The following is a 56,920-nucleotide window of genomic DNA, read 5'->3' as shown; positions in this document are numbered from 1 at the left end:
TCGACGTAGCGCTGACGGACCCGGGACTCCTCACTCAGCGGCTTGTGCGCCACCGGCAGCGGGCGCAGCGCCTTGGCGGTGACCACCCACTCGTCGGCCAGCACCGACAGCTCGCCGCGCCGGCTGGTGATCACCTCGCCGGTCACGCCGACGTGGTCACCGAGGTCCACCAGGCGCTTCCAGTCCGCCAGCCGCTCCGGGCCGACCCGGTCCAGCGAGAGCATCGCCTGGAGCTCCGTACCGTCGCCGTCACGCAGCGTGGCGAAGCAGAGCTTGCCGGTGTTCCGAATGAAGATCACCCGGCCGGTGACCGACGCCCGGTCCCCGGTGGCGGTGTCGGTGGGCAGGTCGGCGTAGCGCTCCCGGAGCAGCGCCAGCGTGGTGGTCCGGGGGAAGCCGACCGGGTACGGCTCGACGCCCTCGGCGAGCATCCGGTCCCGCTTCTCCCGGCGGACCTTCATCTGCTCGGGAAGGTCGTCGGCGGGATCTGTTGGCAGGGCGTTCTGCTCGGTCACGGCACGCTTCCTCAGGCCTTGGGGAACATCGGCGGGGTCAGCCCATGAGCGTACTCAAGCGTCGTGCCGGCCGTTACGGGATAACCTGCCGGCCATGACCGACCCCACTGCGGCGCTCTCGTTCGGCGCCGCCGCAGCCGAGTACGACCGGTTCCGGCCCCGCTATCCCGAGGCGGCGCTGCGCTGGACGTTGGACGGGTTGCCGGCCCCGGCCCGGGTGGTCGACCTCGGTGCCGGCACCGGCATCCTCACCCGTGGCGTGACCGCGCTCGGGCATCACGTCGTACCCGTGGAACCCGATCCGGGGATGCGGACGCAACTGGCCGCCGCCACGCCGGGCACGACGGCGCTCGCCGGCAGCGCGGAGTCGGTGCCGCTGCCGGACGGCGACGCGGACGCCGTGCTGGCCGGGCAGGCCTACCACTGGTTCGACCGGGACCGCGCACACACCGAGGTGGCCCGGGTGCTGCGCCCCGGCGGCACGTTCGCGCCGGTGTGGAACGTGCGTGACGAACGGGTCGGCTGGGTGGCCGAGCTGACCCGGATCGCCCATCTCGACCACAACGCCGGCGACGTGACCGGCCGGTACGCCGACTTCGGCCCCGCCTTCACCCCGGTCGAGGTGGGCGAGTTCGACCACTCCACCACGCTCACGCCGGACGACCTGGTGGCGATGCTGCACACCCGCTCCTACTGGCTGACCGCCACCCCGGCCGAGCGGGCCCGGGTCGACGGCGGGCTGGCCGAGCTGCTCGCCACCCACCCCGAGCTGGCCGGCCGGGCCACCGTGGAGCTGCCCTACCGCACGATCGTGCTCCGGGCACACAGGCGTTAAGAGGGGGCCCCTCCTCTACCGGAGGCGTTAAGAAGGGGCCCTTCCTTTCAGAGGTTGCGGTCGTAGACCATCCGCAAGCCGATCAGCGTGATCATCGGCTCGTGGTGGGTGATGGTGCGGCACTCGCTCACCACCAACGAGGCCAGGCCGCCGGTGGCGATCACCGCCCGCACCTCGCCCAGCTCCTCGGACATCCGCTCGACGATCCGGTCCACCTGGCCCGCGAAGCCGAAGTAGAGCCCGGACTGGAGACACTCGACCGTGTTCTTGCCGATCACCGAGCGCGGCCGGGTGGCCTCCACCTTGCGGAGCTGCGCGGCGCGGGCGGCCAGCGCGTCGAAGGAGATCTCGATGCCGGGCGCGAACGCCCCGCCGAGGAACTCGCCCCGATCGCTGATCACGTCGAAGTTGGTGGTGGTGCCGAAGTCGACCACGATCGACGGCCCGCCGTAGAGCGTGTACGCGGCAAGCGTGTTGACCACCCGGTCCGCGCCCACCTCCTTCGGGTTGTCGATGGCGAGCTGCACGCCGGTGCGGACCCCGGGCTCGACGATCACGCTGGGCAGGTCGGCGTAGTAGCGGCCCAGCATGGTGCGCAGCGATCGCAACGCGGCCGGCACGGTCGAGCAGGCGGCCACTCCGGTGATCTCCACGGCGTCACCGGCCAGCAGCCCGCGGAACATCAGACCCAGCTCGTCCGCGGTGGAACGGGCATCGGTCTTGATCCGCCACGAGTGCACCAGCTTGTCGCCCTCGAAGGTCGCCAGCACGGTGTTGGTGTTTCCGATGTCGATGCAGAGCAGCACAGCGGCAGCCTAGACGGTCACCTGGCGTGCAGGTCGAGGGCGATGTCGAGGATCGGTGACGAGTGGGTCAACGCGCCGACGGAGAGGAAGTCCACGCCGGTCGCCCCGTACTCGGCCGCCACCGGCAGGGTCAGCCCGCCGGTCGCCTCCAGCTCCGCCCGGTCGCCCACCGTGGCCACCACCTCGCGCAACTGCGCCGGGGTCATGTTGTCCAGCAGCAGGAACCCGGCACCGGCCTCGACCGCCTCCACCGCCTCGGCCGGCGTGTCCACCTCCACCTGCACCGGAACGTCGGGGAACGCCTCCCGCACCCGGCGGAACGCGGCCGCGATCCCACCGGCCGCCACCTTGTGGTTGTCCTTGATCATGGCGACGTCGTGCAGGCCCATCCGCTTGTTGGTGCCACCGCCGGCCCGGACCGCGTACTTCTCCAGCGCGCGCAGCCCCGGCGTGGTCTTGCGGGTGTCCAGCACCATGGCCTTCGTGCCGGCCAGCGCGTCCGCCCAGGCCCGGGTGTGGGTCGCCACCCCGGACATCCGGGAGAGCAGGTTGAGCGCCGTCCGCTCGGCGGTCAGCAGCAGTCGGGTCGGCCCGGTCACGGTCGCCAGCACGTCGCCGCGCGCCACCCGCTGCCCGTCGTGGGCCACCAGCGACACCTCGACCGTACGCCCGGCGCCGGTCACGTCGCCCACCAGCTCGAACACGGCGGCGGCCACCGGCAGCCCGGCGACCACACCGTCCGCGCGCGCCACCAGGTCGGCGGTGTCCTGCTGTTCGGCCGGGACGGTGGCGACGCTCGTCACGTCGAGGAAGTCCGGGCCCAGGTCCTCGGTCAGCGCGTCGACCACGACCCGCCGGACCCGCTCCGGATCCAGGCCGCCCTCGCGCAGCGCCCGCACCGTCGACTCGATCATGAATTCTTCTCCTCGTTCACCACGTTCGCGACTGCGGGGCTCACCGGACCGGATCCTCCCAACGCTCGGCGAGCAGCCCGTCCGGGCCCACCTCGGCCACCAGGTGCCCCAGCCACCGGTCGTCGGCCACCGGGAAGTCCTCCCGCCAGTGGCAGCCCCGCGTCTCCTGTCGGGCGTACCCGGCGGCGACGAGCGTCGACGCCACCGTGAGCAGGTTCGTCGCCTCCCAGTCGGCGGTACGCGGCACGCCCGCCCCCTCGCCCAGCGCGCGCAGCGTGGCGGCGGTCGCGGCCAGCGTCTCCGCCGAGCGGAGCACGCCCGCGCCCCGGGTCATCGCCCGTTGCAGCTCCGGCGTGCCCGCCGCCGGCACCAGCCGGCCCGGCCCGCCCACCCAGGCGCCGGTCTCCGCCGGGCGGGCCTGCTCGGGCAGCCCGGCGGCGATGTCCTCGGCGATCCGGCGGGAGAAGACCAGCCCCTCCAGCAGCGAGTTGCTGGCCAGCCGGTTGGCGCCGTGCACACCGGTGCAGGCCACCTCGCCGCACGCGTACAGGCCGGGGATCGAGGTGCGGCCGTGCAGGTCGGTCCGGACGCCGCCGGAGGCGTAGTGGGCGGCCGGCGCGACCGGGATCAGGTCGGTCGCCGGGTCCACGCCGATGGCCAGGCAGGACGCCACGATGGTGGGGAAGCGCCGGGCCAGGAAGTCACCGCCCAGGTGCCGCGCGTCCAGGAACACGTGGTCAGCGCCGCTGGCGAGCAGCACCCGGTGGATGCCCTTGGCCACCACGTCACGGGGGGCCAGCTCGGCCAACTCGTGCTGGCCGACCATGAACCGCTTGCCGTCGCCGTCGACCAGGTGGGCGCCCTCGCCGCGCAGCGCCTCGGAGACCAGCGGCTGCTGTGCGAGACCGGCGCCCGGTCCGCCCGCCGGCACGATCAGCGCGGTCGGGTGGAACTGGACGAACTCCAGGTCGGTGACGGCCGCGCCGGCGCGCAACGCCAGCGCCACCCCGTCGCCGGTGGAGACCGCCGGGTTGGTGGTGGCGGCGAAGATCTGCCCCATCCCGCCGGTGGCCAGCACCACCGCGCGACCGAGGATCGCGCCGACGCCGTCCTCGCTGCCCTCGCCGAGCACGTGCAGCGTGACCCCGCAGGCCGGCCCGAGCCCGCCGGGACCGTCGCCCGGCGCGCGCAGCAGGTCCAGCACCAGGGCGTGCTCGACCAGCCGGATCCACGGGTCGCGGCGCACCGCGGCGTGCAGCGCCCGCTGCACCTCCGCGCCGGTGGCGTCGCCGCCGGCGTGCACGATCCGGTCGGCCCGGTGACCGCCCTCCCGGGTGAGCATCAGTGAGCCGTCCGGGTTGCGGTCGAACTCCGCCCCGATCCGCATCAGCTCGCGCAGCCGGGTCGGACCCTCCTCCACCAGGGCCCGGACCGACGCCGGGTCGCAGAGGCCGACGCCGGCCACCTCGGTGTCGTGGGCGTGCGCGGCCGGGGTGTCCGCCGGGTCGAGCACCGCGGCGATGCCGCCCTGCGCCCAGCGGGTGGAGCCCTCGTCGATGTCGACCTTGGTGACGACCGTGACGTGCAGGCCGGCCTCACGCAGGTGCAGCGCGGCGGTCAGCCCGGCGACCCCGGAGCCGACCACGATCACGTCGGTGGTCTCCACCCAACCGGGCGCGGGCGCGGCGAGCAGCCGGGGCAGTGTCGGCAGGTCGACCGTGGGAAGGTCCATGAGCACAGTCAACCCGAAGCATCCTCGTCCCGGGCGGCGGGGGCGGGACGAGTGGTTCCGGCTACCTCGTCCGGACCGGCATCCCGGCCGGGCCTGCGCCCTTCAACGAGACGCTCACCTTGCGGTGGCTGAGCCACAGGTAGCAGCGGACCCCCCGGTCGCCGACCGCCCAGCGGCCGGGGCCCGGCGGCCGGACCACCACGTCGCTGCGGTACCGCAACACCGGGTCGGCGGGCACCCCGGTCCAGCGCGCGATGGCGGCGTAGCAGCCGGCGTAGAGCGGGGCCCAGTCAGCAGGCTTCTTCGGGTACGGCCGGTCCGGCGCCGCCCACACGCCGACGAACTCGGCGTCGTGCGTGGTCGCGCAGTCGACCGCGGTGAGCGTCTGCACCCGTCGCCGGTCCTGGCCGGTGCGCTGGCAGCCGAGGCGTAGCCGGGAGGGCTGCTTGAGCGCGTCGCGCAGGCTGCCCGTCCGGGTCACCACGGTGGCCGCCGCCTCGGTCGTGTTCAGCTCGGTCAGGTCGCACCGGAACCAGCGGGAACCGGCCGTCCACCCGGTGCCGGTGGGCGTCGCCACGGCCAGCCGGAGCCGACCGGCACGCCAGTCGTCGCCGACGTAGCCCCGGGCGCGGGTGTCGCACTCGGCGAACGCGGTACGCAGTTCCGGCGAGGTGAGCGCCGGCGGAGCGGCCCGGTCGACGGTGAACGCGCCGACGTGCACCGTCTCCACCCGGTGCGGCACGTCGCAGCCGACCGGCGCGTACCCGGCCAGGCCCACGGTGGGAGTGAAGTCGGCGACCTGGCAGACGCCGGCCACCGGCGTGAACGGCCCGGCGGGGCCCAGCGCCGGCCAGTCGTCGGCGAGGTCCCCGTCCACCCCGCCCGACGAGGCACACCCGGTCAGCACCACGCCCGCGACCACCGCGGCGACGAGGCTGCGCATCGCACGGCCCATCGCGCCTCCCCCAGCCCGACGACCGTCGATTCCGACGGCCCGCCCAGGGTAGCCGAAAATGACCTTCCGGTAACAGACCGCGCTGACCCGTTCCCGCCCCCTCCCTCACCCCGCTCGCCGATCTTGCGGTTGTCGCCCCGACAAATAAAGCAAAGGGGGCAGACGCGGGGCACCAACTGCAAGATCGCGAGGGAGGGCGGGGACGGGGGGCCAGGGCGGGTCAGGCCGGGGTGGTGGCGAGGGGGTTGGGGATGGGGGTGCCGGCGGTGCCGGGGGCGGCGGTGGTGGGGTCGGTGGTGAGGTCGACGATGTTGTTGTCGGCGTCGACGTGCACCACCCGGGGCTGCCAGGTGCGGGCCTCGGCGTCGTCCATCTGCCCGTACGAGATGAGGATGACCAGGTCACCGGGGTGCACCAGGTGCGCGGCGGCACCGTTGATGCCGATCACGCCGCTGCCCCGGCGACCCGGGATCACGTACGTCTCCAGCCGCGCCCCGTTGGTGATGTCGACGATCGCGACCTGCTCGCCGGGGAGCAGGTCCGCGGCGTCCAGCAGATCCTCGTCCACCGTCACCGAGCCGACGTAGTGCAGGTCGGCCTGGGTCACCGTGGCCCGGTGGATCTTCGACTTGAGCATGGTCCGGAGCATCGGGTTGCCTTTCCGCATTCGTGGAGGGGTCAGGGACGCGGCGCGAGGTGGATCGCCGTGTTGTCGATCAGGCGGGTGGCGCCCACCCAGGCGGCGATCAGCAGCCGGGCCGCGCCGGAGACCGGGCCGGGCTCCAGGTCGGTGTCGGTGAGCACCAGGTAGTCGAGGCGGGCCTCCGGCGCGTCGAACGCCCGGTGGGCGGCGGCAAGCACCGCACCCGCGTCGTCACCCCGCTCCGCCGCCGCCGCACCGGCGCGCAGCGCGGCGGAGAGGCTCAGCGCGGCCCGCCGCTCCGCCGCGGAGAGGTAACGGTTGCGGCTGGACAGCGCCAGGCCGTCCGGCTCGCGTACGGTCGGCACGCCGACGATCTCGGTCGGCACGTCGAGGTCGTGGACCATCCGGCGGACCAGGGTGAGCTGCTGGTAGTCCTTCTCGCCGAAGAAGGCCAGGTCCGGGCGGGTGAGCTGGAGCAGCTTCAGGACCACGGTGAGCACGCCGTGGAAGAACCCGGGCCGGCTCAGGCCCTCCAGGTCCGCGCCGAGCGGGCCCGGGTCGAGCCGCACCGTCGGCTGTCCCTCCGGGTACATCTCGTTCACCGTGGGCGCGAAGACCAGGTCCACCCCGGCCCGGCGGCAGATCTCCAGGTCCGCGTCGAGCGTGCGCGGATAGCGATCGAAGTCCTCGTTCGGGCCGAACTGGAGCGGATTCACGAAGATCGTCACCAGCACGTGGTCGGCCCGCTCCCGGGCGGCCCGCAGCAGCGTCTCGTGCCCCGCGTGCAGCGCGCCCATGGTCATCACCACGCCGACGCTGCCGGCCAACCCGTTCCGGGCCACCGCCAACTCCTTACGCGTGTGCACCACGTTCACCACGAGGAGGCCACCTCCATCCCGTCGAGCACGTCCCGCAGCGGCGCGGCGTCCGCCGGGCGCAGGCGACCCGCCGCGACGGCGCGGTCCGCCGTCCGTCGGGCCAACGCCAGGTAGGCCGGCACCGATTCCGGCGCGGTCGCGGCCAGCCGGTCCAGGTGCCGGCGTACGGTGCCCGCGTCGCCCCGGGAGACCGGGCCGGTCAGCGCGTCGTCGCCGAGCCGCAAGGCGTTCTCCAGGGCGGCCCGCAGCAGCGGGGCCAGCACCTTCTCCGGCCGGTCCACCCCGGCGTCGCGCAGCCGGTCGGCCGCGTCGTTGACCAGTGTCACCAGGTGGTTCGCGCCGTGCGCGAGCGCCGCGTGGTAGAGCGGCCGGTCGGCCTCGCCCACCCACTCCGGCACCCCGCCCAGGTCGGCCACCAGCCGGGCCGCGAACGGGCGCAGCTCGGCCGGGGCGGTCACCCCGTAGGAGCTGCCGGCCAGGCGGGACAGGTCGTCCGGCGTACCGGTGAAGGTCATCGCCGGGTGCAGCGCGAGCGGCCGGGCGCCGGCCGCGGCGGCCGGGGCCAGCACGGCCAGCCCGTGCGCGCCGGAGGTGTGCGCCACGACCTGACCCGGGCGCAGCGCGCCGGTGGCGGCCAGGTCGGCGACCACAGCGGCCAGGGCGTCGTCGGGGACCGCCACGAGCAGGAGGTCGGTGGCGGCGCGGGCCACGGCGGGTGCGGCGCGGTGCGGGGTCTGCGGCAGCAGCAGCGCCAACCGGGCCCGCGAGGCGCCGGACGCGCCGGACGCGGCGACCACCCGGTGACCGGCGGCGGCGAGCGCCGCGCCGAGCACGGCGCCGACCCGGCCGGTGCCGAGCACACCGACGGTGAGGGTACGGGGAAAGGCGAGCGGGGCGCGGTGGACCCGCGGGCGCAGCGGTGCGCTCATGGCAGCGATCCAGTCCTCGAAGGGGGTACCGGTCGATGGCAAGTATGCGCCGTGGTCACGGAGCCGGAACAAGAAGGTGTGAAAACCTTCACCGGTGCGCGAGGGGCCGGCGCGGGCACCGGGCCGGCCCCTCCCACCGGATCAGCGCGGGGCGCGGAGGAAACCGGCGTCGACGAACTTGACGTTCGTGTCGGGACGCGCCTCGCCGTCCCCGCCGACCGTCTCCGGCGTGTTCCGGCCGTCGTGCACGACCAGCAGGCCACCCGGGTAGCCGGGCAGCGGGGTGGCGGTCACCGCCGCGCCGTCGCACTCCTGCGCGCCGTCCACCCGGCCGTCGACCACGGCGAACCGGCCGGTGGGCCGGTCGGTACGCCGGTCGTAGGTGTAGAAGGTGTCGTCGCCCTGACTGGAGACGATCAGGGTGCCGGTGAACCGGCCGGTGCGGAAGATGGTCAACCCCTCGACGTCCTGGGCGATCCGACCACCGAAGCCGGGGTCCGCCGCGTAGTCGGTCACGCAGTCGTCCGCCTCGGCGTCGAAGGCGGCCGGAATGCCGTACTCGCGGACCCGCTCGACGGACCGCGGAGCGCCGACGAACCGACCGCCGACCAGCCGGGTCCGCCAGAGGCCGACCTTCTCCTGCGCCAGGTGGACCACGCCGGTGGCCGGATCCACCACGATGCCCTCGACCTGCGGTCCGTCACCCGGGTCGGTGCAGGGTGCCCAGGTGGTGCCGTTCGGGAGGGTGAACGTCGACGGCAGCACCAGCCGGTCCACCGGGCGGTAACTGACCCGCCCGGCGCGCTCCACCAGCCGGAACACCCCCACCTCGGGGGTGCTGCGCCGGCTCACCACCGCGTACGCGGCGCCGTCGGCGTCGACGAAGGTGCCCAGCCCGTAGGCGGTGCGCTGCTCGTTGGCCTCGGCCTGGTCCGCGCTGAACACGAACGGCACGTCCCCGGCGGTGACGTCGGTGAGGGTCCGGGAGCGCGGGTCGATCCGGTAGAAGCGCAACCGGTCACGCCCCCGGTCGGTCACCACGGCCAGGTCGGCGGCGCGCCCGCCCAGGCGGAAGCCGGCCACCAGGTCCACGTTGTTGAAGCGGCCCGACTCGTCGTCCGGCCCCGGCGCGGGCGGCGTCGTGATCGCCTGCCGTTCCCGCGCCCGCAGGTCGTAGACCCGTAGGCCACCGTTCTTCGCGGTGGCGATGACCAGGCTTCCGGCGCGGTCGGTCGGGTGCACCCAGATCGCCGGGTCGTCGGCGTCCGCGTCACCGCCGGCCTCGTCGTCGAAGAGGGAGGGGGTCTCCGTCACCGCGCGGACCGGACGTGGGGGTCCGGCCGCGGGCGCGGCGACCGCCGGGGTCGCCGCCAGCAGCAGGGGCACCACGGCCAGCGCGGAGATTGCGGTTCGTCTCATGTCCGGTCACCGTAGGGTCGGCACGGTGACGTCCCTTGAACGAGGAATGAATTGACGGCGCTGCGCTGGCGCGACGCGATGGAGACCGCGCTCTACGGCCCGGACGGCTTCTTCGTCTCCGGTCCGGGGCCGGCCGCCCACTTCCGCACCAGCGTGCACGCGTCCCCGGTGTTCGCGTCCTGCCTGCGGCACGTCCTCACCGTGCTCGACCTCGCACTCGACCATCCCGCCCGGCTGGACGTGGTCGATGTGGGCGCCGGGCGGGCCGAGTTGCTCCGCGCGCTGCTCGGCGCCGTCGTGGCGACGCCCACCGAGCCGTCGTTGGCGGAGCGGATCCGGCTCGTCGCGGTGGAGAAGGCCGCCCGCCCGACGGACCTGCCCGCCGAGATCGAATGGCGGTCCGACCTCCCGCCGGAGATCACCGGCCTGCTGCTGGCCACCGAGTGGCTCGACAACGTCCCCCTGGACGTCGCCACCCACACCCCCGACGGCTGGCGTCACGTCCTGGTCGACCCCGCCACCGGCGCGGAGTCCCCCGGCCCACCGCTCTCCCCCGCCGACACCGCCTGGCTCACCCGCTGGTGGCCACTCCCGCCGCCACCGTCCCCGGTGATCAAGGAGTTCGCGTCGGGCCCGACGCCGGACGGCGACGCCAACTCCTTGATCACCGACGAGGGCGGGTGGGGGCAGCCGGGCGGGTGGGGGCGGGTGGAGATCGGGCGGGGGCGGGACGAAGCCTGGGGGGAGGCCGTCGGGCGGGTACGGCGGGGGGCGGCGCTGGCCGTCGACTACGGGCACCTGCGGGACGCCCGGCCCGTCGACGGGACGTTGACCGGGTACCGGGGTGGACGACAGGTGCCGCCGGTGCCGGACGGGTCGTGCGACGTGACCGCGCACGTCGCCATGGACTCGGTCGCCTCCGCCGGTGAGCGGGTCGCGCGGTGCGCGTACACCCTGGTGTCGCAGCGGGCGGCGGTGCGGGCGCTCGGGGCCGACGGCGGGCGACCGCCGCTGAGTCTGGCCTCCCGGGACCCGGCCGGCTACCTGCGGGCGCTGGCCGCGGCGTCGGCGGTGGCCGAGCTGACCGACCCGACCGGCCTCGGCGGGCACTGGTGGCTGTGGCAGCCGGTCGGCGTCGACCTCGATCCGCTTCTGGCACGATGACGGGCATGACCACGGACGCCGGCGACCTCCGCGAACTGACCGTCGGGACCGGCGCCGGCGGTGAGCAGCTCGGCACCGACATGGTGCTCAACATCGGGCCGCAGCACCCGTCGACGCACGGCGTGCTCCGGCTGCGCCTGGTGCTCGACGGGGAGCGGGTGGTCGCCGCCGAGCCGATCGTCGGCTACATGCACCGGGGCGCGGAGAAACTCTTCGAGGTACGCGACTACCGGCAGATCATCGTACTCGCCAACCGGCACGACTGGCTCTCCGCGTTCTCCAACGAGCTGGGCGTGGTGCTCGCGGTCGAACGGCTGATGGGCATGGAGGTGCCGGAGCGCGCCACCTGGCTGCGGATGGCGCTGGCCGAGCTGAACCGGGTGCTCAACCACCTGATGTTCCTCGGCTCGTACCCGCTGGAGATCGGCGCGATCACGCCGATGTTCTACGCGTTCCGGGAACGGGAGACCATCCAGGCGGTGATGGAGGAGGTCTCCGGCGGCCGGATCCACTACATGTTCAACCGGGTCGGCGGCCTCAAGGAGGAGGTGCCGGCCGGCTGGACCGGCCGCGCCCGCGCCGCCATCGGCGAGGTCCGCCGCCGGATGCCGGACCTGGACAACCTGATCCGGCGCAACGAGATCTTCCTGGCCCGTACCGTCGGCGTCGGCGTGCTCTCGGCGGCCGACGCCGCCGCGTTCGGCGCGTCCGGGCCGGTCGGCCGGGCCTCCGGCCTCGACCTCGACCTGCGCCGGGACGAGCCCTACCTGGCGTACGACCAGCTCGACGTGCCGGTGGTGACGAAGACCGCCGGGGACTGCCACGCCCGCTTCGAGGTGCTGCTCGACCAGGTGTACGCGTCGCTCGACCTCGCCGAGCAGTGCCTGGACCGGGTGGACCGGATCAGCGGGCCGGTGAACACCCGACTGCCCAAGGTCGTCAAGGCCCCCGAGGGACACACGTACGCCTGGACCGAGAACCCGCTCGGCATCAACGGGTACTACCTGGTGTCGCGGGGCGAGAAGACGCCGTGGCGGCTCAAGCTGCGCACCGCCTCGTACGCGAACGTGCAGGCGCTGTCGACGCTGCTGCCCGGCTGCCTGGTGCCGGACCTGATCGCCATCCTCGGCTCGATGTTCTTCGTGGTGGGCGACATCGACAAGTGATCTGCGGCGCGGCGACGCCGCCGCCCCGCGCCGGTGTGTCGGGTGCTGTCGGCGCCGGCGCGTCGGTGTCGGTGCTGTCGGTGCTGTCGGCGTCGGCGCGTCGGCTTCCGGCGCGGCCCGGTCAGCGCCAGCGGTCGGCGGTGTCCCGGGGCGGGTGGCCGTAACCGTCCGGCTCCGGGCGGCGCCACTCCGGCTCGGGCCGCCGTTCCGGCTCGGGTTGCCGCCACTCCGGCTGGGGCTGCCACTCGGGCTGGGGCTGCCGCCACTCCGGTTGGCCGCTGCGTTGGGTCGGCGGTCGCCACGCGTCCGGCATCGGCACCCCACCGGCCGGTAGCGCCGGCTGGCCCTCCCCCGACCAGCCGCCGCCCGGCGACGGCTCCCGCTCGTGCCGCGGTGCCCCGACGTCGGGGTACGCCGGCTCGCGGTCGTGGCGGGTCGGGCCGGTGCCGTCGTGGCCGGGTGGCGTGGGCGTGCCGCGGACGGAGGCCCACCGGTCCTCGATCCGGTACCCGGTGCCGCCGCCGTCGGCGTGCACCGCGGCCCGCCGCTCCCCGACCCGGACCTCCCGTCCCTGACCGTCGTCGCGGACCTCGGCCCAGCGGTTGCCGGCACGCAACTCGGACCAGTGGCCACCGTCCGGCTCGCCCACCGCCGCCCGGCCGTACGGTTCGGGCGACGCCGTCCGCTCGGACGCTCCGGTCGGTGGCCAACCGGCCTCCGCGAGGGACGGCCGACCGGCCCGGTCGTCAGCCGACCCGGACCAGGGGCGCTGCTCGTCCGCCGGCCGGCCCGGCCGCGAGCCGGTCGACCACCCGTCCTCCGCCGGCCGTGCCGGCCAGCCCCGGGCACTGCCCGCGGCACGGCCGACGCCGGCCCAGGGATGCTCCCGCCCGTCACCGGTGCCGGTGCCGAATTGTCCGTCGGCCGGTGGGTCCGGCCGGAAGCCGCCAGCCCGTCCGCCCTCGTCCCGCGAACCGGGCCACGCCCCGCCGTCCCGCGCGCCGCCGTCTCGTGCGCCGTCGTCTCGTGCACCCGGCCACGCGCCGCCGTCCGGGCCGCCGTCGTCCCGGCTGTCGGGCCACGCCCGCTCCGGGCCGGACGACGGGGGCCCGGGCCAGGCGTCCTGCCCGGCACCCGGCCAACCGGCGCGCGCGTGGTCGTCTCCGGCCGGCTCACGGTGGCCGGCACCGCGCCGGGCGACCGGTTCCGCGCCGAGCGGCCGGTCCTCCGCCGACGGGGACCAGCGGCCGGCGTACCCCCCGTACCGGGTACCGGCCGGGTCGCCGCCGCCGTCCACGAAGGTGTGCCGCGTGGTGACGTGCACGGTCTCGGTGTGGTGGACCACCCCGACCGGACGGGATTCCGGCCGGACAGCCGGTCCGGGTACCCGCGCCACGCCGTACCCACCGCCGGCGGCCCGTTCCGCGTCCCGCGCGGTGGGCGGCGGCTCCGTGCCGTAGCTGCCGAACTCCGAGCGCTCCGCGCGCGGCCGGGCCGGGCCCGCCGCGTGGCCGCCGGACTCCGCGTGCTCCCCGGCCGGGCGGTCGCGGTCGACGCCGGGTGGCCCGGTTCGCGCCCGGCCCGCCACGGCGTACGCGTCGGACGCGGACCGCTCGGCCCGGTCGTCGACGTGGCTGCCGGTGGCCTCCGAACGGGCCGCCCACGGCGGGTCGACCTGCTGGTCGGTGCCGAAGCGACCCCCCGTCGCCGGGTTCGGCTCGTCCTCGTCGGGGCCGGCCGGATGCGCCCGTCCCGCGTCGTACGCGCCGGCGACCGGAACCCGGGCCCGCCCGCCCGGACGTTCCTCGGCGGGTGGGGCGGCCAGGCCCGCAGCCGCCGCGTCGAGCCGTCGACGCACCGCGCCGGCCGCTTCCTCCGCCCGTCGCGCCTGGTCGAGCGCCTGGTTCCCGCGCTGGGCGGCGGCCACGATCTCGGCCCGCAACTCCCGGCGGAGCTGCTCCAACTCCTCGCGCAAGCCCTCGGACACGGCCCCGTCGCCGCCGTTGTCGGCCCGCAGCGCGATGGAGAGGCCGATCAGCACGACGGCGAGGATCGCGAGCACGGCACCGAACCGGAGCATGCCGTTGCCGTCGGCGACCAGCAGGATCAGCGCCGCCAGGGGGGCCGACCCCACACCGATCCAGAACAGGATCGTCAGTGGCGTCGGGGTGCGCTTGTCGGCGGGGGCGACCGAGGCGGGCATGGGTGAGCAGACTACCGAGAGTTCCATCGGAGTGGAACGGTTCGGCACAGTCGGATGCCCGCACCGCCGGCCGGGTCGCCGGTTCCGCCGCGCCGCCGGCCGGCCACACCGGCCGGCGGCAACGGCGAGCGGTCAGCTGGTGGCGAGCGCGGCGTCGGAGGAGAAGACCAGACCGACGCTTGCGGAACCGGTCTTCAGCGCGTTCTTGGTCTGCGGGCCGCCCGCGTCCAGCGAGCTGAACGAGCCGGCCTTGAAGTCGTAGACCTCGACGAGCCCGGCCTGGCACTTCGGCCGCTGCGGGCACTCCGGCGGGCCGGCCAGCACGGTGGCCTGACCGGAGCACTTCGCGGCCAGGTCGGAGAGCGTGGAGACGCCGTACTTGTCGGCGAAGGCCTTGGTGACCGCGAAGGCGTTCTGGTCCTGCGCCTGGGACGGCTGGCCGAACACCAGGCCGGACTTGTCGCCCTCGGTCTTGAGCGCGGCGACCGTCTTCTCCAGCTCGGGCGAGGAGATCGGCTGGGCGTCCTTGCCGTTGGCCTTGGTGTTGAGGAACTCGGCCATGGTGGCGGCGTACTCCGGGACGACCTGGATCTGGCCCTTCTCCAGGGCCGGCTCGTAGAGCTCCCGGTTGCCGATGGTCTGCACCTTGACCTGGTATCCGGCCGCGGTGAGCGCGATCTTGTAGAGCTCGGCGACGGTCTGGCTCTCGCTGAAGTTGCCGGCGCCGACCGTGACCTGGCCGCCCGGCCCCTTCTCGATCCCGTCGGTCACGCCGTTGGCGCCGGCGAACTCCTGCGCCGCCACCTGGGGCGTCTTCCGGTCGACGTCGACCGCCCGGTTGAGCTGGATCAGCTTCGGGGTGTCGAGCTTCGCGGAGACCTTGTCCAGCGCGGCGACCAACTGCGGGGTGGCCGCCTTCTTGTTGATCGCGGGAAGGACGTTGTCGGTGTTCTGGAGCTTCTTGTCGTCGGTGAGGACGACGAGCTGGTCACCCGCCACCGGGGCGCAACCGGCGCCCGAGGCGCCCGCCTCGGGCGCGTCGGTGCCGGACGAGCCGGCGTCGCCGCAGCCGGTGAGAAGACCCGCCGCGACGAGGGCGCCGAAGGCCCCCGCGACCAGCCGTGAACGTGCGCGCATCAGATGCCCGCCTTCCGTGTCCCGGCGCGGCCCCTTCGGGCCGGCCGCGTGTCCGACGGGCGATCCGTGCGCCGCCCGTGAGTTCACCCAACATCCTCACGGACCGGACCGACAAATTCGGAGCGGTTTTCGTCATCGGATCGTCACCCGGGGGCCGCGCGACGGTGACCGTCGTCTCGTCACCCGACCGGAGGCCGGATGTCACCCGTCCGGAGGCCGGGCGTCAGCCGCCCGCCGTGGCCGCCGCGGCGCGGCGGTTCGCCCGCCGCCGGGCCGGCCGCAGCGGGCGCGGCGTGACCAACCGCTCCACCACCGCGAGCACGCCCTCGACCAGCAGCGCCAGGCCGGCCACCAGGACGCCGCCGGCGATGATCTGGCCGCCGCCGGCGGCGATGTCGAGGCCGAAGCCGGCGCGGATGATCTGGCCCAGCCCGCCGCCGTTGACGAAGGACGCCAGCGCGGCGGTGGCCACCACCTGCACGGCCGCGGTCCGGAACCCGGCCGCCAGGTAGGGCACCGCGAGCGGCAGCTCCACCCGGCGCAGCACCTGCCCGCCGGAGAGCCCCATGCCGCGCGCGGCGTCCCGGGCCTCCGCGTCGGCCTGCCGGACCCCGGTGTACGCGTTCGCCAGCAGCGGCGGCACCGCGAAGACGGCGAGCGCCACCACCACTGAGGCGCGGCCGAACCCGAGGAAGGTCAGCGGCAGGATGGTCAGCAGCGCCAGCGTGGGGATCGCCAGCGTGACGTTGGAGACCAGCAGCACCAGGCCGCCGCCCCGACCGCTGTGCCCGAGCCAGAGGCCGATCGGCCAGGCCACCAGGCAGCCGAGCAGCACCGCCAGCGCGGACATGCTCAGGTGCTCGCCCAGCCGGTCCAGCACGCCGCCCGGGTTGGTCCAGTTCAGCGGGTCGTTCAGCCAGGTCACCGCCGCCTCGACCGGGTTCACGAGTTTCTCCCGCGCAGCCAGGGGGTGAGCAGCCGGCCCACGCCGGCCAGGACCAGGTCGAGCACCAGCGCCAGCAGCACGCAGAGCACCGTGCCGGTCATGATCTGTGCCTTGTAGAAGTTGTTCTGGAAGCCGGCGAAGATGAGCTGGCCGAGCCCGCCCCGGCCCACCACCACCCCGACCGTGACCAGCGCGACCGTGGAGACGGTGGCCAGGCGTACGCCGGTGAGGATGCCGGGCAGCGCCAGCGGCAGTTCGATCCGGAACAGCCGGCCCCAGCGGCCGTACCCCATGCCCTCGGCGGCCTCCCGCACCTCGGGCGGCACCTGGTTCAGGCCGGCCAGCGTGTTGCGCACGATCACCAGCAGCGCGTACAACGCCACCACGGTGAGCACGGTCACCGCGCCGATGCCGAGGTAGGGGGCGAGGAACGCGAACAGCGCCAGCGACGGGATCGTGTAGAGCACCCCGGTCAGCGCCAGGATGGACGCGGCCAACGACCGGAACCAGTACGCTGCCACCGCGAGCGGCAGCGCCACCAGCGCGGCGATCACCACGGCCCGGGCGGTCAGCCAGGTGTGCTCGCGCAACGCGGCGAGGATGCTGTCAGAGTTGTCCCGCACGTACCGCCAGGAGAACCACGGATTACCCGGGGCGGCCCGGTAGCTCAGGTGGAGGAACACACGTGGACGTTACCCCGGAGACCCCCGCCGGTCACGGCGCCGCCTCGATCACGCTGGAGCGCATCCGCAAGCGCTACCCGGACGGCACCGAGGCGGTCCGCGAGCTGAGCCTGGAGGTCACGGCCGGCGAGCTGGTGGTGCTGATCGGCCCGTCCGGCTGCGGCAAGTCCACCGTGCTGCGGATGATCAACCGGCTGATCGAGCCGACCGACGGTCGGATCCTGCTCGGCGACGACGACGTCACCCGGGTCGACCCGGTGACGCTGCGCCGCCGCATCGGCTACGTGATCCAGAACGTCGGCCTCTTCCCGCACCAGACCGTGGCCGCCAACGTGGCCACCGTGCCGGGGCTGCTGGGCTGGTCCCGGGACCGGACCCGGGCCCGGGTCGGTGAGCTGCTGGAGCTGGTCGGGCTCGACCCGACGCAGTACGGCAAGCGCTACCCGCACGAACTCTCCGGTGGCCAGCGGCAACGGGTGGGGGTGGCGCGCGCGCTCGCCGCCGACCCGGTGGTGCTGCTGATGGACGAGCCGTTCTCGGCCGTCGACCCGATCGTCCGGACCCGGTTGCAGGAGGAGTTCCTCCGGTTGCAGGCCGAGGTCCGTAAGACCATCGTGCTGGTCACCCACGACCTCGACGAGGCGGTCCGGCTGGGCGACCGGATCGCGGTGCTGTCCGAGGGCGGGGTGTTGGAACAGTACGACCGGCCGGCCGCGCTGCTCGGCTCGCCCGCCTCGGCGTTCGTCCGCGAGTTCGTCGGCGCCGACCGGGGCATCCGGCAGCTCGCGGTCACCCCGGTGACCCGCGCGGTGCTCGACCCGCTCCCGGCCGGCGACACCGACGGGCTGCCCACGGTGGCGCTGGGCAGCTCGGCCTACGACGCGCTGGGCACGCTACTCACCGCCGGGGCCGACCGGGCCGTGGTCACCGAGGACGGCCGTCCACTGGGGCTGCTCGCCCGCACCCGGGTGCTGACCCTGGGCGCGGTCGACTGAGCCGACCCGGCCGACGAACCCCCGGTGAGGTCAGGCCCGGCCGCCTCGGCCGGCTCGACCTGGCCAGGCCGACGATCCCGGTGAGGTCAGGCCGACGATCGCCGGTGAGGTCAGGCCCGGCCGCCCAGGCTGGCCAGGCCGACGATCCAGCCGGCGAAGAAGCCGTACGCGGCGCCGGTGCTCGCGGCCTGGAACGCGGCGTAGAGCGTGCCGTGCGGCCCGAGCAGCGTGGCGAGCAACGCGCTGAGCCCGGCGGCCAGGGCGTACGCGCCCCAACCGGAGAGGAACTGGCTGCCCGAGGCCGCCACCCGGTCGACCTGCGGACCGGGCAGCAGGTAGAGCAGCGCCGCGGCCAGCACGATCAACAGGATCGCCCGCAGGTTGGTGGCGAGCATCCCCTCGTCCGCGTGCCACCGCCAGGCCGGCCAGGCCAGCAGCCGCAGGAACCAGCCACCGGCGCCGGTCGGGTCGGTGTGCTCCTGCGCCCAGCCGACGTACATCGGGCTGCCGCCGACCGCGACGAGCAGGAACGCGGCGAGCGTGCCGGTGCCGGCGGCCGTGCCGTACCGGCTGACGGTGCGGGGGCGGTTGGTGAGGGCCATGGCACGGCCAGTTCCCGGGCCACCGCGGCGGGCAAACCTGCCCGGTCGCCGGACCGCCGCCGGCCGGCGTACGGCCACCGGGTCAGTGCTTCATCAGGTAGTCGATGAAGGCGGCCCGCAGCAGCGGCGCGGACTCCTCGTACCCGTGCCCGGTCAGCTCGCGCCACAGCGCGTTGGCCTCGTCGATGGTCGGCCCGACCGAGTTGGGCGCGCCGTCCAGGGCCGCGGCCTCGTCGGCGTTCGGCAGGTGCCGCAGCACCGACCAGAAGAACCTGACGTCGCGACGCTCCCGGGCCAGGTGGAACGCCTGCTCGCGCAGCTCCTCGGTGGAGAGCTTGTCGAGCTCGTCGAAGGTACGGCCGCCGGGGGCAGGAGTCTCCGTCATGCCGCCGAGCCTAACCGGCGAGATCAGCTCCGGCCCGCCGGACGCGACGCCACCGGTCGACGTCAGCGGCCGTCGGTGTCCCAGCGGCGCGGCTCGTTCTCCCAGCGCGGCGCCTCCCAGGCGTCGACCGGGGTGTCGGTGTCCCGTACCGGCAGCACCGACGGCCAGGTGTCGGTCGGCTCGGGCCTCGGCGGCATCACCCAACCGCCGCTGATCGTGCCGTCGCCGGGCGGCCGGATCGGCGCGGGCGCGCCCGCGGCGGGCCCGGCCGGGCGGGGCCGGCCGAACGTCTCCACCAGGCGGGTGACCACCAGCCCACCGCCGAGGACGGCGCCGCCCACCGCCCACCGGCTGACCGTCCAGCCGTGCGCGTCGGCCCAGATCTGGAACACCACCACCAGGCAGACCGCCAGCAGGGCGCCGAAGATGCCACCGCGCCGGCCGTACGCGCTGGTGCCGCCGAGCAGCACGGTGCCGACCGCCAGCACGGACCAGTCCAGCCCGGTGCCGGGCGGGACCGGGCCGTGCCCGTTCGCGGCGATCAGCACGCCGCCGAGCATGGCCAGCACGGTGGAGCCGATGAGCGCCAGCGCCGTCACCGTGGCGGCCACCGCGCCCCGCCGCCGCGCCGGGTCGGCGACCGGACGGAAGCGGCCGAGCAGCCGGCGTACCGGTTTGATCGCGCCGAACAGACCGCCGAGGACGGCCACCGCGGCGAAGCCGACGAAGAGGTAGAGCGCGGTACGGCGGGGGTCGTAGTCGCCCTGGACCGCGACCGGGGCGGTCCGGCGCTCCAGCCAGACGATCACGCCGGCCGCGCCGGCCAGGCTCGCCGCCCAGCCGGGCACGTGCAGCACCACGACGGCCAGGGCGAGCGCCAGCCCACCGACCGCCGCGACCGCCAGCGCCGGCAGCAGCGCGTCGCGGAGGCCGCGGTCGCCCTGCTCGGCGAAGTGCAACGCGGCGGCCAGCGCGACCGGGCCGACCGCGAGATTCACCGCGGCGGCCCGCAGGCTCAGTCCGGCGGCCAACGTGAGCAGGCCCAGCCCGGCCACGTCGACGAGCAGCATCTTCAGCGCGCCGCCGCGCAGCGCGTCCGAATCCTCGCGCCAGAGCAGCCAGGTCACCGTGATCAGGCCGGCCAGCAACAGGAACTCCCAGACCACGTGCACCGCGATCCGGTCCCGGCCGGGCTCGCCGTGGGAGGGGTCGTCGAAGACGTTCTCCAGCACCGCGGCGGGCACGCCGGACGGCGTGTCCGGTGGCGCCGTCCGGCCCGACTCGTCGTACCCCATTGGCCCGTGCCTCCCAGGTGGCCGCGTCCGGCCCACTCGGCGGGCGGACCGGCGGCGGCCGTCGCTCTCCGGTCGCCAGGGACGGTACCTGCGGGCGGTGACGGGGGAAACCCTCTGCTCAGCGCCGCCCGCGCGGCGTCTCCCGATCCCCCGGTTCCCGGTCCTCGTCGTCCTCCTGCTCGGGCACCCGGCAGGAGCGCTCCAGCCAGAGCGCGGCGGCGACCAGGGCCAGCGCGGCGACCAGGCCGGCCACCGCGGCCGGACGGTCGCCGACGGCGGCGTTGGTCCGCTCCACGAAGAGCCAGCCGACCAGCCCGGCGTAGAAGCCGGCGAAGATGGCCCCGGCCAGCGCGGACGCCTTGGCGAGCACCACGAACCGGGCGACCAGGAGCGGGTTCACCCGCTCCCGGCCGGGCCGGCGCTCGACCCGGGCGCGGGTGTTGGCCGCCGCGTAGCCCTCCAGCACGGCCAGCCCGGCCAGCGTGATCACCGGCAGCCACGGCAGGTCGGGGGCGAAGTCGTAGTAGAAACCGCTGATCAGCAGCCAGGCCACCGCGGCGGCGGCCAGACCGGCCACCACCAGCGTGGAGACCCGGGTCGGCCCCATCCGGAAGCGGTCGGGGTCCTGCGGGGGCCGGGCCGTACTCATGCGTCCGACTCTAGCGTCAGATCGGGCCGTGGGCTCAGTTCCAGGGCGTCGGCGGCCAGCGGCTCGGCGTTGAGCAGGTCGGTCAGCCAGCCGTGCCCGGGTAGCCGGCCGTGCGGCTCGATGTCGATCCACGGCCGCAGCACGAACGCGCGCAGGTGCGCCCGGGGGTGCGGCAGGGTCAGCTCGGGATCGTCGCTGAGCACCGGCTGCCCGGCGGCGTCCCAGACCGCGACGACGTCCACGTCGAGCGTGCGCGGCCCGTACCGGCGGGCCGGGTCGCGGGTCCGGCCGGCCGCCGCCTCCGCGGCCCGGGCCCGCGCCAGCCAGTCCGCCGGCGTCGCCGCCGGGTCCGCGACCATCACCGCGGCGTTCAGGTACGCGGGCTGGTCGGCGTCCCCCCACGGTGGAGTCTCGTAGACGCCGGAGACCAGCAGCACGTCGCCACCGAGCGTGGCCACCGCGCCGCGCAGGTGGTCGAGGCGGTCGCCGAGGTTGCTGCCGATCGACAGCACGGCCCGGCTCACCGGGTACGCCGCATGGTGACGGCCACGTCGTGGAAGGCGTGCGGGATCGGGGCCTCCGGCTTGTGCACGGTCACCGTCGCGGCGGCGACCAGCGGCTCGGCCAGGCAGACCGCGAGCAGCCGGTCGGCGAGCGTCTCGATCAGGTTCACCGGCTCGCCGGTGAGCACCGCGACCAGCCGCTCGGCCAGCTCGCCGTAGTGCACGGTGTCGGTCACCTCGTCCGACCGGGCGGCCGGGGCCAGGTCGAGTTCGAGCACCGCGTCGACCACGAACTCCTGCCCCTGGGCCCGCTCGAAGTCGTAGACCCCGTGCCGCCCGTGGGCCCGCAGGCCGGTCAGCTCGATCCGGTCGGTCATCGGTGTCCTTCCCCGGCCGTGCCGGCGCTCGTGGTGGCCAGTCGGGGACGGCCGGTGGCCCGCCAGACCGCGAGCGCGTCGACGGTGCCGCGGACGTCGTGCACGCGTACCCCCCAGGCGCCGGCGGCGACGGCGAGCACGCTGGTCGCGATGGTCGCGGCCGCCCGCCCGGCGGTGGGGCGCGGCTCGCCGGCCGGATCGGCGAGCAGCCGGCCCAGGTAGGACTTGCGGCTGGCCCCGAAGAGCAGCGGGAAGCCGAGGTCGACCAGCTCGGGCAGGCGGGCGCTGAGTTCCCAGTTGTGCGTGGCGGTCTTCGCGAAGCCGAGCCCGGGGTCGACGATGATCCGGTCGGCGGCGACGCCGGCGGCGAGCGCCGCGTCGACCCGTTGGCCCAGCTCGGCCCGGACGTCGGCCACCACGTCGGTGTAGGTGGCCAGGTCGCGCATGCCGCGCGAGTGGCCCCGCCAGTGCATGAGCACCCAGGGGCAGCCGGCGTCCCGGACCACCCGGGCCATGTCCGGGTCGGCGAGCCCGCCGGAGACGTCGTTCACCACGTCCGCGCCGGCCGCGAGCACCGCCTCGGCGACGCGGGCCCGGCTGGTGTCGATGCTGACCGGGATGCCGGCGGCGCTCAGTTCGCGGATCACCGGCAGCACCCGGGCGGTCTCGGTCCGGGCGTCGACCCGGTCGGCGCCGGGCCGGGTGGACTCGCCGCCGACGTCGACCAGGTCCGCGCCGGCCTCGCGGAGTCGCACCCCGTGTGCGACGGCGGCGTCCAGATCGGCGTATCTGCCGCCGTCGGAGAAGGAGTCGGGGGTGACGTTGAGGACGCCCATCACCACCGGGGCGTCCGCTCGTACCAGATCGGTCACGGACCCGACAGTACCGTTCGCCAGCAGGGCTTCCGGCGACCGGGCGCGACCCCGGCACGACGCCCCTGACGTGCGCATTGGAACAGGTGTACGATCGGTCGTCCGGGTCGAAGCGGGTCCACTCTTCGCGGCTTGTCGCAAAGGTGGCCGGCCCGTACGCTTTGGAATTGCCCAGCATCGAGATGGCGAAGCCCGGAGGGGAGGGCCGAAGCGGGAAGAATCCGCCCAAAGCTCACCACTCTTCGTGGTGGGTGACGGACGCAGCGTCGACGGCGCTGTTCCCGTCGAGCACCATCCCGCCAGGCTTGCCTAACTGCACCATCGCGGCGCCGCCGGCCGCGACCTTTGGGGAGGTTTCCAGTGATCGCCATCGAGCTCATGGCAACGGCGTCCACCGCCGTCGACCACGCGCTCCACACCCTGGCGTCGACTCCACTCGCCGAGCCGGCTCCGAAGGGCATCGACACCGACAACGTCGTCACGTTCTTCGCCAGCAAGGTCGCGCCGATCCTGCTCGCCGTGCTCGGCGTGATCTTCATCGGCCGGGCCAGCCGAGGTGAGATCTCCAAGGTGCTGACCAGCTCCGCCATCGCCATCATCGGGCTGGCCTTCATCGCCGGCGCGGCCACACTCTTCTTCGTCGGCGACTACCTGATCAACCTCATCTTCGAGTAGGGCGTTGGGCGACGATGCGGCTGCGCACCGACGACGACATCTACCGGGCTCGCCTCGTCTACCTGGGGCCGCCCGGCTACACCCTGCCCGTCCATCTGCCGTACGCCCAGTACGGCCTGTTCATGCTGCTCGTACCCCTCTACGTGTTCATCCACTGGTTGTTCACGCTCCAGGTCGAGCTCTTCCCCGCCTGGGAGATCTCGCTCGCCATCGTGACGACCTCGTTCATCTTCCGGTACGTCGACCCGGACCGGCCGGCGCGCATGGTCATCCGGACCGCGCTGACCGACTGGCGACGCACCCGGGAGCCGGCCGCCGAGCTGCGGGATCCGCGCCTCGTCGCGAGCCGGATCAGGATCCGGGAGGAACTGGCATGACCGGGCGCAGGCCGACGACGCAGACGAACGACGCGGGTGAGGCGGTCGCATGAGTCGCTCCTCCACGCCGGGTTCCCCGGCCGGACGCCCGGCCGACACGCCTGGTAACCGTGCGCGATCGTTCGACTACCCACCGGACGAGGATCTGGACGAGGTCGTGCTGGACCCGGCGCTCGTCACCAGCCCCGGCCACGGCCGCGTCGGCGTGTTCCAGCCGCCACGCCCGCTCGGCCCGCGCGGCGGTGACGCCGCGCGTGAGCCGGTCCGCCCCGACGGCGACATCGACTCGCCGTTCCTCGACCTGTTCGGCGGCGCGCAGCCCCGGGTCCGCCGCCCCGCCGCCGCCACCCCGCCGGCCCTGCCGGTCGAGCCGGTGGTGGCCCCACCCCGACGCGGCGTCGGCGGCGTCGGGCGCGACGCGCTGCCGATCCCGCACCAGCCCGCCGCGCCGGCCGAACCGGCGCCGCCGGCCCGGCCCGAACCGCCGGCCCGGGAGCCCGCCCCCGGCGTACGCGCGGTGGAGCGACAGCGGCCGGAGCACCTGCTCTCCGCGCCCGCCGAGCCGCCCGCGCTCGACCCGCCGCCGGCGACCCGCAGCCGGGTGCCGCTCCAGGCGGGCGACCGACTCGCGCTCCGCCCCACCGCCGAGCCGGAGCCGGCAGCCGAACCCGTGCTCCCGCCGCCCGCGCGCGCCGAGCTCGGAGCCGCCGCGCACCGCGCCGACCCGCGGGAGCCGGCACCCGACCTGCTGGACCGGCCGGCACCGTCCCGGGAGGTCGGCCGGCCCGCGCACCGTGAGGTGACGCCGCCCCGGCAGCGCTCGGCCGACCGCCGGAACAAGCCGGCCAAGCCGGTCCGCGTCCGCGCTCCGAAGATCAAGTTCGGCGACCGGGACCCGGCCGTCGAGCTGGCCATCACCGAGATCGCCGGCCACCTCACCTTCACCCCCAACACGGTCACCGCCTGGTACTGGCTGCCCGAGGTGCGCTGGGCGTTCCGCCCCGACGCGGAACGCGAGGCGCTGCTCTCGGCGATCTCCGAGCAGTACGCCGGCCTGGCCGGATTCCGACTGCACCTGCGCCGCACCACCCGGCCCTTCCCGGCCGACGAGTGGGCGCGCACCATCGACGCGCACACCGCCACCCCGCTGCCCGACGTCCCCGGCACCGCCGGCTGGGCCGACCACCTGGTCGCCGCCCAGCGGCACCTCATGTCCGTCAACCACGCCGAGGGCCAGACCTACCTCGGGGTCACCTTCGCCCGCCGGTCGCTCGGCGACTCGCTCACCGAACGCCTGCTGCGCACGTTCGGCCGGGGCACCGCCGACGGCGAACGGCGCCGACTGGGCCGCACCGTCGAGCAGTTCGACGAGGTGCTCGGCGCGTTCGGCATGCGCGGCCGCCGGGTCACCGCGCCCGAGCTGGAATGGCTGCTCTACCGCTCGGTGGCGCTCTGCATGGCGCCGCCCGGCGTGCTCTCCCCGATCACCAACGGCCGGTGGGAACGCGGCGACCTGCTGGCCCTCACCGAGCAGGTCGAGCGCTACCGCACCCCGTACGGCTCCACCGTGAAGCTGGTCAACCGGATGACCGGCGAGGAACGGCACGTGGCCGTGCTCGCGGTCGGCCGGATGGAACCGCTGGAGATCCCCGAACGGCACGAGCCCTGGCTGCACTTCCACGAACGGCTGCCGTGGCCGATGGAGCTCTCCACCCGGGTCGACCTCCTCGGCCCCAACGACTCCTTCCGGAACCTCGAACACCGGCTCCGGATGATCCGCTCCCAGCAGCTCGACTACGCCGAGCACGGCATCGACGCCCCGCCCGAGCTGGAGCGGCTGGCCAAACGGGCCCTGGTGATCGGTGACGAGATGACCACCGGGCTGCCGGTCGACTCGGCCCGGGCGCACGGCTGGCACCGGATCGCGGTCGGCGGTCGCACCCGGGAGGAATGCCTGGAGCGGGCCCGCCGCCTCATCCAGCTCTACTCCCGCGAGCTGCGCATCTCGCTCCAACACCCGAAGAACCAGGACTGGCTGGCCCGCGAGTTCATTCCCGGCGAGCCCATCGCCAACACCGGATACGTCAGACGGATGCCGGTCCAACTCCTCGCCGCCGCGCTGCCCCAGGCCGCGTCCACGGTCGGCGACCGGCGCGGCGACCTGATCGGCCGGACCGCCGGCACCTGCCGTCGCCCGGTCTTCCTCGACCTGCACTTCCCGATGGAGGTACGCGAACGCTCCGGGCTCGCCGTCTTCGTCGCCGAACCGGGTGGTGGCAAGTCAACGCTGCTCGGCGCGCTCGGCTACCTGGCCGCGCGGCGCGGCGTGCAGGTGACGCTGCTCGACCCGTCCGGCCCGCTGGCCCGGCTCTGCGCCATGCCCGAGCTGGCGCCCTACTCGCGGGTGCTCAACCTGACCGGCTCGGAACAGGGCACCCTGGCCCCGTACGCGCTGATCCCCACGCCACTGCGCAGCGAGTTCGGCACCGGGGCGGCCGGCGACCGGGAGTTCGAGATCGCCGTCTCCAACGCCCGCGCCGAACGCCGGATGCTGGTGCAGGACATCTGCATGATGCTGGTGCCACCGCAGGTGGCCCGGGAGGCGTCCACCGCCACCCTGTTCCGGCACGCCGTACGCCAGGTGCCGGCCGAGGAGACCTCCACCCTGGACGACGTGGTCGCCTGCCTCCAGGGGCTCGACGACGATGCCGGCCGTGAGCTGGCGAACCTGCTGCTCGACACCGCCGAGATGCCGCTGGCGATGCTCTTCTTCGGCCGCCCGCCGGAAGGACTGCTCGGCGCCGACGCCGCGCTCACCGTGATCACCATGGCCGGCCTCCGGCTGCCCGACCTCAAGATCGAGCGGGAGTACTGGTCGGCCGAGGAGGCCCTGGCCCTGCCGATGCTGCACACCGCGCACCGGCTGGCGGTCCGCCGCTGCTACGGCGGGTCGATGGGTTCCCGGAAACTCGTCGGCCTGGACGAGGCGCACTTCATGGAGGGCTGGCGCTCCGGACGGTCGTTCCTGGTCCGGCTCGCCCGCGACTCCCGGAAGTGGAACCTCGCCGCCCTGGTCGCCTCGCAGAACCCGAAGGACATCCTCGGCCTCGACGTGCAGAACCTCGTCTCCACCGTCTTCGTCGGCCGGATCGCCGAGGACAGCGAGATCGCCTCCGAGGCGCTGCGGCTGCTCCGGGTGCCGGTCGACGACGGCTACGAGGCCACCCTCGCCTCGCTCTCCCAGGCCGACAGCGGTTCCGCCAACCGGCTCGGGTTCCGTGAGTTCGTCATGCGCGACGTCGACGGACGCGTGCAGAAGGTCCGGGTCGACGTGTCGTACGTCGACGGGCTGCTGAAGCACCTGGACACCACCCCTGCCGCGGTCGCCCAGGCCGCCGGCCAACTGCCGACCGTGCTGGCTGATCTGGAGGCGTGACATGGCGAGGGCCCGGGCACGGATCACGGCGCTCCTCATCGCTCTCGGCGTACTCGCCGGGGCCACGATCTCCTGGCCGCTGATCGGGGGCACACCGGCGTACGCGGCCGGCCCGGTCACCCAGGCGCGGGCCGAACTGTGCAGCACCAAGGAGTGGCAGGCCGACTTCCGGGCCTGCGTGGGCAAGCTCAAGGCGGTCAGCGAGGACCAGGTCGAGTGCCGTAACGCACCGGTGCCCGGCGCGCCGGACTCCGGACTCGCCGGCTGGTTCGCGGCCCGCCCCGACTCCGCCAAGCAGCCCGGCCCCAAGGGCCTCTACAGCGACTACGGGTACGCCGGCTACAGCTACACCACGTACGACGTGGACGGCGGCTGCGCCTCGTCCGTGCTCCACCCGGACTACCGCTTCACCACAATGGTGGCGAACGGCGAGTTCATGTTCGCCAACGCGGTGATCGGCGCGTCGAACGCGTTGCGTGAGCGCGCGTGGGACCCACGGACCATGTGGCGCTGGGCGGACCCGCTGGTGGAGCAGGCCACCAAGGCCGTCTACCAGAAGGTGTTCAGCGTCTTCGGCATCATCACCATCTGCGTGGTCGGCCTCTACCTGCTCTGGCGCTCCCGCCAGTCGGACATGAGCAACGCGATGACCACTGCCGGCTGGGCGATCCTGGTGATGGTGGCGGTGACCGCGCTGGCCGCCTGGCCGGTGAAGTCCGCGAACATCGCCGACAGCACGCTGATCACCACCCTCGGCGTGGTGCACGACGCGGTCGGTCCGTCCGCGAAGGACACCCCTCCCGGTCAGTGCGATGATCCGAACCCCGAGTCGTGCAAGGACCATCGTCCGCCGGCCGTACGGGCCAGCGACACCGCGACCGAGACCATGCTCTACCGCAACTGGCTGCGGGGTGTGCTCGGCTCCGCGGACAGCGAAACCGCCAAGAAGTACGGCCCCGCCCTCTACGACGCCAAGTCGCTGACCTGGGAGGAAGCGGAGAAGCTCCGCCAGAACCCGGCGACCCGCGAAGGCACCATCAAGGCCAAGCAGCAGCAGTGGGCCCGGGTCGCCGAGCAGATCAAGTCGGAGGACCCGGAGGCGTACGAGTACCTCCAGGGCACCAAGGACATGGACCGGATCGGTGCCGGCTTCATCGCGGTGCTGGCCTCGCTCTTGTTCGCCATGTTCGACCTGACCGCGTCGGTGCTGGTGCTGCTCGGCTTCCTGATCTTCCGGTGGGCGGTGATCGCCGCGCCCATCCTCGGCACGGTCGGGTTGATGCGCCCGGCCAGCGCCGGGCTCCGCCGGCTGGCGAACGCCGTGGTGGCCGCCGTGTTCAACATCGCCATCTTCGGCACCGGCGCGGCCATCTACCTCTTCGCCGTCGACCTGATCATGAACACGGCCACGCTGCCGGGTTGGCTCCAGGTGGTCCTGGTCTGGCTCTGCGGGGTGGTGGGCTGGCTGTTGCTGCGGCCGTACCGGCGGATCACCCAGCTCGGCGGCAAGGACAGCAGCGAGGCGGTCGGCTCGGCCGGCTCGTGGCACCGCCGGTTCTTCCGGGACATGCGGGTCGCCGCCCGGCTGGACGTCGCCGAGCCCGGCGGCACCAACGAGCCGACGTTCGGCCGGCGTCGCGGCGTCGTCGCCGACCAGCGCAGCCTCCGACCGGAGGCGCGGCACGAGGATCCGGCGCATGCCGCCACACCAGTCGAGCGGGAGCGGCCGGACGGACGGGAACGGCCGGACGAGGCACCCGCACCCGAGCGCACCGGCGGACGGCCCACCACTGCCCCCCGGCCGCGCCGTGCACCGTCCACCTGGACCGAGCCGGACGTGCCCGAGGAGGTTCCCTCCTACGCCGTCTACCGGCCAGACTCGGCGGACCGGGCGACCGCACCGGCCACCCGGCCGGCGCCGCGGATCCGCTCCGAGGCCAGGTGACCTCCGATGCGACGGGCGCTGGAGTTCCTCTTCACCCGGGTCCTCCGGTCCCGGCTCGGCATCGCGCTGGTGATCGCCGTTCTCGTCTTCGGGGTGATCGGCACGGCCCGGCTGGTCTCCGGAGCCGGCGACGGGGGCGTCGGCGTGGCCGTCCGTCCCACCCAGCCGATCAGCACCGTGGATCCCGAGGCAGGTGAGGACGGGGTGCTGTCCAGCCCGCCGGCGGCGGTCGCCCCGAAGACCCGCCCGGGTGAGCCCACCCCCGAGCAGGTGGCCGGACGCTTCACCACCGCCTGGCTGGCCGGTCCGGGCAGCACCGGCGACGCCTGGCAGGCCCGGCTGCGTCCGCTCTCCACGCCCGCGCTGGTGGAGAAGATGGCCGGGGCCGACCCGGAGACCGTGCCGGCCCGGCGGACCACCGGCCCGCCGACGCTCCGCCCCCGCACCGAGACCTTCGTGGAGGCGCTGATTCCGCTGGACGACGGCACGCTCCGGCTCGAACTGGTCGCCCCGGACGGGCCGTGGTTGGTGGACGCGGTCGACTGGGAGCGGTCGTGAGCGCCGGCGCGGCCGCCGTCGGGCAGGTCCGCCGCAAGGTGCGGGTCGGCGTGCTGGCCACCGCGGTCACCGGCGTACTCGCCCTGCTCTGCTGCGTGGGTGGCGCCGCCGCCTTCTTCCTCACCGAACTGGGCGGCGATCGGGAGGACCCGAAGCTCGCCGGCCTGACCTGCGACCCCACCTATCAGGTGACGCTGACCGGGGACATGCCGCGCTTCGCCGAGTACGGCGACGGCCAGCTGCGCAACGCCGCCGCCATCATCAAGACGGGCCAGGACATGAAGGTGCCGGCCCGGGGGTGGGTGATCGCGTTGGCCACCGCGATGCAGGAGTCGGCACTGCGCAACCTGGCCAACAGCCGCGTGCCGGCCTCGCTGGCGCTGCCGCACGAGGGGGTCGGCGCCGACCACGACTCGGTTGGCCTGTTCCAGCAGCGGCCGGGCTGGGGCAGCGTCGAGCAGCGGATGACGCCGTCGTACGCGGCGCGCAAGTTCTACCAGAAGATGGTGAAGGTGCCGAACTGGCAGCAACGGCCGCTGTCCGTGGTGGCGCAGCGGGTTCAGGTCAGCGCGTTCCCGGATGCCTATGCCAAGCACGAGGAACTGGCGGGGCGGATCGTCGACGCGCTCGCCGGCGGGGCGGCCCGGACCGTGGAGATCGCCGGCAAGGCGGTCTGTGACGCCGCCGCCGGGGCCCGGATCGCCGCCTCCGGCTGGACCGCGCCGCTGCCCGGCGGGGTGGTCTCCGGTTTCCGGACCGACGCCCGCCCGAGCCACGACGGCGTGGACCTGGCCGCGGACAAGCGCACCGAGATCCACGCCGCGTCGGCCGGCCGCGTGCTGGTCGCCAGGTGCGACCCCGACCACTCCGGCCGGCGGGACTGCGACCGGGACGGCTGGCCGGACAAGGGTGGCTGCGGGTGGTTCGTCGACATCCTGCATGCCGGCGGCTTCATCACCCGCTACTGCCACATGATCGAACGACCCCGGGTACGTCCGGGTCAGGAGGTCGCGGCCGGTGAGGTGATCGGGCTCTCCGGCACCAGCGGCAACTCCTCCGGCCCGCACCTGCACTTCGAGGTGCACCACGACAGCGACCGGTCCAGCCGGGGCGCCGAGAACCCGGTTCCGTTCATGCGCGAGCGCGGTGCGCCCCTCACCGGGACCGGATGAGTCCTCCGCTCATGAGCAATCCGCTGCCCGACCCGTTCGCGGACCGCCCCGACTGGGCCCCGCTGCCACCCCGTCCGATCGAGGTCGTGCCCGCCACCGGCGGAACCGAGCTGCGCGGCCGCCGGGTGCTGGTCGGCCTGCCCGGCCTTGGCTGGCGCGGTGACCTGCGCGCCGACGAGCGGGTGGTGCAGGGCAGCCGCACCTACGTGCCGGTCATCCCGGAACACGAGTGGTACCGGGCCGAGTCCGAGCAGGTGGAGGTGTTCGCGCCGCTGGTGCCGGTGGAACGCGTCTGGGTGGAGACGGTCGGCGGACGGAGACCGCCGGCGGGTCCGGCCGACTCGGGCATCCGGCTGGTCTCGCTGGATGCGCCCACCCGCCGACCACCCACCCCGGTCTTCGAGACCGACGCGGTGACCGGACGGCGCGTGGTGCATGTCGACGACGGCACGGAGCGGCGTGACCTGCGGGCCGTCACCGAGACCTATTCCGGCGCGGACGGCGACATCTGCGTCCGGGTGGCACCCGAGTTGGAGTGGTACCGCTGGGCCTGGCGCGGACAGGCGCCGACCACCCTGGAGGTACCGGTCCACCTGCTCTGGCTGGAATAACTGCCACTAGCCGATCTTGCCGCTCCCGCACACTCGCCAGCCGTCCCGCTCAGCCACCCGGAACTGCCAGTCCTCTCGCCGACTGCTTCGGGTCTGTCCGTCAGCCGAGCTGGAAATAGTCAACGTCGTGCTTACGGACTCATCAGCACCGTTCTTGACTCTGGTTAGCGGGCCCCAGCTGACACGGACTACAACACCGAAATTCGCCTCGCGCTGTTCCACCTCAGCACGAAGGCTGCGGATCGCATCAAGATCACCTTCGGAGGTGCAGGAAAATTCCTCTGCCTTGGTGTCGTTGCGCTCCACCAGGTAAGCCCGCAGATAGTTGTCCACCACCACGTCGGGGGCGCTGCGGTCCGGGGCGGTGGCCCGGTCGTACAGCACGAAGCCGACCACCGCGCCGCCCGCGCAGAGCAACGCCACCACTCCCGCGACGACCGCGAGCACGGTGCGCAGCGGGCGCTTCGGGCGAGCCGGAGCCGGAGCGGGCGCGGGGGGCGCCAACTGCTCCGGCGGGGTCCGCTGCGCCGGTACTCGGGAGACCTGGGAACCGGCGGGGGGCTGCACTGATTCCACCTCCTGAGGCTATCGGCTACACGGCGCGTACCCAATGCCTCAGAACTGGCGGATCGTGGCGAACCGCCGGACGGACGCCGCCCGGCGCGGACCTGGTGGGTCCGTGCCGGGCGGTCGTGCCGTGCCCGCGGTCAGGCGGGATGGTGTCGCGTCAGGACAGCCGGTACGCCCGGATGACCTCCTGCTCCACCGTGTTGCCGGCGTCGTCGGAGGCGGTGGCCTTCAGCGAGACGAATCCGCTGGTGCGCGGGTACCGGAGGGCGGCGTTCCAGCTACCCGCTCCGGCCGCCGTCAGCCGGACCGGCTGCCAGGTCGCACCGTCGTCGTAGGAGACGCTGAGCGTGGCACCGGCGATCTTCCCAGCACCCACGACCCCGGTCACGTGCGAGGCGGCCAGGCTGATCTTCTGCCGGCTGCCGGCCCGCACCGCCCCGGTCAGGTCGGTGTCGACCCCGTAGTCGAGCTGGACCAGCGGCAGCAGCACCCGGTCGTCGGCCTGGGTGGCCCGGAAGCCCCAGACGCTGCGGGTACGGGTGGACGTGACCCACGGGTCGGCGGGCCGGGTGGTCTCCTGCTCGAACCGGTAGTCGGCGCTCCCGGAGACCACCGGTGCCGCCGCCTGGACGGCCTGATAGGGCTGCTCCCGACCGATCAGCTTGCCGTTCTGGTAGAGCCGGGACCGGACGGTGCCGAATCCTTCGTCGATCGCGCCGGTGATGTCGGTGTCGCCACCGGCCGGCGGGACGTTGACGGCGAAGACGTTGCCGTTGCGGTACGGGTACCAGTAGCCGGGGCCGAGCCGCGGCCGGGTGACCGGGGCGAACCACTTCCGCGCCACGTGCTGACCGGGCCGGTAGGTGACCTGGTTGTAGCGCTGCTCCCAGCCAGGCATCAGGAGAGCCTTCTGGTACCAGCTGGTGCCTTCCTGGGTGGACAGGTAGTCGACCCGGGTCGACGGCGCCGCCACCGGCAGGTCGACGCCGAGGCACGGCGGCCAGTGGTAGGAGCGGCAGTCGGCCCGCTGTTCGAAGGCGAGCGACGGGGTGCCGGCGTGGAAGCTCTGGTCCACCCGGGCCAGTTCCTTGTCGGTCGGCGCGTACGTCGGGTCGGTGGGCACCTCGCCCGGCCAGGCCCGGACCAGGTCGTAGACGTACGGGCTGAATTCGACGGCGTCGCCGCGCAGGCGCAGGGTGCCGGCACGGGCCGCCGCGAGCACCCGCTCGCCCTCGGCCCGGGTCAGCGACACCACCGGCAGGTTCGTCCCGCCGGCCGAGGCGACGTACACGCCGGGCCGGTCGTTGACCACGACCAGCAAGGCGGCTCCGGCCGCGTTCGCGGCGGCGGCCCGCTGGGCGGGGGACACGGCGTCGTCCCGGGTCACCAGCACGACCTTGCCCTTGACGTCGAGGCCCTGGTAGTCGGTGCCGTTGCCGGCGTACACGGCGGCGAGGTCGACCTTGCCGTCGAGCCGGGTCGAGCCGGCCTGGTAGCGCGGGTCCAGCTCGACGGCGGCCGGGGTGTGTCCGGCCAACTTCAGGTGGTCGACCTCGCGGCTCCACCGGACGGCGAACTCGAAGGTGCCGCCGCTGATCTTCCCGGTCGGTGCGACGTAGACGTCATCGACGGCGGACGGCACGGCGTAGGTGTTGGCGAAGGCGCCGTACTGGCCGCCGATGCCGGAGTCGCGGAAGTACTGCACCCGGCGGTAGGCGTCCTCGCTCGGTCGGGGCGTGGTGGCGGCCACCTTGTGCGCCTGTCGGGCGTCCAGGTCCACGGTCCGGTCGGCGTCGAGCTTCAGGCTCGGGGTGCCCAGCAGGGCCATGCCGGCGGAGTCGGGCCCGCCGTCACCGGAGACCGGCAGCCAGCTGGTCACGTTGTACTCGCCGGGCGGAAGGCGCAGTGCCGTGGTGGTCCCGGTGGCCGGGTCCAGGGCGATCGTGCGGATGGCCTGGTCGCCATACCGGTAGACGCTCACGTAGCCGCCGGCCGGCTTGCCGTCGCGCCCCTCGGCGGTGATCGTGAGCCGGTACCGCTCGTCCTCCTTGACCAGGCCGAGGGCGGTGTGCGCGCGGACGGTGCCGGTGGTGTCGGTGGCGACCACGGCGCCGGCGTACCGGCCGGTGGCCGGGGCGTCGTCCGCGTCGGCGGTGACGGTCGCGGTGGCGGTGCCACCGGCCGGCACGGTGACCCGCGCCGGGGAGACCGCGGCGAGCGCGGCGGGCTTGCCGTCCGGCCCGGTCATGGTCGCGGCGAGGTCGAGGGTGACCGCCTCGGTGCCGCTGTTGGCGTACGTGAGGGTGCGGCTGACGGGCTGGTCGCCGTCGTGCGGCCAGTCGTAGAAGCCGAGGTCGGCGGAGCCGGTGGCCTGCACGTCGCCGAGGGCGGCCGGCACGTCCAGCCGACCCGCGCCCACCTGGTACGGGGTGGTGCCGGCGAGCTGCTTCGACGCCGACATGAGGCTGTCCTTGATGCGGGCGGCCGACCAGTCCGGGTGCTTCGCGGCGACGATGGCGGCGGCACCGGCCACGTGCGGGGTGGCCATCGAGGTGCCGCTCATCGTCACGTAACTGCCGGTGCCGGAGCTCTGCGCGGCGCGGGCGGCGAGGATCTGCACGCCGGGTGCGGAGAGGTCCGGCTTGAGGCCGTTGTCACCGAACCGGGGGCCCTGGCTGGAGAACGCGGCGCGGACGTCCCGGCCATCCACGGCGGCGACCGTGAGCGCGGCGTCGGCGGCGCCGGGGCTGCCGATGGTCGACTCGCCGTAGGTGTTGCCGGCGGCGGCGACGAAGAGCGCGCCGGTCTGGGCGGTGAGCCGTTCGACCGCCTGCGCCATCGGGTCGGTGCCGTCGCTCGGTTCCTGCGAGCCGAGGCTCATGTTGACCACCTTGGCGTGCTGGGCGGCCCACTCCATGCCGGCGATGATCCACGAGTCCAGGCCGGAGCCGGAGTCGTCGAGCACCTTGCCGATCACCAGGTCGGCGCCGGGTGCGACGCCCTTCTCGACGCCACCGGAGGCGGCGCCGCTGCCGGCCACCGTGGAGGCGACGTGGGTGCCGTGCCCGCGGCGGTCGCCGGTGTCGGAGCCGGGCACGAAGGAGACCGCGTCCTTGACCTTCCCGGCGAGGTCGGGGTGGGTGGCGTCGACGCCGGTGTCGAGCACGGCGACGGTGGCGCCCTTGCCGTCGTACCCCTTGGGCCAGGCCTGCGGCGCGCCCACCTGGGCGACGCTGTCGGCCAGGTCGACGTGGACCCGGCCGTCGAGCCAGAGCTTGCCGACGCCGCCGGCGAAGCGGCCGGACGTGCCGGTCGGGGCGAGGGACCGCCAGAACGGCTGCGCGTCCTTCTTGGCGGTGCTGATCGCCAGGCCGTTGATGCTGTTCAGGTCGCGTACCTTGCGGGCCTTCGCCGGGGTGGTGCGGGCGGACCGGGCGGTCGCGGTGCCGGCGTAGGTGGCGATCAGGGGCAGCTCGGCGGCGTGGGCGTCGTCGAAGCCGTCCTCGATCAGCTCGGTGACGTTGAACAGGTCCCGGTCGAGCCGGTTCGCCGCGAGGTACGGCAGCGCCTCGTCGGGGATGACGTACAGGTCGTCGCCGACCGTCTGGGTGTGCACCCCGCCGACCGAGCCGCGGCTCTGGTCGACGGTGACCACGTCCGGGCCACCGCTCTGGTGGGTGACCCGGACGACGTCACCGGTGACCAGGGTGAGGGTGTCGGTGGCCCCGGTGGTGCCCGGGAGGGTCGGTGCCGAGGGCTGGCTGCCGGCGGCCGGGGTTCCGGGCGCGGCGGCGAGCGCCGCCGCGACGGTGACGGCGAGCAGGCGACGGGTACTTCGTGGCATCGAATGACCTCTCCGTGAAGACCTGGGACGGCCTGACGATCCGCCGTCGACGGTGGCCCGGGCAACGGATCGACCACGGCGGCTTTCCTCCATGACGCAAAGCCGCCACACTTGATCACAGGTGAGGCGGCGGAGGCGTGACATGGTGCTGGACGTGCTGGGGCTGAGCAGCGAGGAGTCGACGGCGTACCGGGCGTTGGTGTCCATGCCCTCGGCCGGGCCGGGGGATTTGGCGCCCCAGGTCGGCGGCGACCGGGACGAGGCGGCCCGGCTCCTCGGCGTGCTGGAACGCAAGGGTCTGGCCGCGCGCAGCGTCGGTGACATCGCCCGGTTCGTGGCCTCTCCGCCGGGCACCGCGTTCGGCGCGTTGCTGTTGCAGCGGCAGAACGAGCTGCGCCTGGCCGAGCTGGAGCTGGGTTCGCTGGCCGAGCTGTACCGGGCGGCGAGCGCCGGGCGCGGCGTCGCCGAGGTGGTCGACGTGATCATCGGGGTGCCAGCCCTGCGCCAGCGGCTGGAGCAGCTTCAACTCGGCGCCAAGTCGGAGGTGATGACCTTCGTCAAGGCGCCGGTGGCGATCATCAGCGGCGCGGAGAACACCGCCGAGGACGACGCGGTGGCCCGGGGCGTGCGCTACCGGGTGCTGCTGGAGCGGGCGATGCTCGACGAGGACGTCGACATCGACGGGATCGTGGCGGCCCGCAACGCCGGGGAGGAGATCCGGATCGCGGAGAGCCTGCCGCTCAAGCTGTTCGTCGTGGACCGTGAGATCGCCCTCCTTCCGCTGATCAGATCATCCGACGTGGCCACCACCGGGGCGCTGCTGGTGCACCAGAGCGGCCTGCTGGACGCCCTGATCGCGCTCTTCGAGCTGGAGTGGGCGACGGCCATGGAGGTCACCGCCTCGGCCGACGGCTTCGCCGGCTCGGGGGTGGACGACCTGGACGTGCAGATCCTGACCCTGCTGCTCACCGGCCTGACCGACCAGGCGGTGGCCGGCCACCTGCGCACCTCGCTGCGGACCGTGCAGCGGCGGGTCCGTCGACTGATGGACCTCGCCCGGGTGCAGACCCGGATGCAGCTCGGCTACCAGGCGTCCCGACTGGGCTGGCTCCCGGGTGAGTCGGGGCACCACCGGGGGTAAGGACAGGCACACCGCCGGGGTAAAGACCGGCGCAGCGCCGACGGACATCCCGGAGGACGGATCCCGGCTGGGATACCGTCACAGCTCGGGGAGCAGGGGTCGGCCTCGGGAAGAGAGGTGGACGCGATGGCGAGTCCGAAGGCGCGAGCCGGCCGGGCCGCCGTCCTGCATCGGCGGGCGGAGGCTGCCGCGACCGCCGCCGCCGGCATCCTCGACGAGATCCGTCCCGCCCCCGCCGACCACCATCGGCAGTACGAGCTGGCCGAGCGGCTGAGTACCGCGGCGGCGCTCGCCGCGCCCGGCTGGGCCGGCACGGCGCTGGAGGAGCTGGCCGTGGCGACGCCGCCCGGTGACCGCCCGCCGCCGCTGGTCCGGGTGGGCACCGCCGCGCCGCTGGAAGATGCCCGGTTCCCCGCGCTGGTGCCCCTGCTCGACAGCGGCCATCTGGCCGTCGACACCGACGCGCGCGACCCGCGCGTCGCCGGGCTGCTCCGGGCGCTCCTGCTGCGGCTCTTCGCCGCCACCCCGGCCGGCGCGCTGCTGGCCCGGGCCGTCGACGGCACCGACCCGGCCGGCACCTTCGCGGGCTTCGCGGCGCTGGCCGATGCCGGTCTGCTGCCGCCGCCCGCCACCGACGTCGCGGGGCTGCGGGCGGTGCTCGCCGAGGCCGAGCAGTGGGTGGCCGCCGGCACCGCCCGGCAACGTGGACACGACCGTACGCTGCTGGTCGTGCTGGCCGCCCTGCCGGACGGTGCCGCGCCCTCCGACCTGACCCGGATCGGGGAACTCGCCGCCCTGGGGCACCGGGCGGGGCTGCACCTGGTGGTGGCCGGCTGGTCCGGCCGACCGCCGCTGCCGCAGGCCACCACGATCACCGTCCGCACGGCGTACGCGCTGGTCGGTGATCCGCCGGGCGCGGCGCTCGGGAGCCCCGGCGCGGAGCCGCCGGGCGGTCTCAACTCCCCGGTCTTCGTCGAGGACGATCCGCCGGCCGAGCTGGTCGCGGAGGTGTGCCGGCGGCTGGCCCGGCAGATCGAGGACGGGTCGCGGCTGGCCCTGGCCGATCTGCTGCCGGCCGACGGGTTCTGGGCCGACGGTTCGGCCGACGGCCTCAGCACCACTGTCGGTGACGCGGCCGGGCGCCCGGTGAGTCTCGGGTTCACCGAGCTGACCCCGCACTGGCTGGTGAGCGGCCGGTCGCAGGCCGGGCGTTCGGCGTTCCTCACCGACACGCTGTTCGGGCTGGCTGCCCGGTACGGCCCGGACGAGCTGGAGTTCTACCTGGCCGACCTGGGCGACGGGGAGTCCTTCGTGGAGTTCCTCCAGACCGAGCGGGACCGTTCCTGGGTGCCGCAGGTCCGCGCCGCCGGGATGGCCGCCGACCGGGAGTACGTCGCGGACCTGTTCGGTGAGCTGGAGGCGGAGGCGCGCCGCCGTGAGGAGGCGTCCCGGCGGGCCGGTGGGCAGCGGTACGCCGAGCTGCGCCAGCACCAACCGCTGCCCCGGATCGTCTGTGTGATCGACAACTTCCCGCTGGTGCTGCGCGACCGGGACCGGCTCGCCACCGACCTGCTGGCCCGGCTGGACGCGTTGGCCCGGGTCGCCCGCGCGTACGGGATCCATCTGGTTCTGGCCGGCGAGGGTGACCTGGGCATCGGTGGTCCGCGCGATCCGCTGCTCGGCCAGTTCCCGGTGCGGGTGGCGCTGCCCGGCGGCTCGGCGGTGCTGGAGCCGGCGAACGACTCGGCGGCCGGCCTGCCGGTGGGCAGCGCGGTGGTGAACACGGCCGGGGGCCTCGGTGGGCCGCGTGGCGCGACCCGCGGCCACGAGCGGATGATCCGCTTCCCGGACCCGTACGGGGATCCGGACGTCCTCGCCGACCTGCGACGGCGGCTGTGGTCGGCGCGGCCGGAATCGGCGGTTCCGCCGGTGGTGTTCGCCGGCTACGCCCGCCCGCTGCTCGCCAACGATCCGCGGCACCGGGCCGCGCTGGCCGGGCGGGTGCACGCGCCGGCCGCGCTGCTGGGTCGCGCGGTGGACGTGCGGCGCACCACGGTGGCGGTGCCGCTCGGGCCGGTCGCGGGCCGGAACCTGGCCGTGCTGGGTGGGGACGAGGAGGCCGAGCGGCTGCTGGTCACCGCCGTGCGCAGCGCGGCGGCGGCGCACCCGGACGCCGGGCGGTTCGTGCTGGCACCGCTGGCGAACGGGTCGGCCGAGCCGGCCGGCGTGCTGGCGGCCGAGCTGGCCGGGCGGCACCGGGTGGAGACGGTCGACGCCGGCGGATTGCGGGCGGCCATCGAGGCGGACGAGCCGGGTTACCTGGTGGTGTTCGGGCTGGATGTGCCGGACGCCGCCGAGTTGCCGCCGGAGCTGCTGCGGTCGCTGCTGTTGGAGGGTCCGCCGGCCGGCCGGCACCTGCTCGGCTGGTGGCGTACCCCGGCGCCGCTGGCCGGGCTGCTCGGGCCCGGGGGCGAGGTGGACAAGCTGACTGCGGTGGCGGTCACCGACGTGCCGGGTGGGCGGCTGGAGCGACTCTTCGACCGGCCGGTGTGGTGGCAACCCCGGCCCGGTCGCGCGGTGCTGTGGGACGGCCCGGAGGAGCAGGGCACGGTCTTCGTGCCGTTCGGCACCGGGGAGGCGGCCCGATGAGCGGGGCTCCGACGGCGGTTCCCGGGCCGCGCGTGGGTGATCCGCCGGTGCCGGTGGACCCGGCCGAGTCGGCCTGGGCGGAGTACGTCGCGGCGGCGCGGCAGCTCGACGGCGTACGCCGGGCGGCGGCGACCGCCGCCGGGGAGCAGGCCCGGTCGGTGACGGCGGCCCGCGAGGAGCTGACCGGGGTACGCGAGCGGCTGGCCGCGCAGCAGTCCCGGCTGCGTGAGCTGGGCGTACCGGCGATCTCGCTGGCCCCGACGCCGCCGGAGGTGAGCGAGGCGGCCCGGTCGATGGCGGGTGGGCCGTCCGCCGTGCTGGCGGCGCTGCGGGCTGCCGGCGGCTGGGCGGACGCCGCGGACGACGCGTTGGCCGCGCACGGCCTGCCCCGGTTGGCCCGCTGGCCGGCCCGCCCGCGCAACCTGCTGGTGTACGGGCCGTTGGCGTTGGTGGTGCCGCTGTTGCAGCTCGTCCTCTACGCGGTCGCGGGTGCCGGGCCGGTGACCGTGTTGGCGCTGCTGGTGGGGCTGCCGCTGCCGGCGGTGGCGTTCATGCTGGGTTGGCTGGCGGTCGGGCGGGTGTTCCGTCCGCGCCCGACCGACCGGGTGGACCGGACGCCCCGGTTCGGCGCGCTTGTCTGCCTGGTCCCGGCCGTGCTCACCGCCGCCGGTCTGCTGCTGGCCATGCTGCCCGGCTGACCTGCCCCGGGACGACCACGGCCGCGCCGGGCAGCGTGGCTGCCGGTCGGGTCAGCGGTGCATGATCAGCGCCATCGCCTCGGCCCGCGACTTGGCGTCGTTCTGGAGGCCGCCCCGGACCGCCGAGGTGATGGTCTTGGCGCCGGACTTCTGGATGCCGCGCATCGCCATGCACATGTGCTCGCACTCGAGCACCACGATGACGCCGCGCGGGGCCAGGCTGGACATCAGCAGGTCGGCGATCTGCGACGTGAGCCGCTCCTGCACCTGCGGCCGGCGGGCGAACACCTCGACCAGTCGGGCCAGCTTGGACAGGCCGGTGATCCGGCCGTCCGGCCCGGGGATGTAGCCGATGTGCGCGCTGCCCCGGAACGGCAGCAGGTGGTGCTCGCACAGGCTCATCACGTCGATGTCCCGGACGAGCACCAGCTCCTCGTGGTTGGCCTCGAAGGTGGTGCGGAGCACCTGCGCCGGGTCGACGCGCAGGCCGGCGAAGAGTTCGGCGTACGCGCGGGCGACCCGGGCCGGCGTCTGCTGGAGGCCGTCCCGGTCCGGGTCCTCACCGACCGCGATGAGGATCTCCCGGACCGCCTTCTCGATCCGGCCCAGGTCGACGCTGTCCTCGACCGGGCCGCCGGTGAGTTTGCCGCTGATCAGGCGCGCGGCCACGTAGTCGAGCGCGTCGTCCCCGTCGGGCTCGGTCGCGGAAACGGCCGGCTCCCGGTGAGGGGAGCCGGCCGTCGGGTCGGTGCTCAGTGCGTACCGTCCGAGTTGTTGCTGGCGCCGCCGACCGAGATGCCGTCGGCGGTGGCCTGCTTCTGCAGCGCGTCCTTCTCGGCCGGGGTGAGCACCGGCGGCTCGGTGGAGGGCAGGCGCTTGCCGAAGCCGTGGTAGGGCGCCATCGGCGGGCGCTTGACCACCCGGGCGGCGATCCGCGCCATATCGGCGGTGGAGAGGGTCTCCTTCTCCATCAGCTCAAGGACCATGGTGTCCAGCACGTCCCGGTATTCCACCAGGATCTCCCAGGCCTCGTCGTGCGCCAGCTCGATCAGCGCGCGCATCTCGCTGTCGATCTCGGCGGCCACCGAGTCCGAGTAGTCCCTCTCGTGGCCCATGTTGCGGCCGAGGAACGGCTCGTCGCCGCTGGTGCCGTACTTGATCGCACCGAGCTTGGAGCTCATGCCGTACTGGGTGATCATCGCGCGGGCCAGTTGGGTGGCCTTCTCGATGTCGTTGCCGGCGCCGGTGGTCGGCTCGTGGAACACGAGTTCCTCGGCCGCCCGGCCGCCCAGCGCGTACGCCAGGGTGTCGATCATCTCGGCCCGGGTCTGGGTGTACTTGTCCTCGGTCGGGAGGACCAGCGTGTGCCCCAGCGACCGGCCCCGGGACAGGATGGTCACCTTGTGCACCGGCGCGGCGTGCGGCAGCGCCCAGGCGACCAGCGCGTGCCCACCCTCGTGGTACGCGGTGATCTTCTTCTCCTGGTCGCTCATCACCCGGGTGCGACGCTGCGGGCCGGCGATCACCCGGTCGATCGACTCCTCGAGCGAGTCGTTGGAGATCGCCCGCTGCTCCTTGCGCGCGGTGAGCAGCGCGGACTCGTTGATCACGTTGGCCAGGTCGGCGCCGGAGAAGCCCGGGGTACGCCGGGCCACCGCGTCGAGGTCGACGTCGGGCGCGAACGGCTTGCCCTTGGCGTGCACCCGCAGGATGGCCTTGCGGCCCTCCATGTCGGGGGCGTCGACCGGGATCTGCCTGTCGAACCGGCCCGGGCGCAGCAGCGCCGGGTCGAGGATGTCCGGCCGGTTGGTGGCGGCGATCAGGATGACGCCGCCCTTGGTGTCGAAGCCGTCCATCTCGACCAGGAGCTGGTTGAGCGTCTGCTCCCGCTCGTCGTGGCCGCCGCCCATGCCGGCGCCACGGTGACGGCCGACCGCGTCGATCTCGTCGACGAAGACGATCGCCGGCGCGTTCGACTTGGCCTGCTCGAACAGGTCACGGACCCGGCTGGCGCCGACACCGACGAACATCTCGACGAAGTCGGAGCCGGAGATGGAGTAGAAGGGCACGCCGGCCTCGCCGGCCACGGCGCGGGCCAGCAGCGTCTTACCGGTACCGGGCGGGCCGAAGAGCAGCACACCCTTCGGGATCTTGGCGCCCAGGGCCTGGTACTTCGCCGGGTTCTGCAGGAAGTCCTTGATCTCGTGCAGTTCCTCGACGGCCTCCTCCGCCCCGGCCACGTCCGCGAAGGTCGTCTTCGGCGTGTCCTTGGTGATCATCTTCGCCTTGGACTTGCCGAAGTTGAGCACCCGCGAGCCGCCGCCCTGCATCTGCGACATGAAGAACAGCAGCAGGAGCACGAGCAGCGCGATGGGGAGGAGATTGACCAGCAGGCTGACCCAGATGCTGTCCGACGACACCTTGGTGTCGACCGGGCCGGTGATCCGGTCCGCCGCCTCGGCCTCGCGGACCTGGTTCCAGACCTGGCCGCCGACCTCGTACGGGAACTGCGCCTCGATCTTGTCGGTGGTGGTGTCGTCGAACTTGGCCTTGTCCTTCAGGTCGAGCTGGAGCGTCTGCTCCTTGTCCTGGAAGACGACCTTCTCGATACCACCCTTGTTGAGCTGGTCGAGCGCGACGGACGTGTCCACCCGGTGGTAGCTCGGACCAGCGGTGAACAGTTGACTGAGCACAACGGCGCCGAGGATGACCAGGATGATCCAGACCACCGGTCGGCGGAAGAAACGCGTACGTTCCATGCTGTCGTCGGGCACCGAGGCGCCCGCATCCTCCTGATCGACGTCCTGACCGTCTGAATGGTGTCGCCGCCTCGGGCGGCGGCCGGGGCCGCCGTGCGGGCCGGCCCGACCCCCGGGGCGCGCGAACTGCCGCACCACGGTCACTCGACGGTACACCGTACGAGCGAGGTGTGAGCTTGCGAGCCCGGCACTTACGCGTACGGCGAACCAGGGTTTGAGCCGGCGTGGCGGGGAGCTCCGCACCCGACCGGCCCATGCCGCACGGTCACGCGGCTCGGAGGGTCGGGCGTGGAGAGTGCCTCCACGTCACCGGCCCCTACCGTAGACCGAAAGGCTGAGAGCCCGCTGAACGTCCGCTGACGAGCGGCTCGGCGGCGGCGCTCAGGCCCGCGCGTAGACCTCGGGCTTGAGCACCCCGACGTACGGCACCTCGCGGTAGCGCTCGCCGAAGTCGAGCCCGTAGCCGACCACGAACTCGGTCGGGATGTCGAAGCCGACGTACTTCACCGGCACCTGCACCTTGACCGCGTCCGGCTTGCGGAACAGGGCGACCACCTCGACGCTGGCCGCGGAGCGCGACTCCAGGTAACGCAGCAGCCAGGACAGGGTGAGGCCGGAGTCGACGATGTCCTCGACCACCACCACGTGCCGGCCGGCGATGTCCCGGTCCAGGTCCTTGAGGATGCGGACCACCCCGGACGAGGTGGTGCCCTGGCCGTACGACGAGACGGCCATGAACTCCAGCTCGGCGGGCGGGCCCTGGCGGCCCAACGCGCGGGCGAAGTCGGCCATGAACATGACCGCGCCCTTGAGCACGCAGACGAGCAGGAGACCGTCCTCGACGTGCGCGTAGTCCGCCGAGACCTGCTTGGCGAGTTCCGCGGTCTTCTCGCGGATCTGCGCCTCGGAGATGATCACGTGGTCGATGTCGGCGTCGTACCAGGAGCCGTCAGCCATGCTCCTAGCCTGCCGTACGCCGGATGGTCGCCGTCGGCGGGGCCGCCCCTTTTGGCGCGGTCCCGCCGGGGATCTTCGGCGCGAACAGAACAATTCACCTCAGCAGGTACGGGAGCGCCAGCGCCGCCCGTCGTCGGTCGGCTTCCAGTCGGCCGAGTCGCGGGTGTCGGCGGTGAACCCGAGGGCGCTGGCGCCGGCCAGCAGGAGCAGGAACAGCAGGAGCAGCAGGACGGTCATGGCGGCGCTCGCTTTCGCATGGTTGGTTCGCTTTTCGCCGCCGGTGCGCACCGGACACCACCAAGTCTGCGACCCGCCGTCCGACCCGGACAGTGGCAGAAATGACCGCGAGCATCGATTTCCTGCCACCCACCGGGTTACCCTCGTCACATGTTGCGCTCGGTGGCGGTGCTGGCGATGGACCGGGTGGCCACGTTCGAGTTGGGCGTGTTCGCCGAGGTGTTCGGCACCGACCGCACCGACGACGGCTTCCCCGCCTACCGGTTCCAGGTCTGCTCGCCCGACGGCGGGGCGGTGCGCACCTCGTCCGGGTTCCACCTCCAGCCGCACGCCGACCTGGCCCCGCTCGACGACGCCGACCTCGTCGCGGTGCCCGCGCACTTCAGCGGCGTCGCCGTGCCCGGCGAGGACGACCTGCGGGCCATCCCGCCCGCCGTGCCGGCGGCACTGCGCCGGGCCGCCGCCCGCGGGGCGTACGTGTTGAGCGTCTGCTCGGGCGCGTTCGTGCTCGGCGCGGCCGGCCTGCTTGACGACCGGGAGTGCACCACCCACTGGCTCTACGTCGACGAGTTGCAGCGTCGCAATCCCCGGGCCCGGGTCCGGTGCAACTCGCTCTACGTCCAGGACGGCCGGCTGCTCACCAGCGCCGGCACGGCCGCCGGGATCGACGCCTGCCTGCACCTGGTGCGCCAGGAGCACGGCTCGGCGACCGCCACCCGGCTGGCCCGGCGGATGGTGGTCCCGCCGCACCGCGACGGCGGCCAGGCGCAGTACGTCGAGGCGCCGATCCCGAAGGCGCCGGAGGCGCCCACGCTCGAACCGGTGCTGGAGTGGCTGATGGGCCACCTCGACCGCGGCGTGACCGTGGACGAGCTGGCCGCCCGGGCCGGGATGGCCCCGCGTACGTTCGCCCGCCGGTTCCGCGCCGAGACCGGCACCACACCGCACGACTGGCTGACCAACCAGCGGGTGCTGCTGGCCCGGCGGCTGCTGGAGGACACCCGGCTCAGCGTGGAGAGCGTCGCCGACCGGGCCGGCTTCGGTGACGCGGCGGCACTGCGGCACCACTTCACCCGCCGGGTCGGCACCACGCCGCACGCCTACCGGACCACGTTCCGCGAGCGCGCCGACGCCTGAGCCCCTGGTGTTAAGCGGGGGCCCCGCCTATGCAGAAGGCGTTAAGCGGGGGCCCCTCCTTGCACCAGGCGGGTGGTGTGGCGGTGCACCTGGAGGCCGCCGGGCAGGTACGCCGGGCCCTGGCCACGCCAGGCGGTGACCAGCGCGTCCAGCGCCGCCACGTGCCGGTGGGACAGCGCGGCCGGCGCGGCGCCCAGCTCCCGCGCCCAGGCGTGCAGCACCCGGGTACGGACCGCCGCCGGCAACGTGGCCAGCCGGTCGACCGCCAGCCCGCCACCGGCGGCCCGGACGTCGGCGAGCGCGTCGCCGGCCAGCGCGTCGAGCGCGGCGGTGTCCGCCGCGAGCAGGCGCGCGGTCCGGGCCAGGTTCGCCACCACACCCGGCCCGAGCGCGTCGACGAGCGCCGGCAACGCGTCGGCCCGGACCCGCGCCCGGGCGTACGCGGGATCGGTGTTGTGCGGGTCGGTCCACGCCGCCAGCCCGAGCGCGACGCAGGCCGCCCGGGTGTCGGACCGGGGCACGTCGAGCAGCGGACGCAGCAGCGGCACCCCGTCCCGCTCGCGCCGCTCCGGCATCCCGGACAGTCCGCGTGGCCCGGCGCCCCGGGCCAGCGCGAGCAGCACGGTCTCCGCCTGGTCGTCCCGGGTGTGCCCGAGCAGCACCCCGGCCGCGTCGTGCCGTCGGGCGGCGGCGACAAGCGCCTCGTAGCGGGCCTCCCGGGCGGCCGCCTCGGGGCCGCCGTCGCGCCCGGCCACCCGTACCGGAACCACCTCGACCGGGTCGAACCCGGCCGCGCGGGCCCAGCCGGCGACCGCGTCGGCCCGCTCGGGCGAACCGGCCTGCAGGCCGTGGTCGACGGTCACCAGACCGGCCGCGCGGCCGAGCCGGGGCGCCACGAACGCGGTGGCCGCGGCGAGCGCCAGCGAGTCGGCCCCGCCGGAGCAGGCCACCAGCACCGGTCCGGGCCCGGGCAGGTCGGTCAGCAGGCGGCGTACGGCGAGCCGCACGGCGGCCACCGACGGCGCCGGGCTCACCGGCGGCCGAAGAGCCGGCGCGGCCGGTTCAGCCGGCGGTCGGGGTGGCACCGGCCGGCCCGTGCACCCGGGACACCCAGGCGTCCGGGTCGCCCAGCTCGTCGAGCCGGGGCAGCGTGAGCGGGGAGGAGAAGATCTTGTTGAAGCCGGCCATGCCGACCCGGTCCACCACGCCGTGCACGAACTTCCGGCCCTCGGCGTACTGGCGCATCTTGACCTCGATGCCGAGCAGCCGGCGGATCGCCTTCTCCAGCGGGTTACCGGACTCGCGGCGGCGGTTGAACGACGCCCGGATCGACCCGACGCTGGGGATGACCTGCGGGCCGACGCCGTCCATCACGAACTCGGCGTGCCCCTCCAGCAGCGTCATCAGCGCGGTCAGCCGGTCCAGCACGGCGCGTTGCGCCGGGGTCTGCACGATGTCGAGCACGCTGGCCCGGCTCTCCGGGTCCTTGACCGCGTCGGAGAGCGTGGCGACGCCGCGGCGCAGGCGCTCCAGCAGGTGCTCGCCGCCCTGCGAGGCGTCCACGAACGCCTGCACCTCGCCCAGGAAGTAGGCGCGCATCCACGGCACGGCGGTGAACTGGGTGCGGTGGGTGACCTCGTGCAGGCACACCCACAGCCGGAAGTCCCGCGGGTCGGCGCCGAGCTTCCGCTCCACCTCGACGATGTTCGGCGCCACCAGCAGCAGTTGGCCGGGGTCGCCAGCGAAGACCTCGTACTGGCCGAGCACCCGGCCGGAGAGGTACGCCAGCACGGTGCCGGCCTGCACGCCTGTCACCCGGGAGCCGATCGCCTCGGTGAGCGCGCCCGGCCGCTTGTCCCCGGAGAGCCGTTCCACCAGCGGCGAGACGACCTCACGCAGCCCGGCGATGTTGGCCGCCGCCCAGTCACGGCGGTCGACCACGCGGACCGGCGGGTGCGCCACCTGGGCCCGCAGGCCGGTGTAGTCGGCGACGTGCCCGGCGGCCTCCTCGGTCAGCCGCCGCAGGTCGCCGACCACGTCGGTGGCCTCGGCGTACGACACCCGGGGGCCCGACTTGCTCAGCGCCCCCGCGGTAGCGGCGGCCAGATCCCAGTCCACGAACTGCGCCATGAACCCACCGTACCCGCGCCGGCACACCGCCACCCGGGCTCGGACCGGCGGATCGACGCCGGTCGGTCAGCGGCAGCCGCAGCCGGCCAGCGCGGAGGTGATCCGGTCGAGCGCCTGCCGGGTCTCGTCGAGCGAGCCCTGCGTCCGGTCGGTGAGCACGGCGAACGTCAGCAGCCGACCGTCGACCGTGGTGACCGTGCCGGCGATGGCGTTCACCCCGCTCAGCGTGCCGGTCTTGGCGCGCACCACGCCGGCGCCGGCCCGGGTCGCGGTCACCTGGTAGCGCTCGTCGAGCGTGCCGGACCAGCCGCCGACCGGCAGGCCGCCGAAGATCGCGGCCAGCTCGGGGTGGCTCCCGTTGCCGGCGAGCGTGATCAGGTCGGTGAGCAGCGACGGGCTGATCCGGTTGGTGCGGGACAGCCCGCTGCCGTCGGCCAGGCTGATCTCACCGGCCGGCAGGCCGAGGCCGCCGAGCACCTCGTCGGTGGCCGCCGCGCCGCCGACGAAGGACCCGGGCTGGCCCTTGGCCAGCGCCACCTGGCGGGCCATCGCCTCGGCGATCACGTTGTCGCTGTCGCTGATCATGATGTCGACCAGCCGGATCATCGGCAGGGACTCGACAGTGCCCAGCTCGGCGCCGGGCGCGGTGCCGGTCCCGCCGGCGGCCGGCGCGGCGCCCCGGGTCACCTGTGCGGCGCTCCCGGTGAGCCCGAGCAGCTTGGCGAACTGCCGGCCGGCGGTCAGGTCTGGCTGGGGAACCCGCTCGGCGGCGTGGTTGGTCTCCTCCGCGGTACGCCGGGCCTGCGCCGGGTCCTTCCGGGCGCCGTCGGTCATCAGCGCGGTGATCGCCGCGCCGAACCCGCCGGTGGGGATGTCGGCGTCCCAGCCGGGTTCGAAGACCGGGCCGCTGAACAGCGTCGCGTCCACGATGACCTTGGTGGGGGCGGTGCCACCGAGCGCGGTACGCACCTGGGCGGCCAGGTCGTCCAGCCGGGCCGCGCCCGGGTAGAAGGCGTTCTTCCGGTCCACCGCGAGGGTCGGGTCACCGCCGCCGACCAGGACCACCTCGCCCGGATTCGGGCCGGCCACCGCGCGGGTGGGGATCCGGTACGCGGGGCCGCGCGCGGCGAGCACCGCGACGCCGGTGGCGAGCTTGGTCACCGAGGCGGGCACCGTCGGCGCGTCCGCTCCCCTGCCGTAGAGCGCCTGGCCGGTGGTCACGTCCGCCACCGAGACGTTCACCCGGTCCCCGAGTGCGGCGGCGCGCACCAGCGGGTCCAGCGCGGCGCGGAGCCCGGCCACGGTGGGCAGCGGGGCGTTGCCGTCCGGCCCGGCCAGCACCACCGGCGGGTCGGGCTCGGGCGGTGCGGCGGTCGCGCCGGACGAGGTGCCCCCGCTGCCCAGCCAGCCGGCCACCGGGCCGGGGCGGAGCACCGCCAGCCCGGCCACGGCCACGGCCAGCACCAGCACGCCGGCCAGCGCCGCGACCAGCCGGCCGCGGCGACGCGGCGGGACCGGAGGCGGGGTGGGCGGGGGCGGCGCGGCGCCGACCGGTGGGACCGGTGGGCTCACCGGCACCGGGGCCGGCCAGTTCCCGGCCACCCGGTCGTCGGGGGCGGCCGCGCCGGTGGGCGGAGACGTACGGTGGGTGAGGTTGGCACCCGGCACGGACACCCGGCCGGTGGCGCCGGCCGGGCCGGAACCGGATCCGACGGACCGCCGCCCGTCAACCCCTCCGGGGCGGTAGTGTGAGTCTTCCCTCCCCACGGCCCCCTCCTCCCCGCTCGAAATCACCTTGGGTGACACTACTTCGGTCCGAACACTATGCGGCGGCCGGAGCCGGCGGGGGCGTTCTCCCGTGCGGGCGGCGAGCCGGTGGTTCCGTTAGCCAGCGTGGGCAAACGAGGGAGCGTGGGAGATGGATTTCGACGTCACGGTTGAGATCCCCAAGGGTCACCGCAACAAGTACGAGGTGGACCACGCGACCGGCCGGATCCGGCTGGACCGCACCCTCTTCACCTCCACCCAGTACCCCGCCGACTACGGCTTCATCGAGGGCACCCTGGGCGAGGACGGCGACCCGCTGGACGCGCTCGTGCTGGTGCCCGAGCCCACCTTCCCGGGCTGCCTGATCCGCTGCCGCACCATCGGCATGTTCCGGATGACGGACGAGAAGGGCGGCGACGACAAGGTCCTCTGCGTGCCCTACGAGGACCCGCGTCAGGAGCACCTGCGCGACATCCACCACCTGGGCGAGTTCGACCGGCTGGAGATCCAGCACTTCTTCGAGGTCTACAAGGACCTGGAGCCGGGCAAGTCGGTCGAGGGCGCGACCTGGGTGGGCCGGGTCGAGGCGGAGGCGGAGATCGTCAACTCGTACCGCCGGGCCAAGGAGGCCGCGGAGCGCGGCGAGACGCTGCACTGACGGCGAGACTTCCGGGGCCCGGGTCGCATCGGCGACCCGGGCCTTTCGCTGTTCAGGCGAGCAGGCCGCGGGCCCGGTCGTAGAGGTCGAGCACCGCGCAGGCCACCGGCACCACGGCCACCACAAGCGCGGTGTCGGTCAGGTCGGCCAGCCGGCCGAGGTACGGCGAGACGGGCCGACGGGCGTACGTGGCGCCGGCGGTGACCGCGACCAGGGCCAGGGCCAGCCCGCCGACGGTCAACGCGAGGCGGACCCCGGGCCCGGCCCGGTCCGCCAGCACCACGCCGAGCAGCGCGTACCCGGCCAGGCCGGCGGCGACGGCCGGCACCCGGTGCCGCACCGCCACGAAGAGCCGGGAGCGCAGCAGCAGCACCCCGGCGGCGACGGCGACCAGCAGCCGCCCGGCGGTCCCCCCGGCGGCGACGAGCACCGCGGCGGCGCCCACGGCCAGCACCGCGTGCCCGAGCAGCATCCCGGTCAACGCCTCCTCGGCGCGGGCCACGGCCGCGTGCACCCGTCCCCGGTCGGGCAGGTCGCGGGTGCCGGCGGGGGCGGGCAGGGTGAGTGGCGGCAGCGGCAGCTTGCCGACCCGGATGGCCAGCAGCGGCAGCCCGCCGAGCGCGAAGACCAGAACGGCGAGCAGCACGGCCGCGGTGCCGGCCGGGTCGAGCAGCAGCGCGCCGAGCGCGGCCACCGCGCCGGCCGCGCCGACCGTCACGCCGGCCACCGGGACCCGGGACCGGTGCGCCACGCCGAGCAGGCCGAGCACCGCCACCAGCAGCACCGCCACCGAGCCGACCAGCAGTTCGGGGGCGCCGACCCAGCGCAGGCCGGGGATCGGGCCGACCGGGTCGCCGGAACCGACCGCGAGCGCGCCGGCCGCCGCCGCCCAGGGCAGCGCGTACCCGCCGAGCGTGACGCCGACCGGGCCGTCGCCGTAGGCCCGGGAGGCCGCGGTGGCGGCGAGCACCAGGATCAGGGCGCCCGCCGCGGCGACCGTCCAGCCGGGCCCGCCGGGACCGGCGGACAGCACCGCGACCAGCCCGACCGTCAGCGGCACGGCGGCGCCGGCCAGCGCGGCGGCCCGGGTCGCCCCGGCCGACCAGGCGGCGCCCCGGCGGCGGGCGCCGTCCACGATCGCCTCGACCACGTCGTCGTACTCCAGTTCGGGCCATTCGGCGCGGGCCGGTACGAGATGCAGCACCTCGCCGTCGCGGACACCCTGCGGCAGCAGCGCCTGGGCGGTGGCCAGCACCGCACCGTCGGTGCGTCGCAGCACCCAGCCGCCGTGCCGTTCGCCGTCGTCGGCGAGCCCTTCCCCGGCGTGCCGGAGCACCTCGGGCAGCAACTCGGCCAGGGGAACCTGCTCCGGCAGGGCCACGTCGACCCGTCGCCGGGGCGCGCTGATCGTGACCCGGGCGAGCCCGCTTGTCATCGACGTATCTCCATCATCGAGCCGGAACGGTGGGCTGACGGACGGAAGGACTTTACCTACTATGAGCCAGGCTCGGGTTACCGAGAGCCATGGGAGGGCCGCGTGTCCACTGTCGTCATCAAGCGGCCGCCGCGCCGACCGGCCCCGGAGATCCCGGTCGGTGAGCTGCCCGTCGAGGCGCCGCCGGAGATCCCGGTGGCGACCGGCGGGCGCTGGCAGCAGGCGCTGATGGTGCTGCCGATGCTCGGCGGGACGGTGGCCATGGCGATGATGTTCGGCCGGGGCGGCGGGGCCTACTCGTACGTGGTGGGCGGCATGTTCGGGCTCTCCTCGCTGGCCATGCTGGTGACCACCTGGGGCAGCGGCGGCCCGAAGAAGTCCGAGCTGATGGCCGCCCGGCGGGAGTACCTGCGCCACCTGGCCACGCTGCGTCGCCGGGTCCGGGAGACGGCCGGCGCCCAGCGCGCCGGGCTCGCCTACCGCCACCCGGAGCCGGGGCGGCTCTGGTCCACCGTCGACAGCCACCGGGTCTGGGAACGCCGACCGGGCGACCCGGACTTCGCGGTGGTCCGGGTCGGCGTCGGGCCGCAGACGCTGGCCACCCCGCTGGTCCCGCCGGTCACCCGGCCGCTGGAGGAACTGGAGCCGATGACCGCCGGGGCGCTGCGGCGCTTCCTGGACGCGTACTCGGTGGTGCCGGACCTGCCGGTGGCGCTGTCGCTGCGCAGCTTCGCCCGGGTCTTCGTGCGCGGCCCGGCCGGCGAGGTACGCGGCACCGGCTCGCCGGCCGCCAGGGCGCTGGCCCGGGCGGTGCTCACCCAGCTCGCCGTCTTCCACGCCCCGGACGAGCTGCTGATCGCGGTCTGCGCCGGCCCGGAGCGCCGGGACCGGTGGGAGTGGGTGAAGTGGCTGCCGCACGCCCACCACCCGGCGCGCACCGACGCGCTCGGTCCGGTGCGGCTGGTCACCAGCACCGCCGCCGACCTGGAACGACTCCTCGACGACGTGCTCGGCAGCCGGTCCCGGTTCAGCCCGCACGGTCCGGCCACCGACGGGCCGCACGTCGTGGTGGTGCTCGACGGCGGCGACCTGACCGGGGCCGCCGACCTGGCCGGCGACGGCGGCATCGACGCGGTCACCGTGCTCGACCTGGACACGCCGCCGCCCCGGCTGCTCGACCGGTACGCGCTGCTGCTCGACCTGGTCGACGGCCGGCTGCACTCGCACTCGGCGGAGGGGCCCGCCGAGGTGGGCGCCGCCGACGCGTTGCCGACGGCCGACGCGGAGGCGGTCGCGCGGCGGCTCGCGCCGCTGCGGCTGGCCGGCGCGGCACGCGGGCCGGACGCGCCGCCCGGCGCCGAGCCGGGCCTGCCGGAGCTGCTCGGTCTCGGCGACCCGGACGGTTTCACCGCCGAGCAGGGCTGGGCGCCCCGCGCCGCCCGGGACCGGCTGCGGGTGCCGATCGGGGTGGGCGCCGACGGCGGGGCGATCGACCTCGACCTCAAGGAGTCGGCGCTGGACGGCATGGGCCCGCACGGGCTGCTGATCGGCGCCACCGGCTCCGGCAAGTCGGAGCTGCTGCGCACGCTGGTGCTCGGCCTGGCCGCGACGCACAGCTCGGAGCAGCTCAACTTCGTGCTTGTCGACTTCAAGGGCGGTGCCACGTTCGCGCCGTTCGAGCGCCTGCCGCACACCGCCGCCGTGATCACCAACCTGGCGGACGCGCTGCCGCTCGTCGACCGGATGGTCGACGCGATCAACGGGGAGCTGATGCGCCGCCAGGAGCTGCTGCGCCGGGCCGGCAACTTCGCCGGCGTGCGTGACTACGAGCGGGCGCGCGCGGCCGGCAGTCCGCTCGCCCCGCTGCCGTCGCTGCTGCTGATCTGCGACGAGTTCTCCGAGCTGCTCTCCGCCAAGCCCGACTTCATCGACCTGTTCGTGCAGATCGGCCGGCTGGGCCGGTCGCTCGGCGTGCACCTGCTGCTGGCCAGTCAACGGCTGGAGGAGGGCCGGCTGCGGGGGTTGGACACCCACCTGTCGTACCGGATCGGGTTGCGCACCTTCTCCACGTTGGAGTCCCGGACGGTGCTCGGCGTGCCGGACGCGTACGAGCTGCCCCGCAGCCCGGGGCACGGGTACCTGCGCTCCGGCACCGAGCCGCTGGTCCGGTTCAAGGCGGCGTACGTCTCCGGCGCGGTCCGTCGGCGCATCGGCCCGGCGGGCGCGGCCGGCGTCGGCGCCGCGCGGGTGCTCGCGTTCTCCACCCACCTCGCGCCGGTGCCCGCGCCGACCGCGCCGGCCGCGCTGCCGGCCGAGGAGGAGAGCGGCGAGACGCTGCTCGACCTGCTGGTCGACCGGCTGGCCGGGCAGGGCCCGCCGGCACACCGGGTGTGGCTGCCGCCGCTGGACGCCTCCCCCACGCTCGATGAGCTGCTCGGCCCGGTCGGCGTCGACCCGGTGCGCGGGCTCACCGTGGCCAATCCGGAGCTGCACGGCGCGTTGCAGGTGCCGGTGGCGGTGGTGGACAAGCCGTTCGAGCAGCGGCGGGACCTGTTCTGGCTGGCGTTGGACGGCGCGGCCGGGCACGTCGCGGTGGTCGGCACCACCCGCAGCGGCCGGTCCGCCGTGCTGCGCACGCTGGTCTGCGCGCTGGCGCTCACCCACACCCCGGCCGAGGTGCAGGTCTACTGCCTCGACTTCGGCGGCGGCACGCTCGGCGCGCTGCGGGACCTGCCGCACGTCGGGGGCGTGAGCGGGCGGACCGACGGCGCCGCGGTGCGCCGTACCGTCGGGGAGGTCGCCGGCCTGCTCGCCGAGCGGGAGCGGCGCTTCACCGAGTCCGGGGTGGAGTCGATGGCGGCGTGGCGCCGACGACGGGCCGCGACCCCGGCGGCCGGCGCCGACCCGTTCGGGGACGTGTTCCTGGTCGTCGACGGCTGGAACACGCTGCGCGGCGAGTACGAGGACCTGGAACCGCTGGTCACCGAGCTGGCCACCCGGGGGCTGGCGTACGGGGTGCACGTGGTGGCGAGCGCGCTGCGCTGGTCGGACTTCCGCCCGGCGATCCGTGACCTGTTCGGCTCCCGGCTGGAGCTGCGCCTCGGCGACCCGGCCGACTCGGTGGTGGTCAAGCGCGCGCTGGCGGCCACCGTGCCGGAGGAGCGGCCGGGACGCGGGATCAACGCCGGCGGGCTGCACTTCCTCACCGCCGAGCCCCGGTCGGCCGCGCTGGGGGACGGGACCGCCGACCTGGTGAAGGCCGTCGCCGACGGGTGGTCCGGGCCGGTGGCGCCCCGGGTGCGGCTGCTCCCGCCGGTGCTCCCGTACGCCGAACTGGACCAGACCGCGACGACCGGGCTGGCGTTCCCGGTCGGGGTGGCGGAGGCGGATCTGGCCCCGGTGGTGCTGGACTTCGCCACCGAGCCGAACTTCGTGGTCTTCGGTGACGCCGAGTGCGGCAAGTCCTCGTTCCTGCGCGCGCTGGCCACCTCGATCGTCCACCGGTTCACCCCGGAGCAGGCCCGGGTGATCCTGGTCGACTACCGGCGCAGCCTGATGGGCGCCATCGAGACCGCGCACCTGATCGGGTACGGCACGGCCGCGCCGCACACCACCGAGCTGATCGAGTCGGCGGCCGGTTACCTCCAGGGGCGGCAGCCCGGCCCGGAGGTGACCCCGGCCGAGTTGCGCGCCCGCACGTGGTGGACCGGGCCGGAGCTGTTCGTGCTGGTGGACGACTACGACCTGGTGGCCGGCGGGCCGACGAACCCGCTGCGCGCATTGGAGGAGCACCTGCCGCACGCCCGGGATGTCGGGCTGCACCTGGTGCTGGCGCGGCGCTCCGGCGGCGCCGGCCGGACCGCGTACGAGCCGATCATCCAGCGGCTGCGGGAGCTGTCCACGGCCGGGCTGGTGATGTCCGGCGGCCCGGAGGAGGGGCCGCTCGTCGGCCAGGTGAAGGCCGGGCCGCTGCCGCCCGGTCGGGCCCGTCTGGTCACCCGGCGTGAGGGCGTCCGTCTGGTGCAGTTGGCTCATCTCCCGCCCGGATGAGCCGGGTGCGCCGAGTTGCCCCGGAACGGCCGGGACTACCGGTAATCTCCGAGCAGCATGTGTCGGACGCGACGGAATGGCTGGGGAATGTGACCAGGGATCGGCAGGGGATTCCCGGCGTGCCGTCCCGGCGTCTCGCCGGGCGGGCGCTGCTGGCCGGCGCGGCGGCGTTGGCCGTCACGGCCGGCCCGCTGGCCCCGCCGGCACACGCCGCGCCGCCCACCGTCCGGGTGCCGGCCTGGTCCGCGCCGGAGCGCGTGTTCCGGGCCGACCAGGTCCGCGACGAGCAGTGGCAGTTGGCGGAGCTGCGGGCGAAGACCGCCTGGCGGACGTCGACCGGGCGCGGCGTGGTGGTCGCGGTGATCGACTCGGGGGTCGACGCGTCGCACCCCGACCTGGCCGGTCAGGTGCTGCCCGGCCTCGACCTGGTCGAGCCGGGCGGCACGGACGAGCCGGACCCGGTGGGGCACGGCACCACGGTGGCCGGGCTGATCGCCGGGCGGGCCGACGACGACCGGGGCGTGGTGGGGCTGGCGCCGGACGCCCGGATCCTGCCGGTCCGCGTGCTGGACGCGGAGAACCGGTACGACGACGCGTTGATCATCGCGAAGGCGGTGCGCTGGGCGGTCGACAACGGCGCCCGGGTGGTGAACCTGTCGCTCGGGGGCGGCGGCGACAGCCCGGCGCTGGCCGCGGCGCTCGACTACGCGTTCGCCCGGGACGTGGTGGTGGTCGCCTGCACCGGCAACCTGGCCACCTCGACCACCACCAAGGTCTGGTACCCGGCCCGCGAGCCGGGCGTGCTGGCGGTCACCGGCCTGGACCGCGACAGCGAGAACCTCTGGTCCGGTTCGATCACCGGTCACGAGACCACGCTCAGCGCCCCGGCCACCGCGCTCTACGGCGCCCGCTCCCGGGGCGGCTACTGGCGGGTGCAGGGGACGAGCTTCGCCGCGCCACTGGTCGCCGCGACGGCCGCCCTGGTCCGGGCCCGCTACCCGCGGATGCCGGCCGGGGACGTGGTCAACCGGCTGATCAGCACTGCCCGGGACCTCGGCCCGACCGGCCGGGACGACCGGTTCGGGTACGGCATGGTCGACCCGGTGGCCGCGCTCACCGCCGACGTGGCGCCGGTGGGCCGCAACCCGCTCGACGACAACGCCGCCCCCGGCGTGGTGGGTTTCGGTCCCGCCCCGGGCGAGGGCCCGGACACCCGGGCCGCGGCGGCGGGGCAGGGCGGCGACCCGTTCGGTCGCCCGCAGCCGGCCGGCTGGTCGGCCGGCGCGGGCCAGACCGACGACCCCGCCCCGGGACGGCTCTGGATCGGCCTGGCCCTGCTCGTCGCCCTGGTCACCGGCTCCGCGCTGGTGGTGCGCCGGTTCCGGCAGGCCCGCCGCTGACCGGCGAGTCTGACCGCGCCCTTCCCTGGGTAGTGAACGGCGCATGAACAGCACCGGCCAGGCGTCCACGCGCGACCGGTCGTGGCGGAGCCGCCGCCTCGACCCCGACCA

General features: G+C 74.6%; 49 protein-coding genes (2 of these 49 cut by a window edge). 19 read left to right on the top strand and 30 right to left on the bottom strand.

The window, feature by feature from the left end; all coding sequences use genetic code 11:
* On the bottom strand, positions 1-515 hold the 5' end (the start) of the coding sequence (gene lysS / locus ACLQ2W_RS23695; protein ID WP_425788706.1) for a lysine--tRNA ligase. Its footprint begins 994 nt before the window's first position; only the first 515 of its 1,509 coding nucleotides appear in the window; the start codon lies at positions 513-515; its stop codon lies off the left edge, out of view.
* 94 nt (positions 516-609) lie between these two features.
* Between lysS and ACLQ2W_RS23690 the strand changes: the two genes are divergently transcribed.
* Positions 610-1,350 (top strand): class I SAM-dependent methyltransferase, encoded by a 741-nt coding sequence (locus ACLQ2W_RS23690; RefSeq protein WP_425788704.1) that lies wholly within the window; start codon positions 610-612, stop codon positions 1,348-1,350.
* Between the two features lie 47 nt (positions 1,351-1,397).
* Here the strand turns inward: ACLQ2W_RS23690 and ACLQ2W_RS23685 are convergent, their stop codons facing one another.
* The 8 genes from ACLQ2W_RS23685 to ACLQ2W_RS23650 form a co-directional block, all read right to left on the bottom strand.
* Positions 1,398-2,156, bottom strand: coding sequence for a type III pantothenate kinase (locus ACLQ2W_RS23685; protein WP_425788702.1), 759 nt, complete (start codon positions 2,154-2,156; stop codon positions 1,398-1,400).
* Positions 2,157-2,173: 17 nt separating this feature from the next.
* Positions 2,174-3,070, bottom strand: coding sequence for a carboxylating nicotinate-nucleotide diphosphorylase (gene nadC / locus ACLQ2W_RS23680; RefSeq protein WP_425788700.1), 897 nt, complete (start codon positions 3,068-3,070; stop codon positions 2,174-2,176).
* Positions 3,071-3,110: 40 nt separating this feature from the next.
* Positions 3,111-4,802, bottom strand: coding sequence for an L-aspartate oxidase (locus ACLQ2W_RS23675; protein WP_425788698.1), 1,692 nt, complete (start codon positions 4,800-4,802; stop codon positions 3,111-3,113).
* 61 nt (positions 4,803-4,863) lie between these two features.
* Complete coding sequence (locus tag ACLQ2W_RS23670; RefSeq protein WP_425788696.1) at positions 4,864-5,757, bottom strand: septum formation family protein; 894 nt, start codon at positions 5,755-5,757, stop codon at positions 4,864-4,866.
* A gap of 220 nt (positions 5,758-5,977) precedes the next feature.
* Positions 5,978-6,406, bottom strand: a complete 429-nt coding sequence (gene panD, locus ACLQ2W_RS23665) for an aspartate 1-decarboxylase (protein ID WP_405094352.1) — start codon at positions 6,404-6,406, stop codon at positions 5,978-5,980.
* Between the two features lie 29 nt (positions 6,407-6,435).
* Entirely contained in the window at positions 6,436-7,278 is an 843-nt protein-coding gene (panC, locus tag ACLQ2W_RS23660) for a pantoate--beta-alanine ligase (protein ID WP_425788693.1), read from the bottom strand.
* Complete coding sequence (locus ACLQ2W_RS23655; RefSeq protein WP_425788691.1) at positions 7,272-8,207, bottom strand: Rossmann-like and DUF2520 domain-containing protein; 936 nt, start codon at positions 8,205-8,207, stop codon at positions 7,272-7,274. Before ACLQ2W_RS23655 ends, panC begins: the two co-directional genes overlap by 7 nt.
* A gap of 141 nt (positions 8,208-8,348) precedes the next feature.
* Positions 8,349-9,626 (bottom strand): phytase, encoded by a 1,278-nt coding sequence (locus ACLQ2W_RS23650; protein WP_425788689.1) that lies wholly within the window; start codon positions 9,624-9,626, stop codon positions 8,349-8,351.
* A gap of 78 nt (positions 9,627-9,704) precedes the next feature.
* Between ACLQ2W_RS23650 and ACLQ2W_RS23645 the strand changes: the two genes are divergently transcribed.
* Both ACLQ2W_RS23645 and ACLQ2W_RS23640 read left to right on the top strand, forming a co-directional pair.
* Positions 9,705-10,790 (top strand): SAM-dependent methyltransferase, encoded by a 1,086-nt coding sequence (locus ACLQ2W_RS23645; RefSeq protein ID WP_425789023.1) that lies wholly within the window; start codon positions 9,705-9,707, stop codon positions 10,788-10,790.
* Entirely contained in the window at positions 10,787-11,956 is a 1,170-nt protein-coding gene (locus ACLQ2W_RS23640) for an NADH-quinone oxidoreductase subunit D (RefSeq protein WP_181570726.1), read from the top strand. The genes ACLQ2W_RS23645 and ACLQ2W_RS23640 overlap by 4 nt, the downstream gene beginning before the upstream one ends.
* A gap of 121 nt (positions 11,957-12,077) precedes the next feature.
* Here the strand turns inward: ACLQ2W_RS23640 and ACLQ2W_RS23635 are convergent, their stop codons facing one another.
* The 4 genes from ACLQ2W_RS23635 to ACLQ2W_RS23620 form a co-directional block, all read right to left on the bottom strand.
* Positions 12,078-14,159: a hypothetical protein gene (locus ACLQ2W_RS23635; protein ID WP_425788687.1), complete on the bottom strand. Its 2,082-nt coding sequence runs from the start codon at positions 14,157-14,159 to the stop codon at positions 12,078-12,080.
* Positions 14,160-14,291: 132 nt separating this feature from the next.
* Complete coding sequence (locus ACLQ2W_RS23630; protein ID WP_425788685.1) at positions 14,292-15,296, bottom strand: glycine betaine ABC transporter substrate-binding protein; 1,005 nt, start codon at positions 15,294-15,296, stop codon at positions 14,292-14,294.
* Between the two features lie 223 nt (positions 15,297-15,519).
* On the bottom strand, positions 15,520-16,242 hold the full coding sequence (locus tag ACLQ2W_RS23625) for an ABC transporter permease (protein WP_425788683.1): 723 nt from the start codon (positions 16,240-16,242) through the stop codon (positions 15,520-15,522).
* A complete protein-coding gene (locus ACLQ2W_RS23620) occupies positions 16,239-16,925 on the bottom strand; it encodes an ABC transporter permease (RefSeq protein ID WP_281934401.1) in 687 nt (228 codons plus the stop codon). Before ACLQ2W_RS23620 ends, ACLQ2W_RS23625 begins: the two co-directional genes overlap by 4 nt.
* A 2-nt stretch (positions 16,926-16,927) precedes the next feature.
* Between ACLQ2W_RS23620 and ACLQ2W_RS23615 the strand changes: the two genes are divergently transcribed.
* Positions 16,928-17,920 carry an ABC transporter ATP-binding protein gene (locus ACLQ2W_RS23615; protein WP_425788680.1) on the top strand — a complete coding sequence of 331 codons (993 nt, stop codon included), beginning with the start codon at positions 16,928-16,930 and terminating at the stop codon, positions 17,918-17,920.
* A 110-nt stretch (positions 17,921-18,030) separates the two neighbouring features.
* On the opposite strand, the gene ACLQ2W_RS23610 is transcribed toward ACLQ2W_RS23615, so the two are convergent.
* The 7 genes from ACLQ2W_RS23610 to folP all read right to left on the bottom strand — a co-directional run bounded on the left by ACLQ2W_RS23610 (position 18,031) and on the right by folP (position 22,603).
* On the bottom strand, positions 18,031-18,522 hold the full coding sequence (locus ACLQ2W_RS23610; RefSeq protein WP_425788678.1) for a hypothetical protein: 492 nt from the start codon (positions 18,520-18,522) through the stop codon (positions 18,031-18,033).
* An 82-nt stretch (positions 18,523-18,604) separates the two neighbouring features.
* Positions 18,605-18,907 (bottom strand): hypothetical protein, encoded by a 303-nt coding sequence (locus ACLQ2W_RS23605; protein WP_107159648.1) that lies wholly within the window; start codon positions 18,905-18,907, stop codon positions 18,605-18,607.
* 62 nt (positions 18,908-18,969) lie between these two features.
* The gene (locus tag ACLQ2W_RS23600) at positions 18,970-20,202 is read right to left on the bottom strand and encodes an ABC transporter permease (RefSeq protein ID WP_425788676.1); all 1,233 of its coding nucleotides are present in this window, start codon (positions 20,200-20,202) and stop codon (positions 18,970-18,972) included.
* A 118-nt stretch (positions 20,203-20,320) separates the two neighbouring features.
* Positions 20,321-20,851, bottom strand: a complete 531-nt coding sequence (locus tag ACLQ2W_RS23595) for a DUF3180 domain-containing protein (protein ID WP_425788674.1) — start codon at positions 20,849-20,851, stop codon at positions 20,321-20,323.
* The gene (folK, locus tag ACLQ2W_RS23590; RefSeq protein ID WP_405091523.1) at positions 20,848-21,375 is read right to left on the bottom strand and encodes a 2-amino-4-hydroxy-6-hydroxymethyldihydropteridine diphosphokinase; all 528 of its coding nucleotides are present in this window, start codon (positions 21,373-21,375) and stop codon (positions 20,848-20,850) included. The genes ACLQ2W_RS23595 and folK overlap by 4 nt, the downstream gene beginning before the upstream one ends.
* A complete protein-coding gene (gene folB / locus ACLQ2W_RS23585) occupies positions 21,372-21,731 on the bottom strand; it encodes a dihydroneopterin aldolase (RefSeq protein ID WP_107159514.1) in 360 nt (119 codons plus the stop codon). The genes folK and folB overlap by 4 nt, the downstream gene beginning before the upstream one ends.
* Positions 21,728-22,603 carry a dihydropteroate synthase gene (folP, locus tag ACLQ2W_RS23580; protein WP_425788672.1) on the bottom strand — a complete coding sequence of 292 codons (876 nt, stop codon included), beginning with the start codon at positions 22,601-22,603 and terminating at the stop codon, positions 21,728-21,730. The genes folB and folP overlap by 4 nt, the downstream gene beginning before the upstream one ends.
* A 360-nt stretch (positions 22,604-22,963) precedes the next feature.
* Here folP and ACLQ2W_RS23575 point away from each other — a divergent pair, with 360 nt between their 5' ends.
* The 7 genes from ACLQ2W_RS23575 to ACLQ2W_RS23545 are packed head-to-tail and all read left to right on the top strand — an operon-like array spanning position 22,964 to position 31,377.
* Complete coding sequence (locus ACLQ2W_RS23575; protein WP_091070155.1) at positions 22,964-23,278, top strand: hypothetical protein; 315 nt, start codon at positions 22,964-22,966, stop codon at positions 23,276-23,278.
* Between the two features lie 14 nt (positions 23,279-23,292).
* Complete coding sequence (locus tag ACLQ2W_RS23570; protein ID WP_089157613.1) at positions 23,293-23,655, top strand: hypothetical protein; 363 nt, start codon at positions 23,293-23,295, stop codon at positions 23,653-23,655.
* A gap of 49 nt (positions 23,656-23,704) precedes the next feature.
* The gene (locus ACLQ2W_RS23565) at positions 23,705-27,091 is read left to right on the top strand and encodes an ATP-binding protein (RefSeq protein WP_425788669.1); all 3,387 of its coding nucleotides are present in this window, start codon (positions 23,705-23,707) and stop codon (positions 27,089-27,091) included.
* Between the two features lies 1 nt (position 27,092).
* On the top strand, positions 27,093-29,036 hold the full coding sequence (locus ACLQ2W_RS23560) for an MFS transporter (RefSeq protein WP_425788667.1): 1,944 nt from the start codon (positions 27,093-27,095) through the stop codon (positions 29,034-29,036).
* Positions 29,037-29,042: 6 nt separating this feature from the next.
* Positions 29,043-29,594 (top strand): hypothetical protein, encoded by a 552-nt coding sequence (locus tag ACLQ2W_RS23555; protein ID WP_425788665.1) that lies wholly within the window; start codon positions 29,043-29,045, stop codon positions 29,592-29,594.
* The gene (locus ACLQ2W_RS23550) at positions 29,591-30,766 is read left to right on the top strand and encodes a M23 family metallopeptidase (RefSeq protein ID WP_281934380.1); all 1,176 of its coding nucleotides are present in this window, start codon (positions 29,591-29,593) and stop codon (positions 30,764-30,766) included. The genes ACLQ2W_RS23555 and ACLQ2W_RS23550 overlap by 4 nt, the downstream gene beginning before the upstream one ends.
* 11 nt (positions 30,767-30,777) lie before the next feature.
* The gene (locus ACLQ2W_RS23545; RefSeq protein WP_425789021.1) at positions 30,778-31,377 is read left to right on the top strand and encodes a hypothetical protein; all 600 of its coding nucleotides are present in this window, start codon (positions 30,778-30,780) and stop codon (positions 31,375-31,377) included.
* A 6-nt stretch (positions 31,378-31,383) separates the two neighbouring features.
* Here the strand turns inward: ACLQ2W_RS23545 and ACLQ2W_RS23540 are convergent, their stop codons facing one another.
* Positions 31,384-31,944 carry a hypothetical protein gene (locus ACLQ2W_RS23540; protein WP_425789019.1) on the bottom strand — a complete coding sequence of 187 codons (561 nt, stop codon included), beginning with the start codon at positions 31,942-31,944 and terminating at the stop codon, positions 31,384-31,386.
* A 160-nt stretch (positions 31,945-32,104) separates the two neighbouring features.
* A complete protein-coding gene (locus ACLQ2W_RS23535; RefSeq protein ID WP_425788663.1) occupies positions 32,105-35,791 on the bottom strand; it encodes a S8 family serine peptidase in 3,687 nt (1,228 codons plus the stop codon).
* A 142-nt stretch (positions 35,792-35,933) separates the two neighbouring features.
* Here ACLQ2W_RS23535 and ACLQ2W_RS23530 point away from each other — a divergent pair, with 142 nt between their 5' ends.
* From ACLQ2W_RS23530 to ACLQ2W_RS23520, 3 genes are all read left to right on the top strand, one after another.
* Positions 35,934-36,932: a TrmB family transcriptional regulator gene (locus ACLQ2W_RS23530; RefSeq protein ID WP_425788661.1), complete on the top strand. Its 999-nt coding sequence runs from the start codon at positions 35,934-35,936 to the stop codon at positions 36,930-36,932.
* Positions 36,933-37,049: 117 nt separating this feature from the next.
* Positions 37,050-39,581 (top strand): FtsK/SpoIIIE domain-containing protein, encoded by a 2,532-nt coding sequence (locus ACLQ2W_RS23525; RefSeq protein WP_425788659.1) that lies wholly within the window; start codon positions 37,050-37,052, stop codon positions 39,579-39,581.
* Positions 39,578-40,279 (top strand): hypothetical protein, encoded by a 702-nt coding sequence (locus ACLQ2W_RS23520; protein WP_425788657.1) that lies wholly within the window; start codon positions 39,578-39,580, stop codon positions 40,277-40,279. The genes ACLQ2W_RS23525 and ACLQ2W_RS23520 overlap by 4 nt, the downstream gene beginning before the upstream one ends.
* 51 nt (positions 40,280-40,330) lie before the next feature.
* Here ACLQ2W_RS23520 and folE read toward each other — a convergent pair whose 3' ends face one another.
* From folE to ACLQ2W_RS23500, 4 genes are all read right to left on the bottom strand, one after another.
* Positions 40,331-40,948: a GTP cyclohydrolase I FolE gene (gene folE / locus ACLQ2W_RS23515; RefSeq protein ID WP_107159537.1), complete on the bottom strand. Its 618-nt coding sequence runs from the start codon at positions 40,946-40,948 to the stop codon at positions 40,331-40,333.
* An 83-nt stretch (positions 40,949-41,031) separates the two neighbouring features.
* Positions 41,032-43,038, bottom strand: coding sequence for an ATP-dependent zinc metalloprotease FtsH (gene ftsH / locus ACLQ2W_RS23510; RefSeq protein WP_405091534.1), 2,007 nt, complete (start codon positions 43,036-43,038; stop codon positions 41,032-41,034).
* A gap of 381 nt (positions 43,039-43,419) precedes the next feature.
* Positions 43,420-43,995, bottom strand: coding sequence for a hypoxanthine phosphoribosyltransferase (gene hpt, locus ACLQ2W_RS23505; protein ID WP_281934365.1), 576 nt, complete (start codon positions 43,993-43,995; stop codon positions 43,420-43,422).
* A 99-nt stretch (positions 43,996-44,094) separates the two neighbouring features.
* Positions 44,095-44,232 (bottom strand): hypothetical protein, encoded by a 138-nt coding sequence (locus ACLQ2W_RS23500; RefSeq protein ID WP_199199870.1) that lies wholly within the window; start codon positions 44,230-44,232, stop codon positions 44,095-44,097.
* Positions 44,233-44,382: 150 nt separating this feature from the next.
* Here ACLQ2W_RS23500 and ACLQ2W_RS23495 point away from each other — a divergent pair, with 150 nt between their 5' ends.
* Positions 44,383-45,369: a GlxA family transcriptional regulator gene (locus ACLQ2W_RS23495; protein ID WP_107159542.1), complete on the top strand. Its 987-nt coding sequence runs from the start codon at positions 44,383-44,385 to the stop codon at positions 45,367-45,369.
* Between the two features lie 41 nt (positions 45,370-45,410).
* On the opposite strand, the gene tilS is transcribed toward ACLQ2W_RS23495, so the two are convergent.
* From tilS to dacB, 3 genes are all read right to left on the bottom strand, one after another.
* Entirely contained in the window at positions 45,411-46,403 is a 993-nt protein-coding gene (gene tilS, locus ACLQ2W_RS23490) for a tRNA lysidine(34) synthetase TilS (protein WP_425788654.1), read from the bottom strand.
* A gap of 28 nt (positions 46,404-46,431) precedes the next feature.
* The gene (locus ACLQ2W_RS23485; RefSeq protein ID WP_405091538.1) at positions 46,432-47,499 is read right to left on the bottom strand and encodes a zinc-dependent metalloprotease; all 1,068 of its coding nucleotides are present in this window, start codon (positions 47,497-47,499) and stop codon (positions 46,432-46,434) included.
* Positions 47,500-47,565: 66 nt separating this feature from the next.
* Complete coding sequence (gene dacB / locus ACLQ2W_RS23480) at positions 47,566-48,990, bottom strand: D-alanyl-D-alanine carboxypeptidase/D-alanyl-D-alanine endopeptidase (protein ID WP_425789017.1); 1,425 nt, start codon at positions 48,988-48,990, stop codon at positions 47,566-47,568.
* 427 nt (positions 48,991-49,417) lie between these two features.
* On the opposite strand from dacB, the gene ACLQ2W_RS23475 reads away from it, so the two are divergent.
* The gene (locus ACLQ2W_RS23475) at positions 49,418-49,924 is read left to right on the top strand and encodes an inorganic diphosphatase (RefSeq protein ID WP_091070192.1); all 507 of its coding nucleotides are present in this window, start codon (positions 49,418-49,420) and stop codon (positions 49,922-49,924) included.
* A 52-nt stretch (positions 49,925-49,976) separates the two neighbouring features.
* On the opposite strand, the gene eccD is transcribed toward ACLQ2W_RS23475, so the two are convergent.
* Complete coding sequence (eccD, locus tag ACLQ2W_RS23470; protein ID WP_425788651.1) at positions 49,977-51,359, bottom strand: type VII secretion integral membrane protein EccD; 1,383 nt, start codon at positions 51,357-51,359, stop codon at positions 49,977-49,979.
* Between the two features lie 102 nt (positions 51,360-51,461).
* On the opposite strand from eccD, the gene eccCa reads away from it, so the two are divergent.
* The 3 genes from eccCa to ACLQ2W_RS23455 all read left to right on the top strand — a co-directional run.
* Positions 51,462-55,409, top strand: a complete 3,948-nt coding sequence (gene eccCa, locus ACLQ2W_RS23465) for a type VII secretion protein EccCa (RefSeq protein WP_425788649.1) — start codon at positions 51,462-51,464, stop codon at positions 55,407-55,409.
* Positions 55,410-55,498: 89 nt separating this feature from the next.
* Positions 55,499-56,809, top strand: coding sequence for a type VII secretion-associated serine protease mycosin (mycP, locus tag ACLQ2W_RS23460; protein ID WP_425788647.1), 1,311 nt, complete (start codon positions 55,499-55,501; stop codon positions 56,807-56,809).
* A 43-nt stretch (positions 56,810-56,852) separates the two neighbouring features.
* On the top strand, positions 56,853-56,920 hold the beginning of the coding sequence (locus ACLQ2W_RS23455) for a phosphatase PAP2 family protein (RefSeq protein WP_425788645.1). The gene runs 721 nt beyond the window's last position; only the first 68 of its 789 coding nucleotides appear in the window; the start codon lies at positions 56,853-56,855; its stop codon lies beyond the right edge, outside the window.

The organism is Micromonospora sp. DT227, from assembly GCF_049841835.1.
GTDB lineage: Bacteria > Actinomycetota > Actinomycetes > Mycobacteriales > Micromonosporaceae > Micromonospora.
Note: the sequence above shows the minus strand (reverse complement) of the source record. Positions and strands in the feature narration are given on the sequence as shown.

Excerpts from the sequence above, each read along its gene's own strand:
- ACLQ2W_RS23645 (WP_425789023.1), top strand. The coding sequence starts at position 9,705 with ATGGAGACCGCGCTCTACGGCCCGGACGGCTTCTTCGTCTCCGGTCCG.
- ACLQ2W_RS23520 (WP_425788657.1), top strand. The coding sequence starts at position 39,578 with ATGAGCGGGGCTCCGACGGCGGTTCCCGGGCCGCGCGTGGGTGATCCG.
- ACLQ2W_RS23670 (WP_425788696.1), bottom strand. The coding sequence starts at position 5,757 with ATGGGCCGTGCGATGCGCAGCCTCGTCGCCGCGGTGGTCGCGGGCGTG.
- ACLQ2W_RS23560 (WP_425788667.1), top strand. The coding sequence starts at position 27,093 with ATGGCGAGGGCCCGGGCACGGATCACGGCGCTCCTCATCGCTCTCGGC.
- ACLQ2W_RS23630 (WP_425788685.1), bottom strand. The coding sequence starts at position 15,296 with ATGCGCGCACGTTCACGGCTGGTCGCGGGGGCCTTCGGCGCCCTCGTC.
- ACLQ2W_RS23495 (WP_107159542.1), top strand. The coding sequence starts at position 44,383 with ATGTTGCGCTCGGTGGCGGTGCTGGCGATGGACCGGGTGGCCACGTTC.
- ftsH (WP_405091534.1), bottom strand. The coding sequence starts at position 43,038 with ATGGAACGTACGCGTTTCTTCCGCCGACCGGTGGTCTGGATCATCCTG.
- panD (WP_405094352.1), bottom strand. The coding sequence starts at position 6,406 with ATGCTCCGGACCATGCTCAAGTCGAAGATCCACCGGGCCACGGTGACC.
- hpt (WP_281934365.1), bottom strand. The coding sequence starts at position 43,995 with ATGGCTGACGGCTCCTGGTACGACGCCGACATCGACCACGTGATCATC.
- ACLQ2W_RS23635 (WP_425788687.1), bottom strand. The coding sequence starts at position 14,159 with ATGCCCGCCTCGGTCGCCCCCGCCGACAAGCGCACCCCGACGCCACTG.
- ACLQ2W_RS23655 (WP_425788691.1), bottom strand. The coding sequence starts at position 8,207 with ATGAGCGCACCGCTGCGCCCGCGGGTCCACCGCGCCCCGCTCGCCTTT.
- ACLQ2W_RS23595 (WP_425788674.1), bottom strand. The coding sequence starts at position 20,851 with ATGAGTACGGCCCGGCCCCCGCAGGACCCCGACCGCTTCCGGATGGGG.
- ACLQ2W_RS23485 (WP_405091538.1), bottom strand. The coding sequence starts at position 47,499 with ATGGCGCAGTTCGTGGACTGGGATCTGGCCGCCGCTACCGCGGGGGCG.
- ACLQ2W_RS23600 (WP_425788676.1), bottom strand. The coding sequence starts at position 20,202 with ATGGGGTACGACGAGTCGGGCCGGACGGCGCCACCGGACACGCCGTCC.
- ACLQ2W_RS23605 (WP_107159648.1), bottom strand. The coding sequence starts at position 18,907 with ATGACGGAGACTCCTGCCCCCGGCGGCCGTACCTTCGACGAGCTCGAC.
- ACLQ2W_RS23555 (WP_425788665.1), top strand. The coding sequence starts at position 29,043 with ATGCGACGGGCGCTGGAGTTCCTCTTCACCCGGGTCCTCCGGTCCCGG.
- ACLQ2W_RS23565 (WP_425788669.1), top strand. The coding sequence starts at position 23,705 with ATGAGTCGCTCCTCCACGCCGGGTTCCCCGGCCGGACGCCCGGCCGAC.
- ACLQ2W_RS23675 (WP_425788698.1), bottom strand. The coding sequence starts at position 4,802 with ATGGACCTTCCCACGGTCGACCTGCCGACACTGCCCCGGCTGCTCGCC.
- ACLQ2W_RS23500 (WP_199199870.1), bottom strand. The coding sequence starts at position 44,232 with ATGACCGTCCTGCTGCTCCTGCTGTTCCTGCTCCTGCTGGCCGGCGCC.
- ACLQ2W_RS23475 (WP_091070192.1), top strand. The coding sequence starts at position 49,418 with ATGGATTTCGACGTCACGGTTGAGATCCCCAAGGGTCACCGCAACAAG.
- ACLQ2W_RS23535 (WP_425788663.1), bottom strand. The coding sequence starts at position 35,791 with ATGCCACGAAGTACCCGTCGCCTGCTCGCCGTCACCGTCGCGGCGGCG.
- folB (WP_107159514.1), bottom strand. The coding sequence starts at position 21,731 with ATGACCGACCGGATCGAGCTGACCGGCCTGCGGGCCCACGGGCGGCAC.
- ACLQ2W_RS23640 (WP_181570726.1), top strand. The coding sequence starts at position 10,787 with ATGACGGGCATGACCACGGACGCCGGCGACCTCCGCGAACTGACCGTC.
- ACLQ2W_RS23570 (WP_089157613.1), top strand. The coding sequence starts at position 23,293 with ATGCGGCTGCGCACCGACGACGACATCTACCGGGCTCGCCTCGTCTAC.
- ACLQ2W_RS23530 (WP_425788661.1), top strand. The coding sequence starts at position 35,934 with ATGGTGCTGGACGTGCTGGGGCTGAGCAGCGAGGAGTCGACGGCGTAC.
- ACLQ2W_RS23545 (WP_425789021.1), top strand. The coding sequence starts at position 30,778 with ATGAGCAATCCGCTGCCCGACCCGTTCGCGGACCGCCCCGACTGGGCC.
- nadC (WP_425788700.1), bottom strand. The coding sequence starts at position 3,070 with ATGATCGAGTCGACGGTGCGGGCGCTGCGCGAGGGCGGCCTGGATCCG.
- ACLQ2W_RS23690 (WP_425788704.1), top strand. The coding sequence starts at position 610 with ATGACCGACCCCACTGCGGCGCTCTCGTTCGGCGCCGCCGCAGCCGAG.
- ACLQ2W_RS23610 (WP_425788678.1), bottom strand. The coding sequence starts at position 18,522 with ATGGCCCTCACCAACCGCCCCCGCACCGTCAGCCGGTACGGCACGGCC.
- eccD (WP_425788651.1), bottom strand. The coding sequence starts at position 51,359 with ATGACAAGCGGGCTCGCCCGGGTCACGATCAGCGCGCCCCGGCGACGG.
- ACLQ2W_RS23650 (WP_425788689.1), bottom strand. The coding sequence starts at position 9,626 with ATGAGACGAACCGCAATCTCCGCGCTGGCCGTGGTGCCCCTGCTGCTG.